The sequence below is a fragment of the Streptomyces sp. NPDC043867 genome (genome assembly GCF_056435845.1).
In genome coordinates this window covers 1-46,080 of record NZ_JBWKDS010000002.1, presented here as the reverse complement: position 1 = coordinate 46,080, position 46,080 = coordinate 1, and the positions used below count along the sequence as shown (strand labels likewise).

Below are 46,080 nucleotides of genomic sequence, written 5' to 3'. Positions count from 1 at the left end.
TCCCCCCCCCCCCCCCACAGTACTCCCCTCCCCCCCCCCCCCCCCCCCCCCCCCCCCCTCCCCCCCCCCCCCCCCCCCCCGCCGCCCTCCGAGATCTACTGCCACTCGCTGACCGATCCCACGATCCTGGCCCCCGCCCTGGTCGAGGAGGGTTACCAGACCCTCACGCTGTTCGGGCTGCACACGCCCGCAAGGCTCTTCGCCCGGGACAACGACGCCGTACGTGCCGAGCTGCTGAAGTCCACGCTCGCGGAGCTGGACGCGCACCTCGCGGAACCGCTCGCGGACTGTCTGGCGACCGATGCCGAGGGCCGCCCGTGCGTCGAGGCCAGGACCCCGCTCGACCTGGAGCGCGACCTGCGGCTGCCCGGCGGCAACATCTTCCACGGCGACCTGGCCTTCCCCCACACCCAGGAGGGCACGGGCCGCTGGGGCGTGGAGACCCGGCACGCCAACGTCGTGCTGTGCGGAGCCGGGGCCGTCCGCGGCGGCGGCGTGAGCGGGGTGCCCGGGCACAACGCGGCGATGGCCGTGCTCGAGGCCGGGACGCGGTAGCCGTCCCCCCGCCGGGACCGCCGGGACCGCCGGGACCGCCGGGTTCACCTGGTTCCGGGGCCGGAAGGGCGCGGCCTCAGTCCGCGGACGGTGACCAGCCCGACGCCTCGATCCGGCCGGCGTCCGCCGGCCGCGCCTCGTCGAAGACGGTCCGGCCGCCCGCGTCGACCCGCAGCGCGTCGACGTACACCCCGCGGCCGACGTACGAGCGGTCCGTGGTGTACCGCCAGCGCAGCGTCAGCTGTCGCCCTGCGGGCAGCTCCGCGTCGAGCCGGTGCCAGACGCGGCCCGACCAGCCGGTGACCGAGCCGGCCGGGTGCTCCCGGGGGTCCTCGCCGCGCCGCACCGTCGTGAAGGGGACCGGCGACCAGGTCGTGCCGCCGTCCGGGGAGGACTCGAGGAAAAGGGCGTCGGATGCGGGTTCGGTGTCCCACCACACGGCGCAGCGCAGCCGCGGGTGCGCGTTCGTGGTGTCGAGCGCGGGCAGCGTCAGCGTCGCCGACGTCGCGTTCGCCATGCCGGAGAACCAGGACGTGCGGCCGCGTGCCGGGCGGACCGGCACGGCACGCGCCAGTCGGTCGGCGGCGGCCACCCGGGGAGCGGAGCCGGATCGCCAACTGCGCACCGGGTGTACGGAGTTGCCCAGCAGGACGAGGAAGGAGTCCGTCGTCGGGTCGAGGACGAGCGAGGTGCCCGTGAAGCCGGTGTGCCCCGCGGTACGGGGTGTGGCCATCGCGCCCATGTACCAGTGCTGGTAGAGCTCGAAGCCGAGGCCGTGCTCGTCGCCGGGGAAGGCGGTGTTGAAGTCGGTGAACATCAGCTCCACCGACTCCGGCTCCAGGATGCGCGCGGTGCCGTACGTGCCGCCGTTGAGCAGCGTGCGGCCGAGTACCGCGAGGTCCCAGGCGCACGAGAAGACCCCGGCGTGCCCGGCGACCCCGCCCAGGGAGTACGCGTTCTCGTCGTGCACCTCGCCCCAGACCAGGCCGCGGTCGAGGCCGGACCAGGGCGGGCGCGCGTCCTCGGTGGCGGCGATCCGCGGCTTCCAGGCGGCGGGCGGGTTGTAGCGGGTGCGGTGCATGCCGAGCGGGGCGGTGATCTCGTCGCGCAGGAGCGTGTCGAGCGTGCGGCCGGTGAGCTTCTCCAGGACGAGCTGGAGCGAGATCAGGTTGAGGTCGGAGTAGAGGTACTTGGTGCCCGGCGCGTTGAGCGGTGCCTCGTCCCAGATGAGCTGGAGTCTGCCCTCGCGGGTGGGCGCCTTGTAGAGCGGGATCCAGGCACGGAAACCGGATGTATGAGTGAGTAGCTGACGGATCGTGATGTCCTGCTTGCCCCCGCCCGCGAAGTCCGGGAGGTACGAGGCGACCTCGGCCTCGAGTGCGAGTGTGCCGCGTTCGATCTGCTGCACGGCGAGGATCGAGGTGAACAGTTTCGAGACGGAGGCGAGATCGAAGACGGTGTCCTCGGCCATCGGGATCTGCCGGTCGGCCGGGAACTCGACCCCGGTGTCCGTCTTCTCGTCGTACGCCGAGTAGCGCACCGCCTGGCCGATCGGCCGGTGGAGGGCCACCGTGCCGCCGCGGCCGGCGAGGAGCACGGCCCCCGCGTACCAGGGATGCTTGGGGGAGGGACCGAGGAACGCCTCGGCGTCGGTGACGAGTTGACGCAGATGCCCCGCGAGCAGGCCCGCCCGCTCGGCGGAGCCGTGGTGCAGGGTCGGCTGCCGCCCGCTCGCACCGGCCGCCGCCGGTCCGGCGGGGAAGGGGGCGATGGCCAGGGCGCCGCCCAGGGCCACCGCACGTCGCCCGAGTTGACGACGGGTCAGCCCGACGTGCCCGTCGCTCGCTGCGTCTTCGGTCACCGAGAAGCCTCCTGCCGCGCCGCCTGAAAGAATCTTTCCGGTCTCGCCCCGCGCGGTGAAACTTTCCTGTCGGCCGTGGGGTGTGTCAACCCTGCCGGGGAGTGTCGGAGACGCGTCCAAAAATCTGACGGAGCATCAGAAAAGGGCTTCCCTCGTCCACGCGGCTGCGGCATCCTGCGGCCATGCAGACGGAGCTGAGCAACACACTGGGAGTCGAGCACGCCATCTTCGGCTTCACGCCGTTCCCCGCCGTCGCCGCCGCGATCAGCAGAGCGGGCGGTTTCGGTGTGCTCGGCGCGGTCCGCTACACCGCCCCCGACGACCTCGAACGAGACCTCGACTGGCTCGACGCCCACGTCGACGGGAAGCCCTACGGCCTCGACGTCGTCATGCCCGCCAAGAAGGTCGGGGGCGTCACCGAGGCCGAGGTCGAGGCGATGATCCCCGAAGGGCACCGGCAGTACGTCAACGACACCCTCGCCAAGTACGGAGTGCCGGAACTCGCCGAGGGGGAGGCGTCCGGCTGGCGCATCACCGGGTGGATGGAACAGGTGGCCCGCGACCAGCTCGACGTCGCCTTCCGTCACCCGATCAAACTGCTCGCCAACGCCCTCGGCTCACCACCCGCCGACATCGTCGAGCGCGCCCACGACCGGGGCGTACTCGTCGCCGCTCTCGCGGGCAGTGCCCGGCACGCGCGCAAGCACGCCGAGCGGGGCATCGACGTCGTCGTCGCGCAGGGCTACGAGGCGGGCGGCCACACCGGGGAGATCGCCTCGATGGTGCTCACCCCCGAAGTCGTCGACGCCGTCGACCCGTTGCCCGTCCTCGCCGCGGGCGGCATCGGCAGCGGGCAGCAGGTGGCGGCCGCGTTCGCGCTCGGCGCCCAGGGCGCATGGCTGGGCTCCCTCTGGCTGACCACCACGGAGGCCGACATGCACTCCCGTGCGGTGACGCACAAGCTGCTCGCCGCCGGGTCCGGTGACACCGTCCGCTCCCGCGCCCTGACCGGCAAGCCCGCCCGGCAGTTGCGCACGGAGTGGACGGACGCCTGGGACGACCCGAACGGTCCGGGCACCCTCCCCATGCCCCTCCAGGGCCTGCTGGTCGCCGAGGCGCTCTCCCGGATCCAGAAGTACGAGGTGGAACCGCTCCTCGGCACCCCCGTCGGACAGATCGTCGGGCGGATGAACAGCGAACGCAGTGTCCAGGCCGTCTTCGACGACCTCACCCGCGGCTTCGAGCAGGCCGTCGACCGCGTCAACCGCATCGCGGGAAGGAGCACCGAGTCGTGAGCGAGGCCATGAACCCGCCCCCCAACGGCTTCTGGGCCCAGGCGGCCGCAGACCCGCGGCGCACGGTCCTCGTCGCCCCCGACGGCGAGGAGTGGACCGCCGGACGCCTGCACGCCCGCGTCAACCGACTGGTCCACGGGCTGCGCGCCGCGGGACTTGAACGCGGTGACTCCTTCGCCGTCGTCCTGCCCAACGGCGTCGAGTTCCTCACCGCGTACCTGGCCGCCTCGCAGGCCGGCTTCTACCTCGTCCCCGTCAACCACCACCTCGTCGGGCCCGAGATCGCCTGGATCGTCTCCGACTCCGGCGCCAAGGTGCTCATCGCGCACGAGCGGTTCGCCGACGCCGCGCGTCACGCCGCCGACGAGGCGGCGCTGCCCGCGACCCACCGGTACGCCGTCGGGGACGTCCGCGGCTTCCGGCCCTACGCCCAACTCCTCGAAGGGCAGGACGAGTCGGTCCCCGACCGCCGCACCCTCGGCTGGGTCATGAACTACACGTCGGGCACCACGGGCCGCCCCCGCGGCATCCGCCGCCCCCTGCCCGGCAAGCTGCCCGAGGAGACCTACCTCGGCGGCTTCCTCGGCATCTTCGGCATCAAGCCGTTCGACGACAACGTGCACCTGGTCTGCTCGCCGCTCTACCACACGGCGGTGCTCCAGTTCGCGGGCGCCTCGCTGCACATCGGCCACCGCCTGGTGCTGATGGACAAGTGGACGCCCGAGGAGATGCTCCGCCTCATCGACACCCGCGGGTGCACGCACACCCACATGGTCCCCACCCAGTTCCACCGGCTGCTGGCCCTGCCCGAAGACGTCCGGGCCCGCTACGACGTCTCGTCGATGCGGCACGCCATCCATGGCGCGGCCCCCTGCCCCGACCACGTGAAACGGGCCATGATCGAGTGGTGGGGCCACACCGTCGAGGAGTACTACGCGGCCAGTGAGGGAGGGGGTGCGTTCGCCACCGCCGAGGACTGGCTCAAGAAGCCCGGCACGGTCGGCAGGGCGTGGCCCATCAGCGAACTGGCGATCTTCGACGACGACGGCAACAGGCTGCCCGCGGGTGAACTCGGTACCGTCTACATGAAGATGAGCACCGGCGGGTTCTCGTACCACAAGGACGAGACCAAGACGAGGGCGAACCGCATCGGCGACTTCTTCACCGTCGGCGACCTGGGCTGTCTCGACGAGGACGGCTACCTCTTCCTCCGGGACCGCAAGATCGACATGATCATCTCGGGGGGTGTCAACATCTACCCCGCCGAGATCGAGTCCGAACTGCTCGCCCATCCCGCCGTCGCGGACGCCGCCGCCTTCGGGATCCCGCACGACGACTGGGGCGAGGAGGTCAAGGCCGTGGTCGAGCCCGTCCCCGGCCACGAACCGACCGAGACCCTCGCCGCCGACATCCTGGCGCACTGCGCGCGCCGGCTCGCCGGATACAAGCGTCCCAAGAGCGTCGACTTCATCGCGACGATGCCGCGCGACCCCAACGGGAAGCTGTACAAGCGGCGGCTGCGCGACCCCTACTGGGAAGGGCGCACCCGGGCGGTGTGACACGGGACGCGGCCGTGGTCCCGCCCCCTGCGCACAGCCGTCACAGGCGCGGGTACGGCTCAGTGCTGCCCGGTGCCCGGCGGCGGATCGAGCCCAAAGCGCTCGACAATGCCCGCCAGCCATTCCGGCCTGCCGAACTCCAGGCCGTAGTTCCTGGCGAGTCCGGCGACGGCGTCGGGCTCGGGTGGCCCGGAGGACACCAATTCGGCCAGTTCGCGGAAGAAGTGCTCGAAGCCGGCGGGGGTGATGACCTCGATCATGCGGGCAGGCACCTGTCCGGCGTTCCACATGGTGTGCAGCTCTCCGCGCGGCTTCGTGATGTACCCGCCGGGGCCGAGGACGGCCTCGCGGTCGCCGGAACGAAAACCGATCTCGCCCTCGGTCACGATGGAGTACTCGTCCTCCCGCGTGTGCAGATGGGCCGGCACGAGCGCGCCGACGGGAAACGGGTGTTCCACGACCGACAACGCGCCGCCGGTGTCGGCACCCCAGAGTTTGAAGACCACCCCGATCGGCCCGATGTCGACCTCGGTCCCCTCCCCAGGTCGTACGACGGTGAGCGGAGGTGCCTGAGGCTCGGCCATGGCGATCACTCCTCGGTGCGAACATCTCGCATTTCGAGTCACGCGGCCGTGTTCCACCAGTGTCGAACGCCGGGAGCGGGGCCGCAACAACTGGGCGCACACCACCGCTCGTCGGCACCGCACCGGGACTGATCCGTGCCGTCCGCCGGCAGTCGCCCGGGCCGCGGCCCGGGTCAGCCGGGACTTCCCGCCGGGCGGTTCCGGCCCGCAGGCGGCGCCGGATGCTTGACCCCGGTCGCACGGCCCGACGAGGATCACGCCAGGGCACCGCGGACGAAGGAGCAGGTCATGACGGCGGGACGAAGCGCCACGGTCGACGGGGTGCTGCGACGCAGCGCCCGCCGCACTCCCGCACGGGTCGCGGTCCACTACCGCGACCGGTCCTGGACCTACGCGGAACTCGAAGAGGCCGTCTCCCGCGCCGCGAGCGTCCTGCTCGACGCAGGCCTCGAGCGCGGCGACCGGGTCGGCGCCTACGGCCACAACTCCGACGCCTATCTGATCGGCTTCCTGGCCTGCGCCCGCTCCGGACTCGTGCACGTACCGGTCAACCAGAACCTGACCGGTGACGACCTGGCGTACATCGTCGGCCAGGCCGGCTGCAACCTGGTGCTGGCCGACCGGGACCTGGCCGCGAACCTGCCCGCCGGCACCCGGATCCTGCCCCTGCGCGACACCGGCGACTCGCTGCTCGCCCGGCTCGCCACGGCCGCCCCGTACGACGGTCCCGAGCCGCGCGGCGAGGACCTGACGCAGCTGCTGTACACCTCGGGCACGACCGCGCTGCCCAAGGGCGCGATGATGACCCACCGGGCGCTGGTGCACGAGTACCTGAGCGCGATCACCGCCCTCGACCTGCAGGCCGGGGACCGGCCCGTGCACTCGCTGCCCCTCTACCACTCGGCGCAGATGCATGTGTTCCTGCTGCCGTATCTCGCGGTCGGCGCCGAGAACGTCATCCTCGACGCGCCCGACCCCGGGCGGATCCTCGACCTGGTCGAGGCGGGCCGCGCGGACAGCCTGTTCGCGCCGCCCACGGTGTGGATCGGCCTGTCGAACCGTCCCGACTTCGCCACCCGCGATCTGAGCGGTCTGCGCAAGGCCTACTACGGCGCGTCGATCATGCCGGTGCCCGTGCTGGAGCGCCTGCGGAAGCGGTTGCCGAAGCTGGCGTTCTACAACTGCTTCGGACAGAGCGAGATCGGGCCGCTCGCCATGGTCCTGGGCCCCGGCGAGCACGAGGGCAGGATGGACTCCTGCGGCCGTCCGGTGCTGTTCGTCGAGGCACGCGTCGTCGACGAGTCGGGCAAGGACGCGCCCGACGGTGAAACGGGCGAAGTCGTCTACCGCTCCCCGCAGTTGTGCGAGGGCTACTGGGACAAGCCGGAGGAGACGGCGGACGCGTTCCGGGACGGCTGGTTCCACTCGGGGGACCTCGCGGTGCGGGACGCCGCCGGGTACTTCACCGTCGTCGACCGGGTGAAGGACGTCATCAACTCCGGTGGCGTCCTCATCGCCTCGCGTCAGGTCGAGGACGCGCTGTACACGCACGAGCGGGTCGCGGAGGTGGCGGTGATCGGCCTGCCGGACGAGCGTTGGATCGAGGCCGTCACCGCGGTCGTCGTCCCGCGCGGGGAGGTCACCGAGGACGAGCTGCTCGCCCACGCCCGGGAGCGGCTCGCCCACTTCAAGGCGCCCAAGCGCGTCCTGTTCGTGGACGAGCTGCCGCGCAACGCCAGCGGCAAGATCCTCAAGCGGGAACTGCGCGACCGGTTCTCCGGCGCCTGACCTCAACTCCCGCCCCGGGCACTGCCCCTCCGCTCGTCGTCGGTCACCGGCCGGCCCGTGAACGCGTCCAGCAGGATCCGGTCGCCCAGGGGTCGGCCGAGGCTGACCGTCAGCTCCCCGGAGTGCAGATCGGCCGTGCAGGGACCCTCCTTCGCGCCCACGACGGACGCGGACAGCACCACGCTGCCCCTCGTCTCCAGCACGTCCACCGCGGGCCCTTCGTCGCAGGACCCGTGAGTGGCTGTCACCGTGACCGACCGCCCGTCCCGGGCCACCCCGACCAGGCCGCCGAGCGCTGTCAGTTCGTCGGTGGGCGTCTCTCCCGCGGGCCCGACCGGGGACTCGGGCACCTTTGCGGAGCCGCCGCCGAGCGCCGCCTGCCTGAGCGGGGTGTCGTAGCCCCGCACGGCGAACAGCCAGGCCGGGACGGTCGCCGGGCCCCGGCTGGTGGCCAGCGTCATCTCGCCCAGCTCTGCCCCGGTCACGGTGAGGTGCGGCCCGTCGTTGCTCCCGCGCGCCACCTCCGCGTACGCCTTCCGGGCGTCCAGCAGCGGCAGGGTGAGCGAACCTCCGCCCTTCCATTCCACCCGTCCCTCCTTCCGCGGTGCGTCGGGGAGGTCACCGTTCAGGACGAGGTTCCCGGTGGCGTACGCGCGCTTGTCGGCGTCGCTGCGGAAGGCGCCTTCAGGCAGTTGGACGAGGCCCCCCACCGGGTGAAAGCCCTTCCGCCACACCTCGGCCGCCTCGGAACCGTCCCAGGCCTCGGCGACCTGCCGGGCGCGGACCGTCGACTCGTGCGCCCGGCCGGAGCCACCCGCCCGCTCACTTCCGCAGCCGGTGGCGGCACCGGCCGTCACGGTGCACAGGGCGAGCACGAACAGCAGATCGACGGTGCGCCGGGTGTTCTCACGCATGGATCCCCCAGGGGTGACGGTGCGAGCGGAGGCTGACCGGTGAAGGGTGACACCCGGAGCCACCTCTGTGACGCACCAGGGCCCGCCCACGTTCGGACCCCGCCTACCGCGGTCGCGTTCGTTGCGGTTCGTGACCGGCGGCACCGGTCACGCAGCCGACGCACCCCTGGCCGGCACTCCTACCGGGGACGCAGGTCGACGATCCGCTTGGTCTTCCCCACCGACCGCTCCAGCGACTCCGGTTCGACGATCTCCACGGCCACCGTCACCCCGATGCCGTCCTTCACGGCCGCCGCGATCGCCCGTGCCGCCGCCTCGCGGGTCCCGGGGGAGGCGCCGGACCGGGCCTCGGCCCGTACCGTGAGTGCGTCGAGGCGGCCCTCCCGGGTCAGGCGCAGCTGGAAGTGCGGTGCGACGCCCGGCGTGCGCAGCACGATCTCCTCGATCTGCGTGGGGAAGAGGTTGACGCCGCGCAGGATGACCATGTCGTCGCAGCGACCGGTGATCTTCTCCATCCGGCGGAACACCCGCGCCGTACCGGGCAGCAGACGCGTCAAGTCCCGTGTCCGGTAACGGATCACGGGCATCGCCTCCTTGGTGAGCGAGGTGAACACCAGCTCGCCCTCCGCGCCGTCCGGCAGCACCTCGCCCGTGACGGGGTCGACGACCTCGGGATAGAAGTGGTCCTCCCAGACGTGCAGGCCGTCCTTGGTCTCCACGCACTCCTGCGCGACCCCGGGACCGATCACCTCCGACAGGCCGTAGATGTCGACCGCGTCGATGGCGAACCGCTCCTCGATCTCGCGCCGCATCTCCTCGGTCCACGGCTCGGCGCCGAAGACGCCCACCCGGAGCGAGGTGCCCCGGGGATCCACTCCCTGCCGTTCGAACTCGTCCAGAAGTGTCAGCATGTACGAGGGGGTCACCATGATGATCCGCGGCTTCAGGTCCTGGATCAGCTGGACCTGACGTGCCGTCATCCCGCCGGATGCGGGGATCACCGTACAGCCGAGCCGCTCGGCGCCGTAGTGCGCGCCGAGGCCACCGGTGAACAGGCCGTACCCGTACGCCACATGCACGATGTCACCGGGACGGGCGCCCGCGGCCCGCAGCGAACGCGCCACCATGTCGGACCACATGGACAGGTCGTTCTCCGTGTACCCGACGACCGTGGGCCGCCCGGTCGTACCGCTCGACGCGTGGAGGCGCCGGACGCGGTCCCGCGGCACGGCGAACATCCCGTACGGGTAGTTCTCGCGCAGGTCCGCCTTCGTGGTGAACGGGAACCCGGCCAGATCGGCGAGGGAGCGGCAGTCGTCGGGACGCAGACCCGCCCGGTCGAAGGACGCACGGTAGAAGGGCACGTTCTCGTACGCGTGCCGCAGCGAGGCCCGCAGCCGCTCCGTCTGCAGGGCCCGCAGCGCCTCCGTGCCGAGCCGCTCACCCATGTCCAGGTGGTTCGTGTCCGTGGGGACTCTGGAGTCCGTGGAATCCGCCATGGGACTTCTCCCTCGACAACCGCATCATTCCGGGCGACCGATCATTCGGTCGAGCTGTTCCGGATCAGTAATTCAGGGGCCTGGGCGGGTCGTCAAGGTGTCTGCGGTGCCCGTCCCCGCGGGAACGGGCGGCCGGGTCAGGGGGCCGGGGCCGCGCCGGCCGCCTCGGGATGCGGGCCGTACGCCGTCATGAACCGGTCGCGGAACTTGTCCATGCCCCACCGCGGTGCGTCCTCGGCGGGCTTCAGCCCCTCCGTCCAGTTCCAGCCGGATATCTTCTCCAGCACCTTCGGGTCGTGCGCGACGACGGTGACGGGCACGTCCTTGCCCGCACCGCTGCCGGTCACCGTCGGGTTGGGCTGGTGATCGCCGAGGAAGACGAGCACCGTGTTCTCGTCGCCGTACCGCTCCACGTACTCGATGAGGCTGTGCAGCGAGTACTCGATGGCCTTGCGGTACTCGGTGCGCACGTCGTCCGGGTTCTTCCAGACCTCCTTCGGGTCCTTGCCCTCCTTCTTGATCTGCTCGAAGAGCGACCCGTCGCCGAGGTCGTCCCAGTCGACCATGCGGGCGACGGGCGCCCAGGGGTTGTGGCTCGAGGCCAGGATGATCTCCGCCATCATCGGCTCGCGGTCCTTCCTGCCGTGCTCCAGCCGCTCGAAGGCCTCCAGGCTGAACTGGTCCGGTACGGGCGTCCAGCTGAAGTACGGGCCTTCGTAGCCGAGGTGCTCGGAGTCGTAGATGTGGTCGAGGCCGAAGAACTTGCCCTCCGGCCAGGCGCGGCGGACACCCGGCACGATGCCGACCGTGCGCCAGGCGCCGGCCTTCTGGAAATAGCTGGTCAGGGTCGCTCGGTCGCTGGAGGTGAGGCTCCGGTAGCGCTGCTGGTTCTTGATCCACAGGCCGGACAGGAACGTGGAGTGGGCCAGCCAGCTGCCCGCGCCGGCGATCGGCGACTTCAGCCAGCCGCTGCGCGACGAGAACCCGGCCGCCTTCAGCGAGCTGCTGCCGTCCTTCAGCACGGCGTCGACCTGCTCGGCCATCGCCGGGTCCTCGATCGCCGACCGCCCGTAACTCTCGATGAACGTGAACAGGACGTCCTTGCCGCGCAGCCCGGTCAGCAGCTGGTCGGGCGGGGTGTCGGCGAAGGCGTCGACGCTCGCCTGCCGGGCGAACACCCGGCCGTCCCTGATGCCGGCGCGGACCTGGTGCGCGCGGTTCTGGAGCAGGTTGGCGTCGAGCTTGGCGGCGACCGGCACCTCCGTGACCTGCACGCCGAGCGTCACGCAGGTGATCCAGGCGGTGCCGAGGACGAGGGTGGTCCGGGCGGCGGCCTGCCGGTGCCCGGCCAGCAGACTGCTCAGCCGTACGACCGCGAGGGCCACCAGGACGAGCAGGGCCACGACGAGGGCGACGACCGCGATCACGGCGAGCAGCGCGCCGGTCCGCCCGACCGACTCCTTCAGGAACTGTGCGGCGTCGTCGAACAGGATCCAGTCGAGAACCAGGTCGAAGGGCCGGTCGAGCACCGAGTAGAAGCCCATGTCGACGAACTTGAGGACGGTCAGCAGGCCGAGGCCCACGCCCGCGATCACGGCGACGATCCGCCTCGCCCGCGGCGGCAGCACCAGCAGCAGCCCGGCGAGGAGGATCCCCTCGGCCGGGATCCGGAGGAAGGCGCCGGCCGTGAGGCGGTCGAGGTGGTTCGGTACGAGGAGGGCGAAGAGCACGAGCGCGACGGACAGGACCGTGGTGGCCACGGTCACGACGCGGGCGGCCCCCGGGTACGTGAGTCGCCAGCCCCACCAGCCTGCACGGACGCGGGCGGCGGCAGCGTGGGGTTCCTGAGCGTCACCGTCCGAGGCCCGGCCGCTCCCTTCGTCGGCAGTGAGTTCCCCGGCGTCGGGGGTGGTGTCGCTCGCGGTGGGGTCCCCGGCGTCGGGGGTGGTGTCGCCCGGGGCGGCCTCCGAGGGCCGGTCGGTCGCCCTGCCCGGGGCGGGTTCCGCGGTGTCAGGGGCGTCGCTGCCGGTGTCGCGGGCGGCGGAGGGGGCGGTCGTGTCGCTCGCGGCGGGGTTCTCGGCGTCCGGGGTGTCGTCGCCCGATGCCGCCTCCGCGCGGTCGGGCGTGGCGGGACCTCCGCCGACCGGGGGGTCCTCGGCGTCGTCGCCCGCGGAGGGATCCCGCTCCTCGAACGCGCCCGCCCCTCCCGGGGATTCCGCCTCCGTCCGTGCACCCTCGGCGCCCTCGGCGGGTTCTTCGGGCGTGCCGGCACCCGCGGCCGTCGGCTCGGGGACGACTGTGCCAGCGTCCCGCCCGGCGGCGGTGTCGTCCGCCGTCCTCGGCCCGGCGGCAGCCGCATCCGTGCCGGGGTCCGGCTGCTGCGGCGAGCGCGTGATGTGCGACACGCGATGGTCCTTCCGTACGAAGCCCGTGCTGACGCGGCGGAACCGCCCCGTGGGCCGGGACCGCCACCCTTCGTACGGGCGCCCTTCACCCGCAGTTCAACCACGCACGGTCAACGGCGCGCAAAGACTACGCGGGGCTCGCCGGTCACCCCCATGCGCGCGATCAAAAAGGTGTCGTGGGGTTCGGTCCGGGGTTCGCAACGGACGGCGAGGTGTTCGAGGTGGTAGAGGGGCAGGGCGACGCCCGCGGCGGCGTTGTCGTGGGTGCTCGTGGTCAGGACGGTGGCGGCGACGACTTGCTGCTCGCTTTGCCGACCCGCTGACTGCGGCTCTTCGTGAAACGCGGGTCGGCCCAGCGGGTCAACCGAGCTGCCTGACCGTCTTGTAGTACGTCCGGGCGAGGCTGTTGCAGGTCGCCTTCTTCGAGGTGCTGTACCCGTGCGAACTGCACACCCGCTTGAGGTCCTCGTAGAACGCGCTGTCCAACCGGGGCTTGTTGGCGCTGAACTGTCCGGCGGCTTTGTAGTTTCGGTAGCCGAAGTCGTGCCGGGCGCAGGAAAGGCTGAACGGGAAGCCCAGCGGATTGTCGGGCGACGATGAACAGTAATCCGTGGACCAGTTGAAGTCGTAGGTCGACCAGGAGCCCTGGTTGTTGCGCGCCGAGATGAAGGTGTTGTAACTGGAGGCGCTGGTCTGGGTCCAGCTGGACAGAACATGTGATTTGTCGGCGGGAGCTGCCGAAGCCGGTGCTGCGGTACCGGCCCAGGCGAGCAGGGTCGCGGTCGAAATGGCCAGGATTGCGGGCATGCGACGTATCACGCGTGCTACCTCCGGGAGTTGGCGGCCCGCCATTCGCCGGCCGCGCATCGGCAGGAGTGCATCACGTACGGCGGCGCGAGCCTATGCGCAACCAGGAAAACCTGTCGGTCCGACAATTTCCCGTTTGTGCAGAAGGCTTTCGGTCGCGGATCTCCTTCTCTGTAGCTCTTGCTTGTCGCGACCGGTGTGATGAATGCTTGCCTCGCCTGTCGGGTGTACGGCACGTGTCGTGGTGGAAGGGGGGGCGTACCCCCCCCCGGTTCTTCCTCGGCAGGAAGAGTGTGCACTCGGTCGCCGTGGTCGTCGGCAGCATTGACGCTCTTCCTGCTCCTGCGATTCCGGCATGCGCAACCATGCCCTCGGTCCGTCACCAGGTATCCCCTTCACACCAAGGAAAGGCACTTCCATGTCGAAACGAGTTCGTGCGTCACTCATCGCGTTGTCGTTGGCGGCGGCGGGTGTGGCCACGCCCCTGCTGGTGCAGGGGTCCTCCGCCGAAGCCGCGGTCCGTAAGCATGTGTCGGCCGACTACACCCTGTTGCGGCGGGCTCCGCACTCGTACGTCTTGGGTACGGCGTACCGCAATTGGACGGTCGACGTGCAGGGCGAGCAGAGCGGCGGGTACCGGTGGGGCCGGGTGTACGGGGACCTCAACGCGTGCCTGTGGACCTACTCGGGAGCAGTCGCCGGCAGTGCGTCCGCCGCCGACGGTTGTGGCGCCGCGGCCACGTTGCCGACCTCCGTGTTCACCAACGGCCAGATCGGGGGCTCGGCCGATGACGGAGCCACCGTGGCCACGGTGGCCCGGGCCGGGTGTAACACCTGGGACGGATCGCACATCAGGGGTTACGGCAACGTGCGGCCCTGGAAGGTTCCCGCGGTGGCCAGTGCGCCGCTGAACGGCCGGACAGCCGTCGGCCAGACCGTCCTGTGGCGTTACGTCTCGCGCGACGGCAAGTGGGTGATGATCCGCGACCCGCGGGCCGACAGTACCGATGGCGTCGGCCAGCAGGGGTGGTACTTCATCCCCCGCAACTGCCTTCCCGCCACCCTTCCCGGACAGACCGCCAGGCGGCTAACATCGCCGTCGAAATGACGCCGCACCACGGTTCTTAGTACCTGCATGCCCGGGGCCTTCCGGGATCGGCGTGGACCGCCACGTCTGCGCCGAGGCCGGAAGGTCCCTGCGCCTCTCCCGCCAGTTCGGCGATTCCATCCCATCGACGGCGAGTTGGCGTCCTTGCGCTGGAATGACCGGCCAAAAGCTCGTACTGCGCCATCCCGGTGCGATTCAGGACTTCCTTTGGTGGCTGATGGAGGTGTGTCACATCAATGACTCCGAGCTCGTCAGGCAGCTGAAGGCCCGACGCGACATCACTGTCTCCAAGATTCTCGCCATGACGACGAGCGAAATTGCCAAGGTGGCGGAGCTGCATGCGAAACGACCCAAAGAGATTCCGGGTGACCTGCATTTCGTGACGGTCCGTATGCTCGACATGTTCGACAACGGCCAGGCTCCTTTCCTCGACTCCGATCTCGAAGTATTCCGAAACATGGGATCACACCGTTGCCTGTTTGACTCGTTCTCCGCTTCCGACCTTCGAGACGGATTCGAGGTGGGGCATCTGGCCGGCCTGCGAGACATTCTTTCGGAGGCGAACTCCGACAACTACGCAGAATTCGCCAAGCTGATCACGTACGGGGCTCAGGAGAACGCCCGGATGATCGCGGCCGCCTTGGCGGGCTACCACGACACGGCGCGCGTCGAACGGGGAGAGACCCTCCAGGCTCGCCGGCAGTTGCTTGCCGAGTTGCTACGCGCGTCGACCGAGTCCGCGTCGATGGCCGCGGCCGCGGGCATCCTTCTCCCTGAGGGCTATCTCATCCTCGTCTGCAGGTTCTTGCAGGAGGAAGGCGCCCTCGAGCGTGCGCTGGACGAGTGCCGGAGTCTGCTCCGGTCGTCGCCGGGGATCCTCTGGTCCACCCAGGCGCGGCGAGACGAAATGATGGTGCTGCTACCGGTGAACGGTGACGAGGGCGTGGCAGAAGCCCTGTCCGCGGAGCTCGTGGGCGCAGCATCTCGAAAGGTCAGATCCGTACGTGCCGCCCACGCCCTGGCAGCCACTGTGGGATCGGTCCCCGACACGGTCCGAGAGCTGCAGCAGACCATGTCCGTGGTGGTGGCGATGCCCGATGCCCAGGCGCGTCCCTACAAGGCGACCGAACTGGTGATAGAGCTTGCGATCTCCCGGCAACCGGCACTGCAGAACCGGCTCGTCGACCTTCTGGGGCCGCTCGAACAGGGGACCGATCTGCGCCTCACCCTCGACGAACTGTTCTTCCATGAGCTTGACAGGGAGAAAGCCGCCAAAGCGCTGAACATCCACCGAAGGACACTGACTTACCGTCTTCAGAGAATCCGGGAGTTCAGCGGCCTCGATCCCAGCAGCCCACACGGCATCCAACTCCTCCGCGCGGCGATGACGGCAGCCAATCTTTCCTCTTCCAGGGTGGACGACTCCCACGCTCATCTCCCTCCCGAGGGCTAGCGATGCGCAGTTTCCGCCGCCACGGCCAAGGCCAACGCCTTCCGTACGGGCCCACTGGCCATTTGCCGGATCTCCACCTCCCACCGGACAGGATCATCAAGCAGCAAGATGACTTGAGCAACGGGCGCTAGCGGTCCGCCCGCACTGCGACGCCGCGTGCCCACCGGTAGTCGGCCTTGCCGCTCGGCGACCGCTGGATGGCCTCCGCGATCACCAGCTGCCGCGGCACCTTGTACCCCGCGAGCCGGGAGCGGCAGTGCGTCTGGATGTCCTCGAGGGACGGCCGCTCCGCACCCCGGCGCAACTGGACCACGGCGGCCACGTGATTGCCCCACGTCGCGTCGGGCACCCCGGCGACCAGCGCGTCGTAGACGTCCGGGTGGGACTTGAGGGCCTGCTCGACCTCCTCCGGATAAACCTTCTCGCCGCCGGTGTTGATGCACTGGGAGCCCCGGCCGAGGACGGTGACGACGCCCTCCTCGTCGACGGTCGCCATGTCGCCGAGGAGCACCCACCGCTCGCCGCCCTTGTGGAAGAACGTCTCGGCGGTCTTCTCCGGGTCGTTGTAGTAGCCGAGCGGCACGTGGCCGCGCTGCGCGACGCGTCCGGGCTCACCGACGGCGACCGGCTCGCGCGTGGCCGGATCCACCACCTGCGTACGCGAGTTGACGCGCACCCGGAAGCCCTTCTCCGGGCCCGAGTCGGGTGTCGCCGTGCCGTTGAACCCGGACTCCGACGACCCGAAGTTGTTCAGCAGCAGCACGGTCGGGACGAGCGCCTGGAACTGCTCGCGGACCGTCTCCGACATGATCGCCCCGGACGAGGACACGCTGAACAGGGAGGAGCAGTCGGTGCCCTTCATGGGCCCGCCGAGCGCGTCGATCAGCGGACGCAGCATCGCGTCGCCGACCAGCGACACGCTGGTGACCCGTTCCTTCTCGATGGTGCGCAGGACCTCCTCGGGCACGAACTTGCGGTGGATCACGACGCGTTGGCCGAAGTTGAACCCGATGAACGCGGTGAGGGTGGACGTGCCGTGCATCAGCGGGGGAGTGGGGAAGAACGTGATGCCCTCGCCGCCCGCCGCGACCCGCTCGGCGAGTTCCTCCGGTGCCGAGACCGGCTCTCCCGTCGGGGCGCCGCCGCCGAGACCGGAGAAGAACAGGTCCTCCTGCCGCCACATAACCCCCTTGGGCATGCCGGTCGTGCCGCCCGTGTAGATGATGAACTGGTCGTCCGCCGAGCGCGGCGGGAATCCCCGCTCCGGGGAGCCGGCGGCCTCGGCATCCGTGAAGTCCACCCCTGGGGAGGGGGCGGCGCCGGGTGCCGTCCCGCCCACCCGGACGAGGTGCCGCAGCGCCGGCGTGCGGGGCAGTGCCGCGGCCACCCGGTCGGTGAACTCCGCGTCGTAGACCAGGGCCACGAGATCCGCGTCCCGGTAGAGATACGCCAACTCATCCTGGACGTAACGGTAGTTGACATTGACCGGCACGATCCGTGCCTTGAGGCAGGCCAGCACGGTCTGGACGTACTCGACCCCGTTGTACAGGTGGAGTCCCAGGTGTTCCCCGGGGCGGACGCCGCTGTCCATCAGGTGGTGGGCGACGCGGTTCGCTGCGGCGTCCAGCTCCGCGTAGGTCAGACGCCGCTCGGCGCCGGTACCGGGGTGGTCGATGTACACGAGGGCCTCGCGACCCGGGACCACGTCGACGACCGACTCGAACAGGTCGGCAAGGTTGTACTCCACCGCTCCTCCTGACCCCGGGCACGACCGGTATCCGTCGGCTCGACGGTCATCAGAGCAAAGGGGGACCCAACTGGGAAGGGCCGGAGCGGAAGAAATCTGACTGACTGTCAGAAAACTCTTGTACTGGCCCGGCGCCTCCTGCAACCTGTTCTCGTTCCTGAGACGGGAGGACGGCAATGGGCGGGACGGAACACCTCACCGTGCAGCGCGAGGGCGCCACACTGGTGCTCACGCTCAACAGACCCGAGGCCAAGAACGCGCTCTCGCTGCCGATGCTGGTCGGCCTGTACGACGGCTGGCTGGAGGCCGACGAGGACGACGCGGTCCGCTCGATCGTCCTCACCGGGGCCGGCGGCGCGTTCTGCGCCGGAATGGACCTCAAGGCACTGGCGGGCAAGGGGATGGACGGGCAGCAGTACCGGGACCGGCTGACGGCGGACCCGGACCTCCACTGGAAGGCGATGCTGCGCCACCACCGCCCCCGCAAACCGGTGATCGCCGCCGTCGAGGGGCACTGCGTCGCGGGCGGCACGGAGATCCTCCAGGGAACCGACATCCGGGTGGCCGGCGAGTCGGCCACGTTCGGGCTGTTCGAGGTCAGGCGCGGCCTGTTCCCGATCGGCGGGTCCACCGTCCGTCTGCCGCGCCAGATCCCGCGCACCCACGCCCTGGAGATGCTGCTCACGGGACGCCCGTACACGGCCCCGGAGGCCGCCGGCATCGGCCTGATCGGCCATGTCGTCCCCGACGGGACCGCGCTCGCGCGGGCCCTGGAGATCGCCGAGCGGATCAACGCCTGCGGGCCGCTGGCCGTCGAGGCCGTGAAGGCGTCCGTGTACGAGTGCGGCGACCTGAGCGAGACCGATGGTCTCGCGGCCGAACTCGTCCGCGGCCAACCGGTCTTCGGCACCGCCGACGCCAAGGAGGGCTCCCGGGCCTTCGCCGAGAAGCGCCCGCCCGTCTACCGGCGCGCCTGACCTCCGGCAGGAGAACGCGGCGCGCCCGACCCCCGGAAGGAGCCCTGCGGATGCCCGAAGTCCTCAAAGCCCCCCTGGTCCTCGAATTCCCCTTCACCCGCTCGCTCGGTCCCGTCCAGAGCGCGTTCCTCACCGGCCTGCGCGAGCGTGTCGTGCTCGGTGTGCGGACCGCGGACGGCAGGATCCTCGTGCCACCCGTCGAGTACGACCCCGTGACGGCCGAGGAGATACGCGACCTCGTGGAGGTCGCCCCCACCGGCACCGTCACCACCTGGGCCTGGAACCACGCGCCACGCCGCGGCCAGCCCCTGGACACCCCGTTCGCCTGGGCGCTGGTCCGGCTCGACGGCGCGGACACCGCCCTCCTGCACGCGCTCGACGCACCGGGCCCCGACGCCGTGCACACCGGCATGCGCGTCCGCGTCCGCTGGGCCGGGGAACGGTCCGGCGCCATCACGGACATCGCCTGTTTCGAACCGCACGACGGGACGGACGCCGCCGACGGTCCCGGCGAGCCGTCCGAACTCCGCGCCCACGAAGGCCGCTTCGACGACATGGTGACCGGCATCGTCGCCCCGGCCCGCCTGGACTACGTCTACTCGCCCGGCCGTGCCCAGTCCGCCTACATCAACGCCCTTTCCGGGCGGCGGACGGTCGGCGAGCGCTGCCCCTCCTGCCGCAAGGTGTACGTCCCGCCCAGGGGCGCGTGCCCCACCTGCGGGGTCGCGACGTCGGAACAGGTCGAGACGGGCCCCCGAGGCACGCTCACCACGTACTGCATCGTCAACATCAAGGCGAAGAACCTCGACATCGAAGTCCCTTACGTCTACGGGCACATCGCCCTCGACGGCGCCGACCTCGCGCTGCACGGGCGCATCGGCGGCATCCCCTACGACCAGGTGCGCATGGGGCTGCGGGTCCAACCGGTGTGGACGGAGGGCGGCCGCTACCCCGACCACTACCGGCCCACCGGCGAGCCCGACGCGGACTACGAGGCGTACAAGGAGCTGCTGTGATGCGGGAGATCGCCGTGGTCGCCTTCGGGCAGACCGTCCACCGGCGCACCAGCGAGGAGCTCTCCGAGGTCGAGATGCTCATCCCGGTCCTCCACGACGTCCTCGACCGCACCGGACTGAGGACCGGCGACATCGACTTCACCTGTTCCGGCTCCTCGGACTACCTCGCGGGCCGCGCCTTCTCCTTCACCATGGCGCTCGACGGGGTGGGCGCCTGGCCGCCGATCTCCGAGTCGCACGTGGAGATGGACGGCGCATGGGCGCTGTACGAGGCATGGACCAAGCTGCTGACCGGCGACGCCGACACCGCGCTCGTGTACGGGTTCGGGAAGTCGTCACCCGGCTCCGTACGCGACGTCCTGACCCGGCAGCTCGACCCGTACTACGTGGCGCCCCTGTGGCCGGACTCGGTCGCCCTCGCCGCGCTCCAGGCGCGGGCGCTCATCGACGCGGGGGAGACCGACGAAGCCGCGCTCGCCGGTGTCGCGTCCCGCAGCCGCGCGTCGGCGACCGCCAACTCCCATGCCCAGCTCAGGGGTTCGGTGCCGCACGGCGACTACGTCGTACGGCCGCTGCGGACCGGTGACTGCCCGCCCGTCGGTGACGGAGCCGCGGCCGTGATCCTCGCCGCCGGGGAGCGGGCCCGCGAGCTCTGCGAGCGGCCCGCCTGGATCCGCGGCATCGACCACCGAATCGAGGCCCACGCACTCGGGGTGCGCGACCTGACCGACTCGCCGTCGGCGCGGCTCGCCGCCGAGCGGGCCGGAGCCTTCGAACGGCCCGTCGACACAGCTGAGTTGCACGCGCCGTTCACCACCCAGGAGGTGGTCCTGCGCAAGGCGCTGCGGCTCGGCGAGGACGTCACGGTGAACCCGTCCGGGGGCGCACTCGCCGCCAATCCCGTCATGGCGGCCGGGCTCATCCGCATCGGCGAGGCCGCCGTCCGCGTCCACCGCGGGGAGTCCGACCGGGCGCTCGCCCACGCCACGTCCGGGCCCTGCCTCCAGCAGAACCTGGTCGCCGTCCTCGAAGGGGATCCCCGATGAGCAAGGAGCCCGTGGCCGTCGTAGGCATCGGCCAGACCAAGCACGTGGCCGCCCGGCGGGACGTGTCCCAGGCCGGCCTGGTCCGGGAGGCCGCGCGGCGGGCGCTCGACGACGCCGAGCTGACCTGGGCCGACATCGACGCCGTCGTGATCGGCAAGGCCCCCGACTTCTTCGAGGGCGTGATGATGCCCGAGCTGTACCTCGCCGACGCGCTCGGCGCCGTCGGCAAGCCGATGCTGCGGGTGCACACGGCAGGCTCCGTGGGCGGATCGACAGCACTCGTCGCCACGAACCTCGTCGCCGGCCGGGTCCACGGCACCGTCCTGACCCTGGCCTACGAGAAACAGTCCGAATCGAACGCCATGTGGGGCCTGTCGCTGCCGATCCCCTTCCAGCAGCCACTGCTGGCCGGGGCGGGCGGATTCTTCGCCCCGCACATCCGCGCGTACATGCGGCGCACCGGCGCCCCCGACACTGTCGGCTCGCTCGTCGCCTACAAGGACCGCCGCAACGCGTTGAAGAACCCCTACGCGCACCTGCACGAGCACGACATCACCCTGGAGAAGGTCCAGGCCTCGCCCATGCTGTGGGACCCGATCCGCTACTCGGAGACCTGCCCGTCCTCCGACGGGGCGTGCGCGATGATCCTCACCGACCGTGCCGGCGCGGCCCGTTCGCCCCGGCCGCCGGCCTGGCTGCACGGCGGTGCGATGCGCAGCGAACCGACTCTCTTCGCCGGCAAGGACTTCGTGTCCCCGCAGGCAGGCAAGGACTGCGCGGCCGACGTCTACCGGCAGGCGGGCATCGCGGACCCGCGCCGGGAGATCGACGCCGTCGAGATGTACGTCCCCTTCTCCTGGTACGAACCGATGTGGCTGGAGAACCTCGGGTTCGCCGCCGAGGGGGAGGGCTGGAAGCTCACCGAGTCCGGCGTGACGGAACTGGACGGCGACCTGCCCGTCAACATGTCGGGCGGGGTGCTCTCCACCAATCCGATCGGCGCCTCCGGCATGATCCGCTTCGCGGAGGCGGCACTCCAGGTGCGCGGGCAGGCAGGGGAGCACCAGGTGGAGGGGGCCCGCCGGGTGCTGGGGCACGCCTACGGAGGCGGATCCCAGTTCTTCTCGATGTGGCTGGTCGGGTCCGCGCCGCCTCTCTCCTGACGCCGTCCCTCCGACGTGGCCTGTCCGCCGCCGGAACCGCTCGCTAGGCTGGCGGCGGACGACGAACCGGGAGGAGCACGGACGTGGCCGAAAGCACCATCGAGCAGCACCCGCTCGCGAGCTGGGACAAGCCGGAGCTGGATCTCAGCGAGGCGGAGTGGCAGTCCAGCAGCCGAGGACGGGGAGACGTCCAGATCGCTTTTGTCGAAGGCTTCATCGCGATGCGCAACAGCGGCCGCCCGCAGAGCCCTTCACTGATCTTCACGCCCGCGGAATGGGGCGCCTTCGTCTCCGGAGCCCGTGAAGGGGAGTTCGACCTCACCTGAGCACGGGCCGCCCGCGGAGCCGGCCAGCCGCCCCCTCCCGCCGCCCGGGAGGGGGCCCCGGCCCGCGGAGGCACTCCTGAGCACACGCCGATACGGCCGCGGGTCACGCGACGCGGCGGCTGCACGCGGTGACAGGCGGGCGGCACAGGACGCCGCCGATCCGGGGAGCGCCAGGGACGCCCGGTGCCGGCGCCCGCAGGGCCCGGCACCCGCCCGGGCACGTACCATGGCGGCATGTCCTTCCTCCGCCGCCGCAGCGCCACACCCGCCGGGCCCGACTTCGATGTTCTGGCCATGGACCCGGGCGACTGGCCGGGCAATCTCGGCGCGGGCCTGCTTCCCGCCCCCGACGGCAGCTGCCAGGGCGTCTTCCTGCGCTACGACCTGTTCGGCGGGCGCGGCCCCGCGATGATCATCGGCAATCTGCCGGAGGGCTCCCCGGCCCGTGACATCGCCGAGGACGAGGTCCCCTTCGAGGTCGCCCAGCTGCTCCTCGCGCTGGAGAACGAGGAGGAGGTCACGGTCGTCGGGACCGAGGACATGCCGGTGATGCAGGGGGACAACCTGCTGATCGTGCGCCGCCTCAAGCTCTCCGAGAGCCGCATCTCCTGCGTCCAGTTCGACCGCAGCGACAAGGTCCTGGTGACCATCGCCGCCTGGGACCGGCCCATCACCGACGACCTGTACGCGCTGCTGAAGCCCCTCCCCGCGGAACTCTTCCAGCAGGGCTGAGCCCCCGCAGGGCAGTCTCCCACCATCGGCACCCGCGAGTGGGGCCGGCACCGCGCCGACGCGGTCCCGGCCCCACTCGCGCACGGTGCCACTACGACGCCGAGCCCACCACCTCCACGTCCGCCGCCCGGACGAACGCCACCCGGTGGCCGAACTGGATCTCGTAGTACATGTCCTTGCCGATGACGACCCGGTGCGGGGCCGTGTCGAAGGTCGGCGCGTAGAAGTACTCCCCGGCCACCCTGCCGCCGACCGCGTAGCGCTGGCCCGCGAGGAGCCTGTACGGCAGCGGGGAGACGGCCTGGACGGGCACGCCCGCCGGATAGGCCTCCTTCTCCGGGTACGCGCGCCCGTAGACGGGAACCTCCGTGAGCCCGGCCCTGGGCGTGGCCACCCGGCCCGAGGCGGGAACCGCCGTGGGCTGCTTCCTCGGGTTCTTGAACCAGGCCTTCTGCCCCAGGTACCAGATCGCCGTCCAGTCACCGTCACGGCCGGCCACCGCGTACCGCTGGCCGGTGGAGACCCGTGAGCCGATGTCGTTCACGTCGGTCGTCGAGTCGCCTCCACCGGGACGCAGACCGATGTCCTTGATCAGCGGCGAGGTCTCGTCCGGCAGGCTGTGGAGGCGTACCTCGCTGGAGCCGTGGGCCGCGCAGGGCTCGCCCTTCGTGACGCAGCCCGTGTACACCGGCTGGTGCCTGTCGTACTTCGGCAGCACGGTCACCAGCCCGGCATCGGCCTTGGCCGTGCGGTGGAAGGGCCGGCCCATCAGCGCGAAGTAGTGCTGCCAGTCCCAGTAGGGGCCGGGGTCCGTGTGCATGCCGGGGACGGTCGACGCCGTGGGACCGGGCACGTTGTCGTGCCCGAGGATGTGCTGGCGGTCCAGCGGGATGTCGTACTTCCTGGCGAGATACGTCACCAGCCGCGCCGACGCGCGGTACATCGCCTCCGTGTACCAGGCGTCCGGCGAGGCGAGGAACCCCTCGTGCTCCAGGCCGATCGACTTGGCGTTCACGAACCAGTTGCCCGCGTGCCAGGCGACGTCCTCGGCCTTCACGTGCTGGGCGATGTGACCGTCGGTCGAGCGCAGCGTGTAGTTCCAGGACACGTAGGTGGGGTCCTGGACCATGGTGAGGACGCCGTCCCAGGCGCCTTCCGTGTCGTGGACGACGATGTACTCGATGCGCTGGGACGCCGGCCGGTCCCCCAGATCGTGATTGCCGTAGTCGCCGTCGCCGAACTCCTCGTACGGCGCGGGGATCCACTCGCAGGACACCGTCGACGGGCATTCCGTGCCGTCCGCGGAGACGGTGCGCAGGCCGGCGGCCCGCAACTGTGCAGTGTCGGGCCGCAGCGCCGGGTCGGCGGCCAGCGTCACGCTCTCCCCGGTGTCGGTGGTGCGCCGCGCGCCCTCGTGGATGACGTCGTACACGTCGTCGGCGTAGGCCGCGGCCGTCGCGGTGTCGTCCGCGGCCGAGAAGCGGGCCACCGCGCCGTACCAGTCGGCCGGGTCCGCGCTCAGCGGCTCACCCAGCTGCCGCTGGGCGGCGGCGAGCAGCGCGGCGCCGCCCGCCACGTTGGCGGCCGCGTCGGAACGGAGCCGCTCGGCCGGGAGGCCGGTCAGCTCGGACGCCTTGGCCAGTGTCTTGAGGCGGGCGGGCAGTTCGGTGCTCGCGGGCACCCTCGTGTCGGGCAGCAGGGGCGCACGCGAACTGTCGCCGCGGGCGTCCTCCGTGCCTTCGGAGTGGTGCCGCCGCGCGGTCTCGGCGAGCGCGGTGCGGGCATCCGTGAGGTGCATCGGGCCGTAGCCGCCCGAGACGCTCGGTGCTCCGTCGTGCGTGTCCCAGCGGGACTGGAGGTAGGAGACGCCGAGCAGCACGCTCTGCGGCACCCGGTACTCGGCCGCCGCGGCGGCGAAGGCGCTCCGCAGGCTCCCGGAGGACGCAGGTGTTGCCGGGGTGCCGGACGGGGCGGCGCCGAGCAGGGGCAGCAGCAGGGCGGCCGAGGCGACCGCGACCGCCGTCCTGCGCGCGCGTCCTGATACGCCAGGGGCGTTGGGGTCGGTGGCGGTTCCTCGCAAAGCGGCCTCCTGGGACGGTCGGGCGCGGTGGGTGGGGCGGGCCCGACGTGCGTCAGTGGTACCCGCTCCCCGACGATCCGTCAATCATGCCCAGGAGGACGGCATTTCCCATGTCAGCGGCGGTCGAGGGGGTTTCGTGGCGGCGGTGGGGCGGCCTGCGGGGCGTCAGTGGAATGGACCACTGGCCCGCGCACACGGCCCCGGACATGACGAAGGCCCGCGGTGCGCCGATGTCCCGGGCGCACCGCGGACCGCCATCCCCGTCAGCGAGTGCCGACCGCCGCTCGAACGGCCTTGCGGGCCATCTGGCAGTCGTCGTGCAGCCGCCTCAGCAGCAGCCGCTGTTCCTCGCCGGACGGCGCAGCACCCGAATGGGCCGGTCCCGGTGCCGCCGGGGTCGTGTCGTGCATCGAACGCTGCACGGCCGTCTCGTAGGTGCGGATCTCGCGGGTCAGCACCAGCATCAGGTTGACCAGGAAGGCATCGCGCGCCGCGGGCCCCGCCGACTGGGCGAACTGGCTGATCTGCCGCCGGGCCATGGGAGCGTCACCGAGGACCGCCCACAGCGTCGCCAGGTCGTACCCCGGCAGATACCAGCCCGCGTGCTCCCAGTCCACCAGCACCGGACCGGCCGGCGAGAGCAGGATGTTCGACAGGAGGGCGTCGCCGTGGCAGAACTGGCCCATGCCGTGGCGTCCCGTGGAGTGCGCGATGCCGTGCAGGAGCTTCTGCAGGTCCCCCATGTCCCGGTCGGTGAGCAGACCCAGCTCATGGAAGCGGGAGATCCGCTCCGCGTAGTCCAGCGGGGCATGGAAGGTGCCCGCCGGCGGCCGCCACGCGTTCAGCCGGCAGATCGCACTCAGCGCCGCCCGGATGTCCGCGCGGGGCGGGGTCTCGACCGGGTGCCGCTGGAGCGCGGCGACCCGTCCGGGCATCCGCTCGACGACCAGCGTGCAGTTGTCCGGGTCCGCCGCGATCAGCCGGGGCACCCGGACCGGCGGCCGGTGCCGGACGAACGAGCGGTAAGCAGCTATTTCGTGCTGGAACCGCTCCGTCCAGATCGGGGAGTGGTCCAGTAAGCACTTGGCGACGGCGGTGCTGCGACCGGTCGTACCGACCAGGAGCACGGAACGCCCGCTGCGGCGCAGCACCTGCACCGGCGCGAACTCCGGACAGATCCGGTGCACCGACGCGATCGCCGTGCGCAGCTGCGCGCCCTGGGGACCGGACAGGTCGAGTCGTCCGCTGAGCGGTTGGGGGCCGAGCCCCGGTGCGCGCCGCGTCCGGCCGGCGCCGAGCACGGGAGCCGCCGCCTGGCGCGCCGGGTCGAGGTAGGGGCCGCTGCCCGCCGGGCGGGAGTGAAGCGACCGGGGCGGAGCGGACACGGAGGACGATGCTGTGTACATGGGCGAAACAGATCCCTTCGTGTGCCTGCGAATTGCCGCGCTGCCCGCCCGGCGGCCCTGGTGCACCCTGGGGAGTGCCCCAGCGGCAACCGGGTCGGGGTGGCGCGTTCCTACCTGACACCCGGGGGTCACTGGCACACCATCTGGCGCACCCTGGCGAACCCTGGCGAATAGTCGCTCAGCAACTGACAGGCGGTTACTGTCGATTTCAGCCGAGAACCTGGGGGCTTGACGTGAACGGACAACCCAACACCCGCCTGTCGGACCTGTTCGGCCTGGCCGGCTGGTCCAAGGGCGAACTCGCGAGGCTGGTCAACCGGCAGGCGGCGGCCATGGGCCACCCCCAACTGGCGACCGACACCTCACGGGTGCGGCGTTGGATCGACATGGGAGAGATCCCGCGCGATCCGGTACCGCGGGTGCTGGCGGCGCTGTTCACCGAGCGACTCGGCCGTGTCGTGACCATCGAGGACCTTGGCCTGGTCCGGCACGGGCGCGCAGGGAAACGGCAGGGCGACGGGAGCGTGGAAGGTCCCGACGGAGTGCCGTGGGCGCCCGACCGAACGGCCGCGGTCCTCACCGAATTCACGGGAATGGACCTCATGCTCAACCGACGCGGCTTGGTGGGCGCGGGTGCCGCGCTCGCCGCGGGATCCGCACTCAGCAGTGCCATGCATGACTGGCTGCACACCGATCCGGCCCTCTCCGCCGACGCACCGGAACTCGACCACCCCCTGCACGCCGACCCCGCCGGGTACGACCGCTACGAGGCCGCCCCCATCGGGTCCCAGGAGATCGAGGAACTGGAGCGCTCGGTCGAGGTGTTCCGGGCCTGGGACGCGGCCCGCGGCGGCGGGCTGCAGCGCAAGGCCGTGGTGGGCCAGCTCAACGAAGTGGGAGGCATGCTCTCCTACCGGCACCCCGACCATCTGCAGCGGCGCCTGTGGGGCGTCGCCGCCAACCTCGCCGTCCTCGCGGGCTGGATGTCGCACGACGTCGGCCTGGAGCCCACGGCGCAGAAGTACTTCATCATCGCCGCCCACGCGGCCCGCGAGGGCGGCGACCGGCCCCGGGCCGGCGAGGCGCTCTCCCGGGCGGCCCGCCAGATGGTGCACCTGGGCCGCCCCGACGACGCACTCGACCTCATGAAGCTCGCCAAGTCCGGGTCGGGCGACGAGGTGCTGCCGCGCACCCAGGCCATGCTCTACACCATCGAGGCCTGGGCGCAGGCCTCGATGGGCAAGGGCCAGGCCATGCGGCGCACCCTCGGCGAGGCGGAGGACCTCTTCGTCTCCGACCGCGGTGACGTGCCGCCCCCGAGCTGGATGCAGATGTTCGACGAGGCGGACATGCACGGGATGCAGGCCCTCGCCTACCGCACCCTCGCGGAGCACGAGCCCGCCGCCGCCACCACCGCGCAGCGGCACGCGAAGGAGGCGCTCGAACTGCGCGGGACGGGCCGCGAGCGCTCGAAGATCTTCGACCACATCTCCCTGGCGTCCGCCTGCTTCATCGCGGACGACCCGGAGCAGGCCGACCGCTACGCACGGCTGGCTCTGACGTCGATGGGGGCCAACTCCTCCCAGCGCACCTGGGACCGGCTGCGCGAGATGTACCGGCTCACCGGGCAGTACTCCAGCTACCCGAAGATCCACGACCTGCGTGAGGAGATCAAACTGTCCATGCCCAAGGGCACCTTGAAGCCGCGGGGAGGCAACAGCTCCCGGGCGTGACCCGCCGGGGTCAGGACACCACTCTGGCGACGAGCACGCAGGCGTCGTCCTCGCGTTCGGCCTCGCCGCACTCCTCGACGATCGCCCGGAGGCAGTCCTGGGCCGTACGGGCTCCGCACAGGCGCGGGGCCAGGTCGAGCAGTCTTCGCACGGCGGCCGTTCCGCTGTGTCCCGGTACCAGTCCGTCGGTGTGCAGGAGCAGCAGGTCGCCCTCTTCGAGGGTCTCCTCGGCCTGCCCGTAGACGGCGCCCGGGGTCGCACCGAGCAGCACGCCGTCGGGTGCCGTGAGGACGCACCCCGTTCCGTTGCGGAACAGCAGCGGGGCGGGGTGTCCTGCCTGCGCCCACGTCAGGGTGCGGGTCTCGGGCCGGTAGCGGCAGCAGACCGCGCTGCCGAGTGCGGGCTGGACGGTGACGTCCAGTAACTGGCTGAGCCAGGACAGGAGTTGCCCGGGCCGGGTACCGGCCATCGCCATGCCGCGCAGGGCGCCGAGCAGGGTTGCCGTGCCCGAGGCCGCGGCTACTCCGTGTCCCGTGAGGTCGCCGACGCTCAACAGGCTCTCGCCGCCGGGCAGTTCGAGGGCGTCGTACCAGTCGCCGCCGATCAGGGTTCTCGTGGACGGCAGATGCCGTGCGGCGAGGTCGAGCGTCTCGGGTCCCTGGTTCGGCAGCCGCAGGCAGCCGCGCCACGGCGGCAGCACCGCCTCCTGCAGTTCGGCCGCGAGTCGGCGCTCGGTCTGGGCGAAGTGCCGCTGGCGCTGCAGCGAGTCACGGGTGTCGCTCACCGTGCGCTGGCTTCTGCGCAGCTCGCTGACGTCCCGCAGCACGGCCCACATCGAGGCGGTGCTCCCGTCGGTGTGGAGCACGGGCTCGCCCATCATGTGCACGGTCCGCACAGCGCCGTCGGTGCGCCGGATGCGGAACTCCCCGTCGATGGGTTTCGCGTCGATGAGGCAGTCGGTCACCATCGACGTCAGCATCGACCGGTCCTCGTCGTGCACGAGGGCCGGGAGTTCGTCGAGAGTGAGCGGGGGAGCCTCGGGGTCGCGGCCGAGGATCTGGTAGAGCTCTCCGGACCAGCTCGCCTCGTCCGTCAGCAGATTCCATTCGGCGCTGCCCACCCGGCTGAGCAGGGAACCGCGCCGCGGCGCGGTGGGCGGGGCCGGGGTGGCCTGCGGCTCGGCGGGGACGGGTGGCGGCCCGTCGCGCAGCTGCGCCAAGTGCTCGTCGAGATCGTTCAGTTGGTGCATCGCCAGGTCGCACAGGGCACGCTGCCAGCGGACCTGGGGATCGGTGCCGTCGACGGGTGCGTCACGCCGGACGGCGTCCATCTCCCCGCGCAGCCGCCGCGTCTGCGAGATGAGCGCGTCGACCGTGCCGCTCGGAGGCGGCTGGGCGGCGGGGCTGTCCGCAGAGAGATGGGGGGGCATGACGCACTCCGATGGGGGGACGGTACGACCACGGGCGACGGCAGGACCATCACGACTGTCGCACAGCGCGCGACGCCCTGTAAGGGATTTGGCAACACGCGGTGCGGTCGTGCAGCAGGCATATGCCGCCGTCCTCCCGGCCGCTGCCCCTGCACCTGATGACGTACCACTCTCTGGACCCAAGTCGTAGGCAGCTTACGCGACTTGACGGTCGCGTGAGGTGCGTGAACACCTCGCTCCATCGCCTGTTCGAGAGTCATCTGTGCGAGAGCGTCCGGGCGGGCCACGCCCCCCGGGTCGGCGTTCCAGGACCGCCACGGCGCAGGCCCTCCACGGTGCCCCGTCAGCCGTAGAGACCGGGACGCGGGGCCAGATCGACGGCCACCCGGGTGCCGCACTCCTGCGCGCGGACGCCCGCCTCGGCGACGGCCGCCGCCGCGTAGCCGTCCCAGGCGCTGGGGCCGGCCACCCGGCCCTTCCGGACGGCGTCCACCCAGGCCTGGACCTCACGGTCGTAGGCGCCGGCGAACCGCACGAGATAGTCCTGCGCCACATCCTCGTACGCACCGCCCGCGCCGGTCACGACCATCGTGTGGTCGTCGCCGATCCGCGCGCTGCCGGCCTCGCAGACCGCTTCGCACCGCACCTGGTAGCCGAAGCCGCAGTTGACGAAGATCTCCACGTCCACCAGCGCCCCACACGAGGTCTCGAACAGGACGAACTGCGGGTCGGCGAGCCCGCCGGGAGCGTGCGAGGACGACCGCGGCCGCAGCACGGTCACGGCCGTGAGCTCCTGCCCCAGCAGCCAGCGCGCCGCGTCGATCTCGTGCGAGACGGAGCTGTCGATCAGCATCGCGGTGGTGAAACCGGGCGGCGACGCGACGTTGCGGTGGGTGCAGTGCAGCATCAGCGGCCGCCCCAGCCGCCCGCTGTCCAGCAGGGACTTGAGGCGCCGGTACTCGGCGTCGTAGCGGCGCATGAAACCGACCTGCGCGAGCCGCCGGCCGAGCCGCGCCTCGGCCTCCACCACCCGCAGCGCCCCGGCCGGCTCCGGCGTCAGCGGCTTCTCGCACAGCACCGGCAGTCCGCGTTCGAAGGCCGCGAGCAGCGCCTCCTCGTGCGCGGGGCCGGGCGACGCGATCAGTACCGCCTCGACGCCGGGCGCGTCGAGCGCGGCGGTGACGTCCGCGTGCACGAAGACGCCGTCGATGCCCGCCACCGCGTCCTTGGCCCGCCCGGTCTCCGGGTCCGCCACCGCGGCGACCCGGGCGCCGCTCACCACACGGTCGAGCCGCCGTATGTGGTCGGCTCCCATGTGGCCCGCACCCAGGACCGCCACACCCAGTAGTCCACTCATGTGCTCCGCACCCCTCACACCGACGACCCGATCCTTCGGTCGGATTGTCGGCCGTACGTCAGTAGCGCAGCACCCCGGCGATCCGTTCGCTGTCGGCGAGCGCGCCGTCGGTGAGGAAGCGCACCTCGGCGCCGGTCTCCAGACACTGCTCGACGATCTCGTCGACGATATCGTCGCGGGCGTCGAGATCGCCGCTGTCGGCCGGGACGAGATGGTCGCCGTCGTCACGCACCGTGGCGCGGTAGTTCTCCTCGACGGCCAGCATCCGCACCCGGCCCTCGGTCGCGCTGCGCCACAGTTCGTCGAGGCCGGCGGCGAAGTCCTTCCGTCCGCGGGCGTTCTCGAGTTCCGCGGCCACGCCGTCGGCGACCTTCCGGTCGTGGGCGGCGACGAGGGGGCGGACCGCCTGCCACACGGCGTCGGGGGAGGCGTGGGCGAGGCCGCCGTGGGCGAGATGTTCGGCGTTCCTGGTGACGGTGCCGATCTCGTCGACGAGGGACAGCGCGGCGGTCTCCCCGGTGACGTACAGCGTGCGCGGATGCTCGCGCAGGAGCGCGCTCACGGCGGTGTCCGCGTCGCGCAGGAAGTGCCGGGCCTGCTCGTCGCGGAAGGTGCTTGGCAGGTCGCCGACCCGTTCCTGCCGTTCCGGATCGGGGTCGTCCAGGCTGCGGGTCATCGGGAAGCCGCCGGCGTTACTCTCGACGACGCGTTCGGGGCCGCCGTTCCAGAGCGTGATCCGGTCGGCGGAGACCGACAGCACCCAGAACGGCCGCTCGGAGGCCTGAGCGGCCACGAGATTGCGGGTCAGGAAGGTGTCCGAGACCACCACCCGCTCCGGCACCGCCCGGGCCAGCGTCCAGACCTGGTGCTCGCCGGGGGCCGCGAAGATCGCCAGGCCGTCCTCCGCGTGCGCGAGGTCGACCTCGGCGAGGGCCTGGTCGAGCTGTTCGACGACGTCCGTACGACGTTCTCGGGTGACGGCGGGATCGGCCTCCAGCCGCTTCTTCGCCTCGGCGACCACATTGCGCAGCCTGACGGCGTCCTGGGCGTTGTCGGGTTTGCGGCGGTGGGTCGGCGTCAGCACGGACACGGCCGGGTAGGGCCGGGGCCGGCGCAGCTCGGCGAGGGTCGCGGGACTGAGAGCATGCTCCATACCTGCACGATAGGACCGATTCACCGGTCGGGCATTTGGGGCGGAACGGGCCGGGCGCCGGTGCTCCGGTCCCCGCGCGGCGGGTTGCGGGCGGCCTCCCTCTGGGGCGGACGGTGGGGGCGTCCCGGTGGGGGCGCCCGGGGGAGCGGGCCGCCCGGTCCGCGGCGGTGGCGCTCTGCGAGTGCGGGGAGGAGGCGGCAGCCGGGGTCGGGGTTGATGCGGTTGGCGTCGCAGCCGAACCCGCCGCACCCCCCGTACCCGGCGTACCCGCCGTATCCGCCGTATCCGCCGAACCCGTCGAGGTCGGCCAGCTCCGGCCTGCTCCTGCCGGCGGTGGTCGACGGCCCGGACGTGCAGACCCGGCAGCGCGCGCACCAGGTCGCCGGCGACCGGCAGGAAGACGCCGCGGCCCCGTGGCCGCGGGGCGGGATGAGGACGAGGGCGGGGCGGGCGTCGGCCGGACCGGTCGGCAGCCGCATGCCGCCTGCGCCGGGCAGCGGTGCGCAACTCCGGTGAGGCTGGTCGGCGGGCGCCGCGAGGGGTGCGCTGCCCGCCCGCGGGGCTCGGCCGGTGCCGGTAGTGACGTGCTTTCAACTCACGTCCGCTCGGGCGTACTTGTCCGGGAGCGTTTGAATCGGGCGTGAGTTGGTTCTGTATTTTCGTCGTCCGGCGTGAAAGGCGCGCGAAAGCCGGACGAAATCCTGGGCTCTTCTCTCCCGAATGGCCGCGCGAATCCGCGAGCCGGGTTGCCGCGGCGCGCGGATCGCCGGATTGTGGCGCATGATCTGGCGCCCATCCAGGGTCTGTTGCCGTGGATGGAGCCGCTGTGGCTCGCGGTGCCGCTGACCGGGCCGGCCGGGGAGGACGATCCGCTCGTGGGCAGGCGCCTGGCGAAACGGCCCCGCCTCAGCGCCGGGCCAGCTCGGCGGGCCTGCCCACGAAGCCCAGCTCCAGGGTGTCGTCGGCGTTCAGGATGCGGCGTTGCAGGCTCTGCAGGCGCGGTGCCGGTTCGAGACCCGTGCCGGCCGCCAGGGCGTTGCGTACGTCCTGGTAGGCGGCGAGCGCGTCATTGCGGCGGCCCGACAGGTACAGCGCCAGCATCAGGTACTCGTGCAGCACCTCGTCGTAGGGGTGGAGCGCCGTCAACGCACGGAGTTCACCCAGGACTTCGGAGTACCGCCGCAGCTTCAGGTCGAGGGCGAGACGCTGACTGAGGACCGACTTGCGGTCCTCGGCCAGACGCAGCACATGGGACTGCAGCACGGCACCGACCGGGATGTCGGACAGAGGGGCGTCCCGCCACAGGCTCAGGGCGTTGTTGAGCTGCGCCGAGGCCTGCGTGAGGTCACCCTGCTCCTGGGCTTCGGCGGCGGTGGCGACGAGCGCGCGGTAGCAGGAGATGTCGAACTGCTCACCCGGGACCTCGAGCCGGTACCCGGTGGGCTCCGTGATCAGCGTCTCCTTGGGCAGGGCCCGGTACGGGCCGCGGCCTCCGGCGCAGCCGAGGCTCTTGCGGATCTGCATGATGCAGTTCTGGATGCCGGTGGAGGCACTCATCGGTGCGTCGTCGCCCCAGAGTTCACGCTCGATGGTGGCGCGCTGGACGACCCGCCCCCGGTTGAGGATCAGTACCGCCAACAGCTTCCTGGCCTTGAGGGCAGTCGGGACCACCGACGTGCCGTTGAGCGTGACCTGCAGCGGCCCTAGCACCTTGGCGATCATCCCGACTCCTCTTCTCGTGCCCGGGTCGTCGTCCTGAGGTCTTTCCATGGACCCGGCCACCCATATGTATAGCAGTACATTAATGAACTGTGGTTCATTAATGCATTCTGAGTCGATCGGGAAGTGGTGGATGTCACTCCTGGTTCCCGGTGAGTTCACCTGCTGTGAGCAGGCAGGACTCTTCTCAAGATCGACTCTGGATACGATGCGTGCACGCAGGACTGCGAGGCAAAGTTGACCTCGTATGTAACTTTGTATCGGCATCGAAGCAGAGGGGTCTCATGCAGCAAGGCGGCATACCCGGCGTACCCGACATCGCGATCGTCGGTATGGGGTGCAGGTTCCCGGGGGCGAGCGGCGTCGACGCGTACTGGCGCCTGCTGGAGGGGAACGTCGACGCCGTCACGCCCATCCCCGCGGACAGGTTCGACCCGCGCCCGCACTACGCACCGCACCCGGGCGAACCGGGCAGGACCGTTTCCCGGCACGGGGGTTTCATCGACGACCTCTACGGCTTCGACGCGGGGTTCTTCGGCATCGCCCCGCGTGAGGCGCTGGACATGGACCCGCAGCAGCGCGTCCTGCTCAAGGTCGTGTGGGAGTCGCTGGAGAGCGCGGGCATCGTCCCCTCCGCACTCGCCGGGAGCCGCTCCGGAGTCTTCGTCGGACAGGCCACGGCGGAGTATGCGGACGTGGCCGGCGCCAACGCCATCAAGGACGTCCACGGCATGGTGGGCAGCCAGTTGCGGGCGATGACCTCCGGAAGGATCTCGTACGCCCTCGACCTGCACGGGCCGAGCCTGACCGTGGACACGGCATGCTCCTCGTCGCTCGTGGCCGTGCATCTCGCCCGGCAGAGCCTGCTGACGGGGGAGTGCGACCTCGCCGTCGCTGCCGGGGTCAACGCCGTGCTCTCCGTGTCCGACTCCGTCATCTACTCGCAGGGCGCCATGCTCTCCCCGGAGGGCCGGTGCAAGTTCGGCGACAGCTCCGCCGACGGCTTCGTGCGCAGCGAGGGCGTCGGGGCCGTGCTGCTCAAGCGGCTGCCGGACGCGGTGCGGGACGGGGACCCGGTCCTGGCGGTCCTGCGGGGCAGCGCGGTCACCAACGACGGCCGGGGCAGTGGCCTGCTGCTGCAGCCCGCCGTGTCCGGCCAGGTCGCCATGGTCCGTACCGCCTGCCGCAGCGCGGGCATCACGCCGGCGCAGCTGGACTACGTGGAGGCGCACGGCACCGGGACCCGGGTCGGTGACGAGGTCGAACTGCGCTCCCTCGCACAGGCTTTGCGGGAGGACGGTCCTGAGGGCGGGGCCACGGCGCGCAGGCTGCGTGTAGGGACGGTCAAGAGCAACATCGGCCACGCCGAGGCCGCGGCCGGTATCGCCGGGCTGATCAAGGCGGTACTCGTGGCCCGGCACCGGACCATCCCCGCGTCCCTGCACCACCGCACGCCGCATCCCCTGCTGGCCGACGCGGACTTCCCCGTCGAGTGCGTCTCCCGGAACACCCCGCTGGAACCCGCCGGCCCCAACGCCCTGCTCGGGGTCAGCTCCTTCGGGCTCTCCGGCGTCAACGCCCATGTGATCGTCGGTGAGTACGCTCCCGGCCCCGCGCCCGAACCGCCCGTCCCGTCCGCCGGGGACGGCCCCGAGCTGCTGGTGCTCAGCGCCCGCACCGAGCCGGCGCTGCGCCGCCTCGCCAGGCGCTACGCGGACCACCTGTCGCCCGCGGGGCCAGGGCGCGCGGTCCCGCTGCGGGCCCTGTGCCACGCCGCGGCCACGCGCCGGGACCACCACCCCTACCGGCTGTGGGCGGTGGGCCGCACCCATGACGAACTCGCCGATGCGCTGCGCGTGCTGGCCGAAGGGCAGGAGACCCCGCAAGGCGGCTTCGGCGAGGCCTGCTTCGGCCCAGACCGACGGATCGCCTTCGTCTTTCCCGGCCAGGGCTCGCAGTGGCTCGGCATGGGACGCGGTCTGCTCGCCGACGACACGGCGTTCCGCCGCACCATGACGGAGTGCGACGCGGCGGTCCGGGAGGAACTCGGCTGGTCGGTCCTCGAGTTGCTCGCCACCTCCGACCAGGACCTGCCGGGTGACGTCGCCGTGGTGCAGCCGCTGCTGTGGGCCATGGAGGTGTCGCTCGCGGCGTATCTCGCGGAAAGGGGGATCACGCCAGACCTGTGTCTGGGGCACAGTATGGGCGAGGCGGCTGCCGCATACGTGTGCGGGGCGCTGTCGCTGCGCGAGGCGGCCGCGGTCATCTGCCGGCGCAGCACCCTGATGCAGCGGCTGTCCGGGCAAGGGGCCATGCTCGCCGTCGACCTCTCGGCGGAGGAGGCCGCCGAGGTGGTGGCGGGCCACCGCGACCTGGTGTGCGTCGCGGCGGAGAACGCCCCGCGTGCCACCGTCCTCGCCGGTGACCCCGACGCCCTGCGGCAGATCACCGAGTACCTCGACGCGCAAGGGGTGTTCTGTCGTCCGGTGAAGGTCAATGTGGCCTCCCACTCGCCCGTGATGGACAGCCTGCGCGAGGATCTGCTCGCGGGCCTGGCGGACCTGGCCCCAGGACCGGCCGCGATCGGGATGTTCTCCACCGCCCGGTGTGCGACCCTGCGGGGAACGGAGCTGGACGCGGCGTACTGGATGGACAACCTGCGCGGACGGGTCCGCTTCGTCGAGGCCGTTCAGGCCGTCGCCAAGCAGGACACCGTCTTCGTCGAGGTCAGCCCGCACCCCCTGCTCGTCCAGCCGCTGAGCGCCGTACTGGCGGAACAGGGCGCCGCGCAGACGGCCGTGGCGACCCTGGTGCGACGGCAGGACGAGCACGAACTCATCCCACGGGCCCTGGGCAAGGTCTTCGCGCTCGGCGGCCGGGTCGAGTGGAGCCGCTGGTTCCAGGGGGTCGCGCCGATGGTTCCGCTGCCGCTGTACGCGTGGGACGAGGAGCAGTTCAGGCGCGAGCCCGCACCGGTCGCTCCCGCGGTGGCGCCGCGCGGGCACAGCCAGGAGATCGCCCTGCGCGACCTGGGTCTCGACGACTTGGGGGCGGGCGTGCGGGTGGGAGGTGTCTCGCCGGTCCCGCCCGTGGTGTATTTCGAGGCGGTGCGCGCCGCGGCGCACCGCCTGTCGGGGGCGGCCGGCATCGCCCTTGAGGACGTCGAACTCGGCGGCGCGCCGCTGCCGTTGGACCGGGTACGCGACGCCGCTCTGACGGTGACGCTCACCGCCTCTCCCGAACCGGGCGTCCTGATGTGCACGGTGACTGCCAAAGGCACCGCGCAGGACCCCTGGGACGGCGCGGTGTGCCTGGCGGGCAGAGTGCGGGTGCACGGCACGGATGAGGACGACCTGGTGGGGCAGGGTGAACAGTTCCTCGACGCGGGCCTGACCCGGTGCACGGAGTACGTGCCGGGCGCGGAGTTCTACCGGCGTGCCGCGGCCCGCGGTTACAGCGTCGACCCCGCGCTGAGCACCGTCGCCCGTCTGTGGCGCCGGGACGGCGAAGCGGTGGCGCGGATGGCGCCGTCTCCGGAAGCGGGGGCTGCCGCCCTGGAGGCCGGTCTCCTCGCGATGATCGCCGCGTGGCCGCATGCGCCGGGCGAGGGCGCGGCGCGTACATACACACCCGTGTCTTTCGAGCGCGTCCGGGTCGCCGACACGGACGGGCTGCGCCGGGAGCACTGGTGCCTGGCCGCGTTCACGCAGGCCGCGGACGGCGACGGCGCCCGCTGCGACCTGACGCTGCGCTCGGCGGACGGACGCCTCCTCGTGGAGTTCCGTGGCATCCGGCTGCTCCGGGCACCGGACCGCGGGGCGCCCACGGCTTCGGCGCCCGGCCCGAGGAGCGCCGCCGTGCCGGTGGCGGTCGCCGTGGCGCCCAATCCCGAGCCCGAGCCGGAGAGCACGGCGCCGGGAGCGGTGTCGGCCAAGGCCGACGACGTACTGAGGCAGATGGCCACGGTGCTCGGCACCTCGGTGTCCCGGATCGACCGGCGCAGGCCGCTGCGCTCGCTCGGGCTCGACTCGCTGCTTGCCGCCGAGCTGCGGGTGCGGCTCCAGCGGAACCTCGGCGTCGACATGACCGTGCAGCGTCTGCTCGGCCCGGAGCCGGCCGGGCACATCGCCGAGGAGTTAGCCGGCCTCGGTCACTGACGGACGGCGGGTGCAGGCGGGCCGTCCGGCAGTCCTGCCGGGCGGCCCACCCGGGCCAAACTTCTACTCCGAACCATAGATGTACTGTGGTATAAAGATTTTGATCACCGGGGGCAGCGCGACGAGGAGTAATGAGGACTCATGAGCACTGAATCGGCCCGCCCCCTCGGACGCCGGGAGCGCAGCAAGCAGCGCGTCAGGGACAGCTTGTACTCGTCGGCCCTGGCCCTCTTCGTGGAACAGGGGTACGACCGTACGACGATCGACCAGATCGCCGAGCGCGCCGACGTGGCCCGCGGGACCTTCTTCAACTACTTCCAGCGCAAGGAAGACCTGGTCACCGCCTGGGCCGAGTCGCGCACGCGCCGCCTCGAGGCCTGCATGCAGAAGACGCAGTCCGAGCACGACGACGTGACCGTGCACCTGGAGCGCTGCATGGCCACCCTCGCGGAGTTCAACGAGACGGAGCGCGACGTCACCCAGACCATGCTCAAGGCGTGGGTCCGGGCGGGGCGTCCGCTCCTCGAGGAGCCGTACGCGGGAAAGATCTTCGCGGACATCATCGACCGCGGAAGACAGCGCGGCGAGGTCCCCCTCGACATCGACCCGCTGCGCGTCGGGAACGTGCTGCGGGACGCCTACCTCGGTCTGCTCTACCGCTGGTCGCGGAACGCCGCGGGGCAGCGGCCGCTGCACATGGAGCTGCGCGAGATCCTCAGGATCGTCCTGACCGGCATCCTGTCCTATGCGCAGAGCGACGGGCGTGGAACACCGGCACCGGCTGCCACCGCCGAGAGCCGGTAAACGCCCAAGTCTCCGTCGCCCGCAGGAAATGCAGGGTCGGGGGAGACCTACGGTGCCGGCGGCGCTCTACGGGACGGCCGACGTGCGCCGCGCCGGGCCGGGAGCGCGGCTCCCGGCCCGGCGCGGACCGTGTTGGTGTGCGAGACCGGCCCTCGGCCTCCTGCCCCGAGGCCGGTCCCCAGGGGTTTTACGCCGCGGTCAGGACGAGTGCGGCGTTGTGGCCGCCGAACCCCAGCGACGTGCTGACCGCCGTGTCGATACGGCCGGTGCGGGCCTCGCCGGCGACCACGTCCAGGTCGACGGCCGGGTCCGGGTTCTTGAGGTTGGCGGTGGGCGGGACCACGCCGCGCTCGACGGCGAGCACCGCGTAGGCGGCCTCGATGGCGCCGGCGGCCGCCAGGGTGTGCCCGGTGACCCCCTTGGTCGAGGTCACCGCCGGCCGGCCGCCCAGCACCCGGCTCAGCATCTGACCCTCGATCAGGTCGTTCATCGGGGTCGCCGTGCCATGGGCGTTCACGTGGTCGACCTCGGACGTGCCGACCCCGGCGTCCGCCAGGGCGGCGCGCAGGGCCTGCTCGATGCCCCGCCCCTCCGGGTGCGGGGCCGTGGCGTGGTGGGCGTCGGACGACGCCGCGTAGCCGCGCACCAGCGCACGAATGTGTGCGCCTCTGGCCCGCGCGTCCGCCTCCCGTTCCAGGACGAGAACCCCCGCGGCCTCGGCGGCGACGAACCCGTCGCGTTCGGCGTCGAAGGGGCGGCTGGCGTGCTCGGGTGCTTCCCGGTGCCTGGACAGGGCCCCCATCTTCGCCAGGCCCGCCAGCACCGTCGGGGTGAGCGCGGATTCACTCGCGCCTGCCAGGACGATGTCGCAGACACCCGTCCGCAGCAGGTCGCGTGCCGTGCCGACGGCCGTCGCACCGGAGGCACACGCGGTGGCCGTCACCAGGCTGGGGCCGCGGGCGCCGCAGTCGATCGCCACGTAGCCCGCCGCCATGTTGGGCATGTACTTCGTCACCAGGAGCGGTGACACCTTCGCGGGTCCGCTGTCGCGGAGCGTGTCGTGCTGTTCCTCGAAGGTGGCCGCGCCGCCGAGTGAGTTGCCGAGGACGACTCCGACCCGGGTGCCGTCCCAGGTCAGCGGGTCGAGGGCGGCGTCGGCGACGGCCATGCGGGAGGCGACAAGGGCGAGTTGCACGAACCGCTCCAGCTGCCAGGAGGCGAAGCCGCCGAGCAGTTCTCCCGGGTCGAATCCCGGTACGCGGCAGGAGAAGTCGGTCGGCCTGCCGCTCAGCGTCTCGTCCCGGGTGGCGCAGGAACGTCCCGACAGCACCCGCTGCCAGTTCTCCTCGACGCCGATTCCGGCCGGTGTGACCAGGCCGAGGCCGGTGACGGCCAGGGCGTCCGCACGGCCCGGCGCCATCAGGCCGCCACCCGCTTGGCCTCGAGCAGCTCCACGACGTCACTGATGGTGTGGTGCTCGGTGAGCTCGCCGTCGGCTATCTCCACGTCGAACTCCTTGTCCAGGACGAGGCCCAGCTCGATCAGGACCAGCGAGTCGAAGGACAGCTTCCCGAGGGTCACCTCCGGTTCGATGCTCTCCCGCTTGACCTTGAACTGGTCCGAAAGCAGCGTGGAAACCCGCTCGGTGATGTTCTGCATGGTGTTCTCCTGAAGAGTTGAACCGTGCGGTGTGCACGGTGAGTCGTGTTGTCTGCGAAGCGGTTGCAAAGGCCGGGACTTGGCGTCCGCGCTGTCCGGAGTGGGCGTCAGTGCGCCGTGACGTCCGGCCAGATCAGTCCCACCGAGCCCCAGGTGAGTCCGCCCCCGAACGCGCCGAGTACGACGCGGTGGCCCGGCCGGAGTTCACCGCTCGCCGTGGCGTCGGCGAGGACGAGGGGGATGGACGCGGCGACGGTGTTGCCGACCCGCTCGATGTTGCTGGGGAAACGGTCGAGGGGCACGTCCACGCGTTCCGCGATCGCCGCGAGAATCCGGGCGTTGGCCTGGTGCAGGACGACCTTGTCGATGTCGTCGGCCCCCCAGCCCAGCTGCTCGGCGGTGGTACGCACCGACGTCGACATGTTCCGTACGGCCTCGGCGAAGACCGCCCGGCCCTCCATCGTGAAGTAGGTGTCCGCCACGTCGGCCGGCAGCCCGGTGGAGCGCTGCCGTGAACCACCCGCCGGGACTTCGATGAGATCACGGCGGGTGCCGTCGCTTCCCAGGTGCAGTCCGCTCAGGGCGCCCCGCTCCGTCGCCGGGCCGGCGCGCAGGAACACCGCTCCGGCACCGTCCCCGAAGATCGCCCTGGTGGTGCGGTCCGTGGGGTTGAGGATGGTGGAGAAGGTGTCCGCGCCGATGACCAGGGCCGTCTCGGCGGCGCCCGACGCGATGAGTCCGGCGCTCACGCCCAGCGCGTAGACGAAACCCGTGCACACCGCGGAGACGTCGAACGCCGCGGTGCCGGTGAGCCCGATCCGGCTGGCGACCTCGGGCGCGGTGGCCGGGCAGGGGCGGTCGGGGGTGCTGGTGGCGACCACCACCACGTCGGCCGTGTCGCTGCCCGCGGACTTCAGGGCCCTGCGGCCGGCCTCGACCGCGAGGTCGCTGGTCGCCTCGCCCGGGGCGATGACATGGCGACGGGCGATGCCCGTCCGACTCCTGATCCACTCGTCCGAGGTGTCGAGGTACTGGGCCAGATCGTCGTTGCTGACCGCGGTCGGCGGGAGCCAGGATCCCAGGCCCGCCACCACCGCCGCGCGATCGGCTGCGCTCATCCCGTGCTCCCGGGCCGACGCCTTCGCAGGGTGCTTCTCGTGCGGTCGTTGGCCGTCACTGCGTCGTTCCTCCTGGGCTGACTGCGCTGATACCGGGTCCGTCCGGTGACCTTGTCGTCCACCGGGAACCCCACGCTGGCACCAGCGGCTTCGATCTTGCTCACGAGCAGCCAACGCGCCGCTCACGTCCACCGTGAGCCCGGCATGAGCGGTGTGGGAGTGCGCCCGCCGACGATGGAACCAGCCCAGGGGGTGTCCCCCCGGGCAACGACGGTGTACGAGGGAGAGCAGTGCAGCAACGCAAACTGGGCAGCGACGGCCCGACCGTGAGCGGTATCGGCCTCGGCTGCATGGGGATGTCGGAGTTCTACGGGCCGACCGACGAGGCGCAGAGCCTCACGACTCTCCAGGCGGCCATCGACCGCGGTGTCACCTTCCTCGACACCGCCGACATGTACGGCAAGGGCCACAACGAGCAGCTGGTGGGCCGGGCCATCGCGGGCCGCCGTGACGAGGTGGTCCTCGCGACCAAGTTCGGGATGCGGCGGGACGACAGCGATCCGCGGCAGGGCCGCAAGGTCGACTCCAGCCCCGAGTACTGCAGGCAGGCCATCGACGCCTCCCTGCAGCGCCTGGGCGTCGACCACGTCGACCTCTACTACCTGCACCGCAAGGACCCCGACGTACCCATCGAGGAGACCGTCGGCGCCATGGCCGAGCTGGTCGGGGCCGGGAAGGTGCGGCACCTGGGCCTGTCCGAGGTGACAGCGCGGACGCTGCGCAGGGCACACGCCGTGCACCCCATCGCCGCGCTGCAGACCGAGTACTCGCTGTGGACCCGGGACGTGGAGGACGAGATCCTGCCGGCCGCCCGTGAGCTCGGCACCGCGCTGGTGGCGTACTCGCCGATCGGGCGGGGCTTCCTCACCGGCACCATCACCCGGCCCGAGGACCTGCACGACACGGACTTCCGGCACTCGCACCCCCGCTTCCAGGGCGAGCATCTGGCCCGGAACCTGGCGATGGTGGAACGGCTGCGCGAACTCGCGTCCCGATTCGACTGCACACCCGTGCAGCTGGCGCTCGCCTGGCTGCTCGCGCAGGGCACGGACATCGTGCCGATCCCCGGCACCCGGCGGGTGAAGTACCTGCACGAGAACGCCGCGGCCGCCGACATCAGGCTCACCGACGAGCAACTCGCCGCCGTGGCGGCCGCCGTGCCCAGGACCGCCGTCTCCGGGGACCGCTACGACCCGGCGGGCATGGCGACCGTCGGGCACTGAACCGGCCGCACCACCCCCCTTTACCCACGTTTCCACGAGCGCGGCACGCGCTCCCGCACCGACCTAGGACTCCCATGGCAGAAAAGCTCAAGCAACTGAAGCTCGCCGCTGTCAACATCGACGGCGTACTGCTCAACGACACCTTCAGCCCGGTCATCCACAACTTCATCGTCAGCCGCGGCGGCACCTACACCGCGGAGGTCGAGCGCAGCATCTTCTCCCAGCCCCAGCTGGTCGGCGGCCAGGGCATGGCGAACGCGGCACGCGTGCCGTGGACCGCACAGGAAGCGATCGACGTCTACTTCAAGGAGCGCGCGGAGTACACCGTCGACCACCCCGTCGAGCTGCTCGAGGGCGCGATCGACCTGTTGCATCGGCTGCGTGGGCTCGGCCTGCAGACCGTCAGCTACGGCGGCCTCGACAAGAGCCACTTCGACCACTTCCTCGGCGAGCATGCCCACCTCTTCGACGAGCCCGGCTACGTCTGCACCAACGACTTCCGCCCGGGTGTCCGCGAGATCACCACCGAGGTGTTCGGCTACGACTTCGACCAGGTCCTCTTCATCGACGACGTGGCCCGGGTCGCGGAGGTCTCGAAGGCCCTCGGCGTGCCGTTCATCGGTCACCCGAGCTCCTTCGAGCACAGCTTCCAGCCCCAGCTGATGCGTGAGGCGGGTGTGAGGCACCTGGTGGACTCGCTGACCGCCATAGACGAGGACCTGCTGCGCACCCTCGACGCCGAGGCCGCCGCACATACCGTCTGGCGCGACTGAGCCGCGCGGAGGACCGGCCCCATCCGCCCCCCGCCTGGGGCCGGCCCTCCGCGCTCCCCACACCAACTGCCATGTCACCATGTCAACGCCAGGAGTTACGTCTTGGAACTCGCCGACTCCCCGCAGACGGTGCTGCTCGACTTCGACGGAGTGCTGAGCCTCAACGCGTCTAGTCTGCTGCTGCGCGCCCTGCACGAAGGCATCAACCGCCATGCCCCGCTGCCGTTCGAGGCGACGGCCTCGCAGTTCAAGGCGATCTCCACGTTCCCGCAGCGGGACAGCCTGCGGGTGCTCTTCGCCGGCCTGGGCATCGAGCAGCACCTGAGCGACGAGATCGCTGCCCTGCGGGCGCTGACGTCACTGGGCCCCGAGCGCATGACCCTCGGCCACGGCGCCGAGGCGTTCTGCGTACAGCAGAGGGCTCTCGGGGTCCGGCTGCGGGTGTTCTCCACCATGGACCGTGCCACCGAACGCCGCTCGCTCCTCGACGGGCTGTTCCGGGACGAGGACTTCGTACCGCTGGCGCACGCCTCGAAGGCCGACCCCGACACGTATGTGTCGCTGCTCGCCGCCGACGGGGAGCAGGACCCCTCGCGGTGGCTGCTCGTCGACGACTCCCCGCTCGCACTGCGCGCCGCGAAGATCGCCGGGCTGCGTACGGTCCTGATGCGGGGCGAGGTCTTCACCGAGGAGGACGTCACCCCCTTCACCCGCTTCATCGACGCCCAGGTCACGTGCTTCGCCGAGCTAGGCCGCGTACTCACCGCCATGCGGCCGCCGTCCGACGAGTCCCCCGCACGGCCGCACACCCTCGCGTCCTGACCAGCAACGCCCGGATCAGACACACGGATTGAGACGTACGGATGTCCAACTCATCTGCCCAAGAGGACCTGCACGCCCGCGGTGCCGTCCCCGGCACCAAGGCCCCGCCTTCCGCCGCCGCGGACGGCCCCTCGGTCGGTCCCACCCGGGTGCTGGTCGCCATCGCCCTGGCAGCGGTGATGCTGCCGATCTCGGTGACCGGCCCCGGGGTGGCACTCGCCGAGATGTCCGGTGACCTCAAAGCGTCCGCGGCGTCCACCCAGTGGGTGCTCAACGCCTACAACGTCGCCTTCACGGCCTTCATGCTCGCCGCCGGTTCCGCCGCGGACCTCTTCGGCCGCCGCCGGCTCTTCCTCGGTGGTACGACGGTGTTCGCGCTGGCCTCACTCGTCGCCGGCACGGCGCCGACCATCCTGCTCGTGGACGTGGCCCGCTTCGCCCAGGGTGTGGGCGCGGCAGCCGTGCTGACCAGCGGGTCGGCGCTGCTCGCCCACGCCTTCCACGGCCCCGCCCGCGCCAGGGCCTTCGGCATCTTCGGCGCCGCGATCGGCTTCGGTCTCGCCATGGGGCCCTTCGTCTCCGGGCTGCTCGTGGGAGCGGCGTCCTGGCACGCGGTGTTCCTCGTCAACGTGCTGCTCGGCGCGGTCGTGCTGGTCCTGGCCCGGCCGCTGCCCGAGTCGCGCAACCCCGACGCCCGGCGGATCGACCTGCCAGGCGTGCTGACCTTCACGGTCGCCCTGCTGCTCCTGGCCCTCGGATTCGTCGAGGGCCCCTCGCAGGGCTGGTCCGGCGTGGCGACGCTGGGTGCGTTCGCGGGCGCAGCGCTGTTCCTCGCCGCGTTCGTGCTGGTGGAACTGCGCAGCCGCGAGCCGATGTTCGATCTGAGCCTGCTGCGCCGCCCCACGTTCGTGGCGATCATCTGGCAGCCGGTGAGCATCGTCTTCGCCTTCGCGGCCCTTCTCGTGTACCTGCCGCCGTACTTCCAGGGCGTGGGCGGCGCCAACTCGACCGTGTCCGGGGCCATGCTGCTGCCGCTCACACTGCCGGTGTTCGTGCTGCCGCTGTTCTCCGGTGTGCTGGTGCGGTGGCTCTCGGTACGGCTGCTGCTCGCCGTCGGCCCCGCCGTCCTGGCCGTCGCGCTGCTCCTGATGACGTTCACCGACCCGGTGTCCTCGCGTACCGGTATGTACGCCACCCTGCTGCTCGCCGGCGTCGGGATCGGCCTGGCCTTCGGTGTCATGGACAACGCCGCGGTGAGCGTGGTGCCGCCCGAGCGCAGCGGTATGGCGTCCGGCATGTTCAACACGCTCCGGGTCGCCGGGGAGACCATCGGTGTGGCGTGTGTGGCAGGGCTGCTGCTCACCTCCACGCGCCGGCAGCTGTCCTCCGCCGGTGTGCGCGACAGCGGCGCGCTGGCCGACGACGTGGTGCAGGGCCGGCTGGATTCCGCGCGCTCCGCGGGTGGCGGCGCCCTGGCCGACCGGGCGGTGCAGGGGCTGCAGCACGGCTGGGACGTGGTCTATGTGGTGCTCGCCTGCGTGGCGTTCGCCGGAGCGGTGGCCATCTTCACCATGGTCCGGGACCGGGACCTGGACGGCACCGGGGCGGGCCAGGAGGCGTAGGCCCGGATGTGAACCAGGCGCAGAACGGCTGTGGGGAGATCCGTTTTCGCGGAGGGGGCAACCAACAATTTGTCCCGCGCCGGCCGCCCACCCCCACCCAGCCTCCCTCCCACGAAAACGACCCCCCCCA

34 protein-coding genes and 1 pseudogene are annotated in these 46,080 nt (G+C 71.4%); 19 read left to right on the top strand and 16 right to left on the bottom strand.

Translation table 11 applies throughout. From position 1 onward, the window contains the following. A pseudogene (locus AC069T_RS02155) lies at window positions 1-555 on the top strand (hypothetical protein); the annotation flags it as partial. Window positions 556-631: 76 nt separating this feature from the next. Here the strand turns inward: AC069T_RS02155 and AC069T_RS02150 are convergent. Further along, on the bottom strand, window positions 632-2,416 hold the full coding sequence (locus AC069T_RS02150) for a serine hydrolase domain-containing protein (RefSeq protein ID WP_478780875.1): 1,785 nt from the start codon (window positions 2,414-2,416) through the stop codon (window positions 632-634). Between the two features lie 182 nt (window positions 2,417-2,598). Between AC069T_RS02150 and AC069T_RS02145 the strand changes: the two genes are divergently transcribed. Both AC069T_RS02145 and AC069T_RS02140 read left to right on the top strand, forming a co-directional pair. After that, window positions 2,599-3,711 (top strand): nitronate monooxygenase, encoded by a 1,113-nt coding sequence (locus tag AC069T_RS02145; protein ID WP_478780874.1) that lies wholly within the window; start codon window positions 2,599-2,601, stop codon window positions 3,709-3,711. 8 nt (window positions 3,712-3,719) lie between these two features. Continuing rightward, window positions 3,720-5,270 (top strand): acyl-CoA synthetase, encoded by a 1,551-nt coding sequence (locus AC069T_RS02140; protein ID WP_478781118.1) that lies wholly within the window; start codon window positions 3,720-3,722, stop codon window positions 5,268-5,270. A gap of 59 nt (window positions 5,271-5,329) precedes the next feature. Here the strand turns inward: AC069T_RS02140 and AC069T_RS02135 are convergent, their stop codons facing one another. Beyond that, window positions 5,330-5,854: a cupin domain-containing protein gene (locus AC069T_RS02135; RefSeq protein ID WP_478780873.1), complete on the bottom strand. Its 525-nt coding sequence runs from the start codon at window positions 5,852-5,854 to the stop codon at window positions 5,330-5,332. A 288-nt stretch (window positions 5,855-6,142) separates the two neighbouring features. Here AC069T_RS02135 and AC069T_RS02130 point away from each other — a divergent pair, with 288 nt between their 5' ends. Continuing rightward, window positions 6,143-7,642, top strand: coding sequence for an acyl-CoA synthetase (locus AC069T_RS02130; protein ID WP_478780872.1), 1,500 nt, complete (start codon window positions 6,143-6,145; stop codon window positions 7,640-7,642). A gap of 2 nt (window positions 7,643-7,644) precedes the next feature. Here the strand turns inward: AC069T_RS02130 and AC069T_RS02125 are convergent, their stop codons facing one another. From AC069T_RS02125 to AC069T_RS02110, 4 genes are all read right to left on the bottom strand, one after another. Beyond that, window positions 7,645-8,556: a hypothetical protein gene (locus tag AC069T_RS02125; RefSeq protein ID WP_478780871.1), complete on the bottom strand. Its 912-nt coding sequence runs from the start codon at window positions 8,554-8,556 to the stop codon at window positions 7,645-7,647. A 179-nt stretch (window positions 8,557-8,735) separates the two neighbouring features. Continuing rightward, a complete protein-coding gene (gene paaK / locus AC069T_RS02120) occupies window positions 8,736-10,055 on the bottom strand; it encodes a phenylacetate--CoA ligase PaaK (RefSeq protein WP_478780870.1) in 1,320 nt (439 codons plus the stop codon). Between the two features lie 137 nt (window positions 10,056-10,192). Then, the gene (locus AC069T_RS02115; RefSeq protein WP_478780869.1) at window positions 10,193-12,460 is read right to left on the bottom strand and encodes an alkaline phosphatase family protein; all 2,268 of its coding nucleotides are present in this window, start codon (window positions 12,458-12,460) and stop codon (window positions 10,193-10,195) included. Window positions 12,461-12,820: 360 nt separating this feature from the next. Next, a complete protein-coding gene (locus AC069T_RS02110; protein ID WP_478780868.1) occupies window positions 12,821-13,267 on the bottom strand; it encodes a phospholipase in 447 nt (148 codons plus the stop codon). 418 nt (window positions 13,268-13,685) lie between these two features. Between AC069T_RS02110 and AC069T_RS02105 the strand changes: the two genes are divergently transcribed. Together AC069T_RS02105 and AC069T_RS02100 are read left to right on the top strand one after the other, a co-directional pair. After that, the gene (locus AC069T_RS02105) at window positions 13,686-14,375 is read left to right on the top strand and encodes a hypothetical protein (protein WP_478780867.1); all 690 of its coding nucleotides are present in this window, start codon (window positions 13,686-13,688) and stop codon (window positions 14,373-14,375) included. 52 nt (window positions 14,376-14,427) lie between these two features. After that, entirely contained in the window at window positions 14,428-15,828 is a 1,401-nt protein-coding gene (locus AC069T_RS02100) for a PucR family transcriptional regulator (protein ID WP_478780866.1), read from the top strand. 127 nt (window positions 15,829-15,955) lie between these two features. Here the strand turns inward: AC069T_RS02100 and AC069T_RS02095 are convergent, their stop codons facing one another. Beyond that, on the bottom strand, window positions 15,956-17,575 hold the full coding sequence (locus AC069T_RS02095) for an acyl-CoA synthetase (RefSeq protein WP_478780865.1): 1,620 nt from the start codon (window positions 17,573-17,575) through the stop codon (window positions 15,956-15,958). 176 nt (window positions 17,576-17,751) lie between these two features. On the opposite strand from AC069T_RS02095, the gene AC069T_RS02090 reads away from it, so the two are divergent. From AC069T_RS02090 to AC069T_RS02065, 6 genes are all read left to right on the top strand, one after another. After that, a complete protein-coding gene (locus AC069T_RS02090) occupies window positions 17,752-18,552 on the top strand; it encodes a crotonase/enoyl-CoA hydratase family protein (RefSeq protein ID WP_478780864.1) in 801 nt (266 codons plus the stop codon). Window positions 18,553-18,602: 50 nt separating this feature from the next. Further along, a complete protein-coding gene (locus tag AC069T_RS02085) occupies window positions 18,603-19,568 on the top strand; it encodes a Zn-ribbon domain-containing OB-fold protein (protein ID WP_478780863.1) in 966 nt (321 codons plus the stop codon). Then, window positions 19,568-20,614, top strand: a complete 1,047-nt coding sequence (locus AC069T_RS02080; protein ID WP_478780862.1) for a thiolase domain-containing protein — start codon at window positions 19,568-19,570, stop codon at window positions 20,612-20,614. The genes AC069T_RS02085 and AC069T_RS02080 overlap by 1 nt, the downstream gene beginning before the upstream one ends. After that, entirely contained in the window at window positions 20,611-21,777 is a 1,167-nt protein-coding gene (locus tag AC069T_RS02075) for a thiolase domain-containing protein (RefSeq protein ID WP_478780861.1), read from the top strand. Before AC069T_RS02080 ends, AC069T_RS02075 begins: the two co-directional genes overlap by 4 nt. Before the next feature lie 83 nt (window positions 21,778-21,860). Continuing rightward, window positions 21,861-22,103, top strand: coding sequence for a DUF397 domain-containing protein (locus tag AC069T_RS02070; RefSeq protein WP_478780860.1), 243 nt, complete (start codon window positions 21,861-21,863; stop codon window positions 22,101-22,103). 234 nt (window positions 22,104-22,337) lie between these two features. Next, window positions 22,338-22,835, top strand: a complete 498-nt coding sequence (locus tag AC069T_RS02065) for a hypothetical protein (protein ID WP_358855085.1) — start codon at window positions 22,338-22,340, stop codon at window positions 22,833-22,835. Between the two features lie 91 nt (window positions 22,836-22,926). On the opposite strand, the gene AC069T_RS02060 is transcribed toward AC069T_RS02065, so the two are convergent. Together AC069T_RS02060 and AC069T_RS02055 are read right to left on the bottom strand one after the other, a co-directional pair. Beyond that, a complete protein-coding gene (locus AC069T_RS02060; RefSeq protein WP_478780859.1) occupies window positions 22,927-24,915 on the bottom strand; it encodes an N-acetylmuramoyl-L-alanine amidase in 1,989 nt (662 codons plus the stop codon). Between the two features lie 263 nt (window positions 24,916-25,178). Then, the gene (locus tag AC069T_RS02055; protein ID WP_478780858.1) at window positions 25,179-26,321 is read right to left on the bottom strand and encodes an aminoglycoside phosphotransferase family protein; all 1,143 of its coding nucleotides are present in this window, start codon (window positions 26,319-26,321) and stop codon (window positions 25,179-25,181) included. Window positions 26,322-26,554: 233 nt separating this feature from the next. Between AC069T_RS02055 and AC069T_RS02050 the strand changes: the two genes are divergently transcribed. Further along, window positions 26,555-28,054, top strand: coding sequence for a DNA-binding protein NsdB (locus tag AC069T_RS02050; RefSeq protein ID WP_478780857.1), 1,500 nt, complete (start codon window positions 26,555-26,557; stop codon window positions 28,052-28,054). 10 nt (window positions 28,055-28,064) lie between these two features. Here the strand turns inward: AC069T_RS02050 and AC069T_RS02045 are convergent, their stop codons facing one another. The 4 genes from AC069T_RS02045 to AC069T_RS02030 all read right to left on the bottom strand — a co-directional run bounded on the left by AC069T_RS02045 (window position 28,065) and on the right by AC069T_RS02030 (window position 33,715). Further along, window positions 28,065-29,483, bottom strand: a complete 1,419-nt coding sequence (locus AC069T_RS02045) for a PP2C family protein-serine/threonine phosphatase (protein WP_478780856.1) — start codon at window positions 29,481-29,483, stop codon at window positions 28,065-28,067. Between the two features lie 343 nt (window positions 29,484-29,826). Continuing rightward, window positions 29,827-30,840: a Gfo/Idh/MocA family protein gene (locus AC069T_RS02040; protein ID WP_478780855.1), complete on the bottom strand. Its 1,014-nt coding sequence runs from the start codon at window positions 30,838-30,840 to the stop codon at window positions 29,827-29,829. 58 nt (window positions 30,841-30,898) lie between these two features. Next, window positions 30,899-31,993 (bottom strand): baeRF3 domain-containing protein, encoded by a 1,095-nt coding sequence (locus AC069T_RS02035; RefSeq protein WP_478780854.1) that lies wholly within the window; start codon window positions 31,991-31,993, stop codon window positions 30,899-30,901. Window positions 31,994-32,899: 906 nt separating this feature from the next. After that, on the bottom strand, window positions 32,900-33,715 hold the full coding sequence (locus tag AC069T_RS02030; protein ID WP_478780853.1) for an AfsR/SARP family transcriptional regulator: 816 nt from the start codon (window positions 33,713-33,715) through the stop codon (window positions 32,900-32,902). A gap of 281 nt (window positions 33,716-33,996) precedes the next feature. On the opposite strand from AC069T_RS02030, the gene AC069T_RS02025 reads away from it, so the two are divergent. Together AC069T_RS02025 and AC069T_RS02020 are read left to right on the top strand one after the other, a co-directional pair. After that, window positions 33,997-37,869 carry a type I polyketide synthase gene (locus AC069T_RS02025; RefSeq protein WP_478780852.1) on the top strand — a complete coding sequence of 1,291 codons (3,873 nt, stop codon included), beginning with the start codon at window positions 33,997-33,999 and terminating at the stop codon, window positions 37,867-37,869. 141 nt (window positions 37,870-38,010) lie between these two features. Next, window positions 38,011-38,673, top strand: coding sequence for a TetR/AcrR family transcriptional regulator (locus tag AC069T_RS02020; RefSeq protein ID WP_478780851.1), 663 nt, complete (start codon window positions 38,011-38,013; stop codon window positions 38,671-38,673). 187 nt (window positions 38,674-38,860) lie between these two features. Here the strand turns inward: AC069T_RS02020 and AC069T_RS02015 are convergent, their stop codons facing one another. The 3 genes from AC069T_RS02015 to AC069T_RS02005 form a co-directional block, all read right to left on the bottom strand. After that, complete coding sequence (locus AC069T_RS02015; RefSeq protein WP_478780850.1) at window positions 38,861-40,093, bottom strand: beta-ketoacyl-[acyl-carrier-protein] synthase family protein; 1,233 nt, start codon at window positions 40,091-40,093, stop codon at window positions 38,861-38,863. Next, on the bottom strand, window positions 40,093-40,332 hold the full coding sequence (locus AC069T_RS02010; RefSeq protein WP_478780849.1) for an acyl carrier protein: 240 nt from the start codon (window positions 40,330-40,332) through the stop codon (window positions 40,093-40,095). The genes AC069T_RS02015 and AC069T_RS02010 overlap by 1 nt, the downstream gene beginning before the upstream one ends. 107 nt (window positions 40,333-40,439) lie before the next feature. After that, complete coding sequence (locus AC069T_RS02005; RefSeq protein WP_478780848.1) at window positions 40,440-41,450, bottom strand: beta-ketoacyl-ACP synthase III; 1,011 nt, start codon at window positions 41,448-41,450, stop codon at window positions 40,440-40,442. 290 nt (window positions 41,451-41,740) lie between these two features. On the opposite strand from AC069T_RS02005, the gene AC069T_RS02000 reads away from it, so the two are divergent. From AC069T_RS02000 to AC069T_RS01985, 4 genes are all read left to right on the top strand, one after another. After that, window positions 41,741-42,733, top strand: a complete 993-nt coding sequence (locus AC069T_RS02000) for an aldo/keto reductase (RefSeq protein ID WP_478780847.1) — start codon at window positions 41,741-41,743, stop codon at window positions 42,731-42,733. Window positions 42,734-42,807: 74 nt separating this feature from the next. Continuing rightward, on the top strand, window positions 42,808-43,506 hold the full coding sequence (locus AC069T_RS01995) for an HAD family phosphatase (protein ID WP_478780846.1): 699 nt from the start codon (window positions 42,808-42,810) through the stop codon (window positions 43,504-43,506). A gap of 102 nt (window positions 43,507-43,608) precedes the next feature. Beyond that, entirely contained in the window at window positions 43,609-44,328 is a 720-nt protein-coding gene (locus tag AC069T_RS01990) for an HAD family hydrolase (protein WP_478780845.1), read from the top strand. A gap of 41 nt (window positions 44,329-44,369) precedes the next feature. Beyond that, window positions 44,370-45,950: an MFS transporter gene (locus tag AC069T_RS01985; protein WP_478780844.1), complete on the top strand. Its 1,581-nt coding sequence runs from the start codon at window positions 44,370-44,372 to the stop codon at window positions 45,948-45,950. The last annotated feature ends 130 nt before the right edge of the window (window positions 45,951-46,080 follow it).

Excerpts from the sequence above, each read along its gene's own strand:
- AC069T_RS02080 (WP_478780862.1), top strand. The coding sequence starts at position 19,568 with ATGCGGGAGATCGCCGTGGTCGCCTTCGGGCAGACCGTCCACCGGCGC.
- AC069T_RS02025 (WP_478780852.1), top strand. The coding sequence starts at position 33,997 with ATGCAGCAAGGCGGCATACCCGGCGTACCCGACATCGCGATCGTCGGT.
- AC069T_RS02075 (WP_478780861.1), top strand. The coding sequence starts at position 20,611 with ATGAGCAAGGAGCCCGTGGCCGTCGTAGGCATCGGCCAGACCAAGCAC.
- AC069T_RS02140 (WP_478781118.1), top strand. The coding sequence starts at position 3,720 with ATGAACCCGCCCCCCAACGGCTTCTGGGCCCAGGCGGCCGCAGACCCG.
- AC069T_RS02145 (WP_478780874.1), top strand. The coding sequence starts at position 2,599 with ATGCAGACGGAGCTGAGCAACACACTGGGAGTCGAGCACGCCATCTTC.
- AC069T_RS02130 (WP_478780872.1), top strand. The coding sequence starts at position 6,143 with ATGACGGCGGGACGAAGCGCCACGGTCGACGGGGTGCTGCGACGCAGC.
- AC069T_RS02020 (WP_478780851.1), top strand. The coding sequence starts at position 38,011 with ATGAGCACTGAATCGGCCCGCCCCCTCGGACGCCGGGAGCGCAGCAAG.
- AC069T_RS02035 (WP_478780854.1), bottom strand. The coding sequence starts at position 31,993 with ATGGAGCATGCTCTCAGTCCCGCGACCCTCGCCGAGCTGCGCCGGCCC.
- AC069T_RS02085 (WP_478780863.1), top strand. The coding sequence starts at position 18,603 with ATGCCCGAAGTCCTCAAAGCCCCCCTGGTCCTCGAATTCCCCTTCACC.
- AC069T_RS02055 (WP_478780858.1), bottom strand. The coding sequence starts at position 26,321 with ATGTACACAGCATCGTCCTCCGTGTCCGCTCCGCCCCGGTCGCTTCAC.
- AC069T_RS02105 (WP_478780867.1), top strand. The coding sequence starts at position 13,686 with ATGTCGAAACGAGTTCGTGCGTCACTCATCGCGTTGTCGTTGGCGGCG.
- AC069T_RS02135 (WP_478780873.1), bottom strand. The coding sequence starts at position 5,854 with ATGGCCGAGCCTCAGGCACCTCCGCTCACCGTCGTACGACCTGGGGAG.
- AC069T_RS02090 (WP_478780864.1), top strand. The coding sequence starts at position 17,752 with ATGGGCGGGACGGAACACCTCACCGTGCAGCGCGAGGGCGCCACACTG.
- AC069T_RS02045 (WP_478780856.1), bottom strand. The coding sequence starts at position 29,483 with ATGCCCCCCCATCTCTCTGCGGACAGCCCCGCCGCCCAGCCGCCTCCG.
- paaK (WP_478780870.1), bottom strand. The coding sequence starts at position 10,055 with ATGGCGGATTCCACGGACTCCAGAGTCCCCACGGACACGAACCACCTG.
- AC069T_RS02110 (WP_478780868.1), bottom strand. The coding sequence starts at position 13,267 with ATGCCCGCAATCCTGGCCATTTCGACCGCGACCCTGCTCGCCTGGGCC.
- AC069T_RS01995 (WP_478780846.1), top strand. The coding sequence starts at position 42,808 with ATGGCAGAAAAGCTCAAGCAACTGAAGCTCGCCGCTGTCAACATCGAC.
- AC069T_RS02040 (WP_478780855.1), bottom strand. The coding sequence starts at position 30,840 with ATGAGTGGACTACTGGGTGTGGCGGTCCTGGGTGCGGGCCACATGGGA.
- AC069T_RS02010 (WP_478780849.1), bottom strand. The coding sequence starts at position 40,332 with ATGCAGAACATCACCGAGCGGGTTTCCACGCTGCTTTCGGACCAGTTC.
- AC069T_RS02065 (WP_358855085.1), top strand. The coding sequence starts at position 22,338 with ATGTCCTTCCTCCGCCGCCGCAGCGCCACACCCGCCGGGCCCGACTTC.
- AC069T_RS01985 (WP_478780844.1), top strand. The coding sequence starts at position 44,370 with ATGTCCAACTCATCTGCCCAAGAGGACCTGCACGCCCGCGGTGCCGTC.
- AC069T_RS02015 (WP_478780850.1), bottom strand. The coding sequence starts at position 40,093 with ATGGCGCCGGGCCGTGCGGACGCCCTGGCCGTCACCGGCCTCGGCCTG.
- AC069T_RS02005 (WP_478780848.1), bottom strand. The coding sequence starts at position 41,450 with ATGAGCGCAGCCGATCGCGCGGCGGTGGTGGCGGGCCTGGGATCCTGG.
- AC069T_RS02030 (WP_478780853.1), bottom strand. The coding sequence starts at position 33,715 with ATGATCGCCAAGGTGCTAGGGCCGCTGCAGGTCACGCTCAACGGCACG.
- AC069T_RS02125 (WP_478780871.1), bottom strand. The coding sequence starts at position 8,556 with ATGCGTGAGAACACCCGGCGCACCGTCGATCTGCTGTTCGTGCTCGCC.